The following is a 57,671-nucleotide window of genomic DNA, read 5'->3' on the forward strand; positions in this document are numbered from 1 at the left end:
GCCCCACCATGTGCGGCGACGCTGGTACGACGCGGCGTAGAGCACCTTCGGATTCGAGAAGTCGATCGCCACATCGATAAAGCCCGTGTCGGCGTCGATGTACTTCGCCTTCTTCCATGTCTTGCCGCCGTCAATGGACTTGTAGAGACCACGGTCTTCGTTCGGCCCGAACAGATGTCCGACCGCTGCCACGTACACAATGTTGGGATCGGTGGGATTCACCACGATGCGGCCGATGGACTGGGTGTCTTCGAGGCCCATGTTCGCCCACGTCTTGCCGCCGTCGGTGGTTTTGTAGACGCCGCCACCGATCGACGAACTCTGCCGGTTGTTCGGCTCGCCGGTACCGACATAGACGACGTTGGGATCGGAGGGGGCGATGGCGATGTCACCGATCGACGTGACCGTCATCTCATCGAACAGCGAGAGCCAGTGATTGCCGCCGTCGGTGGACTTCCACACACCGCCGGTCGCGAACCCGATGTACATGATCATCGGGTCTTTTTCGGCGCCTTCGATGTCATCGATACGGCCCATCATCACGGCCGGGCCGATCGATCGGAACTTGAATCCCTGCAGCATGGGATCGGTCGATGCGTTCACCACGCGGACTGGCGCGGCCGGCGGTGCGGGTTGTTGCGCGGTCAGGGCTCCGCCAACAAGCCCGCATACACCAAGAATCAGGAGTAAGCGGAACGACGATTGCTTCATGAGGGGATCTCCTTAAGAAGAAGTACGAGCAGATAGTAGCGCGATCACGGCGTTGGCGCACCCAGGTGCGCAACACGGCTCGACCCGAACCAGGAGAGGGTCGACGTCAGTCCCGCGAGCTCAGAACTTCCACTCGAAGCCCAGGATGGGGAACAGCCCCTGCTGCTCCTGGAAGCGCACCGTGTTGGTGCGCCGGTTCCAGGTGTAGCCGGAGAAATTTCTGCGGTTCGTGAGGTTCTGCACACCGGCGAACAGCACAAACGGCCGTGCACTCCCGAACGTGCGCTGCACGCGCACGTCGAGCCGGAAGTAGGCGGGAGCGCGCGCATCGTTCACCCGCGTGAGGTCAAACACGCCGCGGCGCACGCTTTGGGACAGCGCTTCGTCAAACGGCGTATACGGCCGCCCGCCCAGCCACGACAGGCGCGTGGACGCCAACCACTTTGGCGACAGGTTCACGCCGCCGGTCACGTTCACCACAAAGGGATAGTCAAACGACCCCGGCCTCAGCACATCGTCCAGCCCTGCCTGCTCTGATTTCGCCACCGACACGTTCGCCTGGCCGTACCAACGGCCACCCGGAGCCTTCTCGATGAAGGCCTCCACGCCCATCGCTCGGCCGCGGCCTTCGCTGGTCATCGGAAAGAGGACCTCGCGCACATTAAACGTGTCGCCGACGTTCGCCAACGACAGCGTCGGGAACTGCGTGGACACGGGATAGTCCGCGTACCGCTTGTAGTAGCCCTCAAGGGTCAGGCGCACCGAATCCGACGGCAAATAAGTGAAGCCCGACACCACGTGTTCCGACTTGATGGGCTTGAGCCGCTCATTCTCCGGGAACGACGCGAGAAAGAGGAAAAACGGCTGCTGGAAATATTGTCCGTAACTCGCGCTCCAGGTCAGGCGGTCGCTCACTTTGAATCCAACGCCGGCGCGCGGGCTGAAACGGGTGTGGCCGATGTACTGGTAGTGATCCACCCGCCCGCCCCAGGTGAGATTGAGGCGCGACGTGATGTCCATGGTGCCCTGCACGTACGCGCCACTCTGATACGCGGTGAAGGATCGGTCCAGCGTGAAGGCATTAACTCCCGGCTCCGCTGAGAACGGGCTGTCGTCACCGAGCGGGGAGCCGGTGTCATAGTTCAGCCGGAAGACCTTGAAGCTGCCGCCGACCTGGATCTTGTTCTTCCGGCCCATCATCGTGGCGTAGGTGGTCAGATCGTACTTGAGCGTCGTTTCGCCCTCGCGTGCGGCTTCGGTGAACACCAGCGGCCCCTGATCGATGATGTCGTCCACTGGAGTGCCGGCGGGCGGCACGCCATCGCGCACGAGGTCTTTCACCTTGGAGGTGACCGACGCTTCGGAATGCGTGACGCTCAGCAGGCCAACACCACGAGTGCCGAACACACGTTGCCAGTTCAGGCCTGTGGCGCTGCGCCAACCCTGATACCTGATGTCGAATTCCGCCAGGCCTTCATCCAGGTCAGTCTCTTCCGTCAGCCCCAGCCGGATGCGATCGACGCCACTGACATTGACCAGCCACAGGCGATCGAGCGGCGTCACGTCATACACGGCTTTCGCGTTGAGTGTGTAGAGCACCGGCACGCCGCCAAAGCCGATGTCCTTGGTGAACAGGTCCAGAAAACTTCTCCGCGCCGAGACAATCCACGACCCCTTGCCCTGGCGAATGGGGCCCTCAAGAATGGCGCCCGCGCCCGCGAACCCAAGCGTGGCGCGACCGCGCACCTTTTCGCGGTCACCCTCCCGCTGCGCGATCTGCAGCACGCTCGACACCCGGTTGATGTACGGCGCGGGGTATCCACCGGTCAGGAACGTCACGTCCTGGATCAGTTCCGTGTCGAGGATGCTGACAGTGCCGCCGGCGGACGCAAAGTTCGCGAACGCGTTAATGTTTGGAATCTCGATGTTGTCCACGATGAAGAGATTCTCAAGGGGACTGCCGCCCCGGACGATGATGTCGTTGCGGAAGTCGTTGGTGCCGATGACCACACCGGGCAGTGTTTGCAGGTAGCGCGAGACATCCTGCAACGCCGCCGCGCTTTCGCGAATCTGGAGCGGACGGATGAGGTAGTTCGACGTCTTGACCTCCTCGGACGTCACAAACGCGGACGCGGTGACCGTCACGGACTGCTGCACCGCTGCAGGCGCAGGCAGCGAAATCTCCACAAGTGCGTCCAGTCCAGCCCGCACCTCGATCGGGTCGGTGACAAACCCGGGTTCTCCCGGCGGCGTCACCTCCAGGCGATAGGCGCCCGAACGCACGTCTGTGAGTCGGAACTTCCCGGCGTCATCCGACAACACGCATCGGATCGAATCCACCAGGCACACCGTGACCGCCAGGCCAGGCTTCTTGTCGTGCGTCATCACGACGCCGGCGATGGCGCCTGTGCCAGTCGTGTCCTGAGCCCACACGTGAACCGGGGAAAACAAAGACACTACGAACAAGGCGATTGAGAAAACAACGTTCCGGGAACCCATTTATCAAGCGTATACCCAGTATGATCGGCGCGGTAACCATGGCCTTCGTCATCGCACTCGCCCTTTTTGCCGTGGCGCTCTACGCGTTATCGCGGCTAAAGCAGAAGGACCTGAACGAAGCCGCTGCGGCGGTCGGACTGTCGCGTGTCGCTCATTCGCCCGGCATCAAAGGGACCACCGCAGAGGGGCGGCCCTGCCGCGACACGGACGTCGCGCGGGGATCGATCGCAGGACTCACGGCCACGCTGATGAACCGCAGCACCCCCAGTGTGCTGGCGCCCAAACGCAAGCGCGTGGCGACGCAGTTCACGATCCTGTCACTGCACCTGCCATCGCCGCCGCCAGCCGCGTTGCGGTTGCAGCCCGTGGGCTGGAGCCGTGGCCTCGAGGCCTTCACGCAATCCCCTCCAGTCGTGGTCCCCACCGGTGATGCCACGTTCGACGCCGTGTGGCATCTCTACACCGATGCACCGACCGCTGCGCTCCTGGTGCTGACGCCGGAGGTGCGCGCGTCGTTGGTCGCGTGGCGAAACGCCTGCGTCCCCAAGGGGCCGGCGTGGACGGAACACGCCAGTTCGGCACTCCTGCTGGGGTCATTCGAAATCACGCCGGACCGCGCCAAGTACGTGCTATTTAGCAGTCCAAGCGGAAAGACCGGCGCCCACGTCGCCAGCACCGTCACCCTGCTCACCACGCTAGCAGGCCGATGACTCCCCAGTTCCCAAGTTCCTAAGTTCCCCAGTTCCTAAGTTCCCCAGTTCCTAAAGCATCGTGCCTACCGCCGAATAGTCCAGGTCCGCGCCGCCTGAGGCGACCAGCGCATCAACCAGAGCCGCCACCAGCGTCGCAGTCGGCATGGCCGCGCCGTTGGCGGCGCCGGCCTCAAGGGCGATGCGCAGGTCCTTCTGATACAGCCGGGTGCGGAAGCCGGGCGCAAACTGGCCGGTCAGAATCCGTTCGCCGTGAACCTCGAGCACACGGCTTGACGCGAACCCGCCAAGCAGCGCCTGGCGGACGCGTGCCCCGTCCACGCCGGCCTTGCGCGCAAGCGCCAGCGCTTCGCTGACACCAGCAAGGGCGCCACCGATCGCGATCTGGTTGCACACCTTGCACAACTGTCCCGGAACCGGGCTCGGCGCCGATGTGGACGATGCGGTCGGCATGGCCGAGGCATTCGAAGATCGGCCGGGCCCGATCGAACGCCGCGGCCGGGCCACCCACCATGATCGACAGTGAGGCGTTGATCGCGCCGATCTCGCCGCCGCTGACCGGTGCGTCGAGCATGGTGCAGCCGGCCTCTTCGACTTTGGCAGCCAACGCCCGCGCAGCCACCGGCGAAATGCTGCTCATGTCGATGACCATCCCGCCCTTCGCCAGGCCACCGATCACGCCATCGGGCCCCGTCAGCACCGCTTCCACGTCTGGCGTGTCAGGCAGCATCGTGATCACCACGTCTGACTGGCGCGCCACTTCCACCGGCGACGCGGCCGCAACGGCGCCGGCGGCCACCAGTGCGTCCACCGGACCACGGCTTCGGCTGTGCACGACCAGTGGATATCCTTTGGCGAGCAGATGTGACGCCATGGGTTTTCCCATGACACCCAATCCGATGAACCCAATCCGCGTTTCAAACTTCCCGCTTGTGTCGTCCGTCATAGCCTTCATGCGCTCCTTGTCCATTCTCGCCTTTGCCGTGCTGTTCGCGGCGTGTTCGTCGCCTACGAACCCATCTGAGCCGGGCGTCATGACTTTGGCCCCTGGCGAATCTGGCTCGGCCCGGGGCCTGACCGTCACATTCCTCGGGGTGACGAGCGACTCGCGATGCCCGGGTGACGCCACCTGCGTCACCGCAGGAGATGCCTCTGTCTCGCTGGAAACGTCCTGGCTCGGCACCAGACGCGCGTTCGAACTGCAATTGAACAACGCAGCCAACAGGAGCGCCACCCACGGCAACAATACGATTACATTCAGCGCCCTGGCGCCGTACCCGTTCGCCTCGCGGGGCAACATCCTGCCGGCCGACTATCGCGCGACGTTTGGCGTGACTCGGCGCTAGGTTGCAGAACCGCGGAGCCGGACCTGAAGGTCCGGCCTCCGAAGACAGATGCCGCTCCCGGCCGGCGGGAGATGTCAGAATACGCAGCCAGAGATGAGCACGTCCACGTTTCCAATTGATTCGAAGCTTCCGGCCATCGGCGTGAGCATTTTTTCGGTCATGACCCGGCTGGCCAACGAGCACGGCGCGATTAACCTGTCCCAGGGATTCCCCGATTTCGCCTGCGACCCGGCACTGGTCGAAGCCGTGGCCCAGGCGATGCGCGACGGGCACAACCAGTACGCGCCAATGCCTGGCGTCCAGGCGCTGCGGGAAGCCATCGCGGCGAAAGTGCAGCACTGCTACGGCGCGGTCGTGGACCCGGCTACCGAAGTGCAGGTCACGTGCGGCGCGACCGAAGCGCTCTATTCCACGCTCACCGCGTTTGTTCAACCCGGCGACGAAGTGGTGCTCTTCGAACCGTGTTACGACTCGTACGTGCCGGCCATCCGCTTGTCCGGCGGCGTGCCGGTATTTGTCGGCCTGCGGTATCCGGACTACCAGGTGGACTGGGACGAAGTGGCGCGGGCGATCACGCCAAACACCAGGGCCATCCTCGTGAATACGCCACACAACCCGACCGGCATGACATGGACGGCCGACGACATGAGCCGGCTGGCGGCACTGGTGGACGGCAGCAACATCCTGCTCATCGGCGACGAGGTGTACGAACACATCATCTTCGACGGCCGGCGGCACGAGAGCCTGCTGCGTTACCCGGAACTGCGGTCACGCGCGGTCGTGATCAGCTCGTTCGGCAAGACCTTTCACGCCACGGGATGGAAGGTGGGTTACGCCGTGGCGCCGGCACCCCTCCTGGCCGAACTGCAGCGTGTCCACCAGTTCGTCACGTTCACCGCGCATTCGGCGTCGCAGGTGGCGTTTGCGGAGTTCGTGACGCGCGACCCCGGGGCGAAGGATCTGCCTGGGTTTTATCAGGCCAAACGTAATTTGTTCCTGCAGCTCCTTGACGGCTCCCGGCTCACGCCACTCGCCTGCACGGGCACGTACTTTCAACTGATGGACTACTCGGCGATCACCACAGACCGCGACACGGACGTCGCGATGCGGCTCATCCAGCAGCACGGCGTCGCCGCCATTCCCTGCTCGGCGTTCAACTACAAAGACACCGGCGGACCCGTGCTGCGGTTCTGCTTTGCGAAGAAAGACGAGACGTTGCGGGCAGCGACCGAACGGCTGCGGGCGGTCTGAGATGTTTATGCCACGGGCGTCCGCCGCTCGACGCGCAGGAACACGCCCTGGTTGGCGGGCACGAGTACCGAGGCGGGATCCACTTCCGCAAACTCCTGAAGGCCCGGCACTGCGGGCGCGTACACCCTGACGCCGCCCGCAAGCCCCATCGCCTTGAGGTCCATCGAGAGCGACACCCGTTCGTCGCGCTCCGACCAGGACCCGATCGCCACAAGCGCGCTGCCATCACGAAGGTACGTGGTGGCAAACAATGCTGGGTGGCCCGTTCGTACTGGCGTATCTTTCAGCCAGTACCCGCGCATCCGGCTCTCGGCAATGCCGAAATCGTTCATCAGGGCCCACACCGGCCGCGGGTCCGTCTTGCCGTACAGTCGCGACGTCATCCCGAACAACAGGCCCCGATACGGGTGTCCCCCGTCCTGCAGCATCTCGCCCATCAGGCCGAACGGCAGCCCCGATACCTCGGTCATCCAGTAGTCGGCCGGCAGCTTGTATTCAAAGTACTCGCCAAACCACAGGCGCGACATGTAGGGAAAGTGCTCCATGTAGAGCATGGCGCTGTTGATGAAGCCGTCATTCTTGTTGAACTGATTGGCCGAGTGCAGGTCGATCACCACCTGGCCTCGTTTGGCGGCCAACACCGAGATCATCCGGCGCACGGTCTCGCGGCTGAACGCGATGTCATCGAGATACAGGCCGTCGATCTTCTGGTGCTCGGCCAGCCACGACAATCCCTCGATGTAGTAGTTCGTCCACCGCGACGTCCCCTTATCCAGCATCGCCGCATCGTCCACCGTGTAGGCATGCCAGGCCGAGTGATACCGGTCCTCAAGATGTTCCTGCATCCAGGAATGGCCGCCGCCTTCACCGTCGTTCAGGATCTCGTCACCCAGGCTGCGGAGCGCGAATAGTTCGTGGGCGCGATAGGTCAACTCGCGAATGGTGTTGTACAGCTTGACCTTGATGCCTTTGGCATGGGCTTCTTCGATGTACGCGGTCTGCTTGTCGAGCGCGAAGAACGGGTAGTTGATGTAGGGATTGATCTCGTTCGCGTGGTGGATGTTGACCACCGTCCCGCCTGACGCCTTCACCTCATCGACCGGCACGTACTTGTGGACGAAGCGGGTTTCAAAGTGCGTCTTCGTGTCGATGGGCTTGAAGGGCGTGATCAGGAACCTGACATTGAAGTGCAGCTTCGTACCGGCGGTCACGCGGCGGGTGCCCGAGTAGTTCGTTGCGGTCACGGCGCCGGCGGCGGTCTCAATGCGAATGCCTCCGCGGCCGTCGTTGTACCAGGAGGGCGGCAGGTTCAGCGGTTTACTCAGGTAGAAGTTGGTATTCAGCGGCCGCTCGTAGTTGTCGTCACGCAACACGTACTGCAGGCCCTTGTGAATGCCGCCGAGCCAGACGCCCTCCTGGTGGTTCTCCACCTTCCACGTCCAATCAACACGATCCGGCCGCATGCCACCTTTGCGTCCCAATCCCAACATGTACTCCGCCGCATCCGGCACCAGCGCCACCGGCATGACGATGTCGTCGATGCTGACGTCTTTGAGGGCCTCGAGTTCGATGCGGTAGTCGAGCATGCCGTCGTACTCGAGCGCGCCCTTCACCGACATGCGGAACGACGCGGAGCGGCTCTCGGCTGTCCAACTCGCCCGCCCGCGTGCGTCCTGTTTCACCTGAAACGGTTGTGATCGCATCGCCTCGGGCTGACCCGCGACAATCACGCGCAGGTTCACGGGGCGCGCCAACACGGCCCCGGGGAGTGTTCCCAACGTCAGCTCCGGCGTGAAGTAACTCACGATCCGGTCGGGCAGCCCCGAGGCGCCGAGCGTGACCGTTCGGCCCAGGACCGACAGCGCGCGCCGGCTGGCGCCGCCAATGACAACGGGCGTGAACGGCTTGATGATGAAATCCGGGTCCGTGCCGGCCGTGGAGTTGATCCAGGCCAGGCGGCTCATCAGCTCGGGCTCGTCAAAGCCGTGATTGCGCGCCTGCGCCTGATCCACATCGAGCTTCAGCGTCACGGTCTGCCGATCGCTTGCGCCGGCCGAGACAATCACGCTCCCTTCGACGACACCAACCGGCTGATTCGCCGGCACCATCACGCCAATCCACAGCGGCTGCACCTCTCCGGCCTTCACACTGATCGTCTTTGTAAACGCCCGCCCGTGTTCATCCACGCCGCCGCAGTTGAAGCACGTCATGGTCTTCAACCACTCCGCCGGAAACTGATCGAAGCTGACGCGCACATCGGACAGCGGCGCGGCGCCTGCGACCACCGCCACCTGAAACGTGAAGTACTCGTCTCGAAGGACCCGGCTTTCAAGAGTGGAGGCCGGGCCACGGTCGGCCCAGTGTTTGGGCAGGAACCGGCGCATGCGCACGGGATAGTCGCGATGTTCGGGCACCACGCGCCACCCGTTGGGCGCGCCTGCCATGAACCGTGCGGTCTCATCAGGAGTGGCGATGACCTCCATCGGAAAAAAGCTGTGGAACGCATCCACCGATTGAATCTTCGTCGTCTGCGCACGCGTGATGCCGTCCAGATTCACTTTGCGGGTGCGATCAGCCCATTCCAGCTCGGGCTCGATCACCGACCGCATGTAGGTCACCTTGGGATAGCTCCCACCGGTGGTTTGCCACGGCAGGTAATAGACGAAATAGCGGCTCGATCCAGGATTGGGCTGAAACACGACGTCGCCAGACACGTTGTCGATGCGGAGCGCGAACGCGTTCGGCACCACCTTTCCGGAGGTCGCGTCCACCACGACCAGGGCTTTCTCGGCCGGGTTGGGATCGTGCCTGCGCCAGGGAATGGTCACGCGGATATTGGAGCCGGCCCCAAGCGAGGCCGCCTCAACCTCAACCACCGCCCGATGATTGCCCCACGACTCACCCTTCGAGCCTGCGGCCAGGTGCGGCGTCCAGTTTCCTGGTTCGTAGGAAACGCCATCGACCACATTCGAGATGGCCGGCGCGCGATGAAGGTCGGCGAACGGGGGCTCAGTCGCCCAGACCACGGCGGCCAGGGACACAGTTCCCACGGCCAGGCCTAGCGCGGCCCAGCGGACGACCTTACCGAACGGGGAGTGCAAGCGCGCGGGCGAGGAGGATGGCATCAAGGTCTCCAGAGACAGGCATCTGTCCCAACGACTGTCGTGCGACCAGTTCGAGCCGGTCGAAGGGTGTGCCGCCGCCGGCGCCCGTTGCGGCGATGACGGCTTCGAATTGTGCTTGCGCTTCAGCCGGGCGGCCCTGTCGTTGCGCCACTCGGCCGAGCAGGAACCGGATCAGCCGCTCCTCGGGATCGTAGGGCTTACCCTGGCCCAGGCGCTCGGGCCACTCGAGGGCCGAGGTCAAGTGCGACGCCGCCTCTGCCCATCGACCGGCGTTGTAGCTGGCCAACGCAGCAAGCGTATGCGCCTGCACGTACATCTGGTGCGTTTCGCGCGAGTGCTCTGAGGGCAACACACGCGTGACGTTCAGCACTGCGAGCGCCTCGGCCGGGCGCTCGAGGTACAGCAGCGACCGCACGTGGAGCAGGTCCAGGTTGAAGTCTTTTGGAAACTGCTGTCGGGCGCGGGCTGAGGCCGCCAACGCGTCTGACCATCTGGCCTGCTTCTGGTAGTGCTGAATCAAGGGGATCCGGACGGTGCGATCGGTGCCGGCCAGTGTCTCGGCGCGTTTGAGGTCTGGTTCCGGATCCCCACCGGCCTTCTCAACGAGGTGTGCTCGGGAGACGTAAAACGCCGCCGCATCCGGCGTGTTGGGCGTGTTGCCCAGGGGCCGCAACATGCGCTCAGCATCGGGGAGCCGATCGAACCCCCAGAGGTTCAACGCCAACAGGTACGCCCAGCTCCAGTGCGTGTTCCCCTGCACGGTCCACGCGAGCACGGGCAGCGTTTCAAGGCGATACGGAAACACCAGCGTCACGTCGGCGCCGGCACTCAGCAGCGACTCGTCCTGCTTGAGGTACGCGAGCCACGCGCGCAGCAGGGGATTCCGCAGCCGTTTGACTGCGGGCTCAAGCAACGCCATCGCGTCCGCGGCTTGGCCGCGATTCACGTAGCCGATAGCCAGTTCGAGCACGGACTGGTCAGGGAATTCACTACGCAGGCCGTCAAACAATGCCGCCTGGGTCCCGGATCCGGGCGCGGCAAGGAAGCGCTCCGCCCTGACAAAGTGGCTGAGCGGATCGAGATCGAGCAACGTGGTCGTCGCCTCGGTGACGAGGGTCTCGCGGCCGGTCTTCCGGCCGGTCATCGCGAGGATCTGCCACGCGGAGAGGTTCTGCCGGTTGTAATCCAGCGCGATGCGGGCGTAGCGTTCGGCCTCAGCCACATCTGCCCTCACAAATGCGAGTTCGGCCAGTTGCACGTTCGCGGCGGACCGGTACGCCATCGACCGCGCGGCCCAACCGAAGGCGTCACGCGCATCCACCATCTTTCCCAGCGCCCGGTAGAGGTTGCCTGCGATGAAGTTCGCCTCGGCATCGTAGGCATCAAGGCGCAGCGCGCGCACCACGAGGACCAGTCCCTCTTCATAGTACGCTTGGCGATACTCGAGGTCGCCCATGGCAAGCAAGGCGCCGCGATGCCACGGACTCTTAACCAGCGCCTCGTCGAGCATCGGTCGGGCCTGCTCGTACCGTCTGCCCTGGATGAGTTCTTTCGCCTCAAAGACCAGCCGGTCGGCTTCCGGGATCGACGCCACGGCGGCGGCATCCGTTTCGAACGGCCGTGCCAGCGTCCGTTCAGCCGGGTCGGACGAATAGTCCACGCCCAGGCCACGCAGCTCCACACGATACGGCGCGCCTGCCGCATGGGGCACGGTCGTCGTAAACGGCTCGAGCGGCGCAAGCGTCACCGGTTGTTCCAGCACCACCTTGCCGCCCGACCACACCCGCAGCGTATCGGACGCCTGTCCAAACGCATTCACGCCGATCTGCAACTGGCCGCCGGCCTCCCGCACCGAGATCGCGGCGTCACGTGAGGCATCCGTCAATCCGCCAAGGCCTTCAAGCGGAAACCAGGTCTCCGTCCACCGGTCCGTCGCAAAGGGCTCGAAACCCGCCTGCGTGATGGGATTGACGTGCGCATCCGGCGTGAACTGCACCAACAGCCGCCCCGCCTGATACTCCACATATTGGCCGTCGGTGTCGGTCAGCAAATCTTCCCAGATGCCTCCGGCGCGCGACAACGCCCAGAGCCACAGTTTCTGCCCGGGCATCTCTTCGTGCCTGGCCCAGTGACCGAACCCGTACTTGGCATCGCGATAATAGCCACCGAAGAAGTCCTTGAGTTCACCGACCACGTGAAACGACTTGTTGGACCCGAAGGTGTTGTTCTTGTACACCGGCAGGAACCGGTCCTGCCCATCGCGTGGCCACGATTCGCGCGCGCCTGGATGCGTCAGGTACAGGTTGCCGGGGATGGACATCTCCAGGTCGTCTTTCGCAAACGCCGCAGCCGTCATCCAGTTGTAATACGGCTGCTCGATCGCCGTCCCGTTGTGCCACAACACGTTCGTCTCAAACGACGCCTTGTCGGCCGGCAAGCGGATCTCCACCCGCCACTCGGTGCGCGACGGCAGGTCCATCGTGCCGACGATGCAGCTCACGCTGCCGTCGGGGTTCTGCTTGAGCACGTAATCCACCGGCGTGGCCGTGGAGGGCGTGTGGCCAATGACGCCAAAGTTGAACTCGATCCCGCCAGACGTCCACGGTCCACGCAAAGCGATGTTGCGGAACTTGACGACCTCGTTCCGATAGATGAATTCGTGCCCGGTCTTCTTGACGCGCGCGCCCCAGACCTTGCCGCCGATCTCGGGCAGCACAAAGACCTCGATCAGATCGTTCTCGAGCGTGACAACCTTCCATTCACGCGGTGTCCCTTCGTGTTCGTACCCTTCGAACGAGTGGTAGGGATACAGCCGGGTGTCCTTGACAAGGATCGGCACCGGGTTGGGTTCGGAGAAGGCGTAGGTCTTGAGCGTTTGCAGCCCTTCCGAGATTCGGGCCGCTTTGATGTTCTGGGTTGTGTGAACGGGGACTGCTGCAAGAGCCGCAGCAAGTGCAATGAGCGGCCATCGACGGACCATGCCGGGTATCTTACTCCCAGCCAGTTCAGGCGCGCTTAGGTGCCGTTGATGAGCGACTCGTAACAATCCACCGCCCGGAACAACTCCGCGAGATCGAGGTGCTCCTCATCGGTGTGCGCCACCGTGATGGAGCCAGGGCCCAGCAGCATCGGCGTGCCCCACGCGTCAAGGAACGGCACGTCCGTGGTGTAGGCAAACACCGCGGTCTCAAAGCCAGGCACCGTGTGCAGACGCACGGGCGGCACCACCAGCACATCCTCAATCACTGCGCACGAGCCGATGGCGTCCTCCAGTTGATCACGCACCTCACGATAGTCACCAACAGTCCGGAACATCAGCTCCGCGCCGGCATTGGGCGGGATCACGTTTGGCGCCACTCCGCCAGACATCAGGCCTACGGAGTAGTTCGTGCGGCCCAGCAGGGCCTCTGCCGGCCATTCCACTTCGCGCAGTGACACCAGCGCATCGAGCATCTTCTCGATCGCGGATTCACCAAGTTCGGGAAGGCTTGAATGCGCGGCCCGGCCGGTGGACGTGAGACGCGCGCGATAGACGCCTTTGGTCGCGAGGCCGAGGCGATTGTCGGTCGGCTCGCCATTGATGAGCCACTGCGCCGCGGTCGGCCACAAGTTCGCGGCCCTGGCACCGTCGCTGCCGCGCTCTTCACCCGCGACAAACAACAAGCCGACGTCCGTACGACCCGCAGCCCGTGCCCGCTCGGCGGCGGCCACCTGCGCGGCAAGGATACCTTTGGCGTCACAGGCACCACGCCCGTACAGCCGGTCGCCCTCGAGGCGACTGGGGATGAACGGCGGCACGCAATCAAAGTGTGTGGACAACACGACGCGGGCACTCTCGGCGGCGCTTACCCTTGCAATCACGTTGCAGCGTCCATCCGCGAGCGGTTGCTCATCCACGTGCCACCCACGCTCGCGCAGCGTTCGGGAAAGGAACGCGGCCACGGCTTGCTCGCGCCCTGTCGTGGAGTCGATATCGATCAGCGCCCGGGCGAAGTCGATGAGCGCTACCTGATCCACGACTCCAGCTCCGTCTTTGTATCGGTCTTGTCGTCGCGGTACTTCACAATCACTGGTGTCGAGAGCGACAGGCCCCACTCCTTGCCGGCGCCCACCGTCACGTTCCTGGCGCCCGGCACCACCACCGCGCCTTCGGGAATCACGAGCGGCTGCCCCGGCTCGGGCTTGATGATGCGGCCGTGCACCAGGTCGTACACGGGCGTGGACCCGGTCAACACGGTGCCAGCCGCGATCACGGCTCGCTGCTTGATCACCGCGCCTTCATAGATCCCCGTATTGCCCCCCACCAGCACGTCGTCTTCCACAATGACGGGCATCGCGCCCACGGGCTCGATGACTCCACCGATTTGCGCGGCGGCGCTCACGTGCACGCGCGCCCCGATCTGGGCGCACGATCCCACCAGCGCATGCGAATCGATGAGCGTGCCCTCGCCTACATACGCCCCGATGTTGATGTACATCGGCGGCATGCAGACGACGCTGCGCGCCACGTAGGCGCCCTGCCGAATGGTGGACCCACCGGGAACGATGCGGATGCCGTCACCAAGTGCCGGCTTCTTGAGCGGCATCGTGTCCTTGTCGAAAAACGGCCACTTGCCGTGATCCGACGAGGCGTCCACCGTGTCGCCAAACCGGAAGCCCAGCAGGATGCCCTGTTTCACCCACACATTGACGCGCCAGCCTGTCGGCGATGCACTGTCGGGCTCGGCCGCGCGAATGTCGCCGGTGTTGAGGCCGCTCTGCAATTCAAAGAACGCTCTCCTGGCGGCGTCTTTGTCGGCGTTGCTGCCGGCCGCGAACAACGCAGCAATGGTGGCTTCGAGCGACGTCACGCAGAGGCTCCGGTCATGGCACCAGCAACAACCGGCAGCCCCAACTCGGCCAGTACGGCCGCGATCTTCTCCTGCGACGCTTTGCGCGGTGACACCATCGGCAACCGATAGACCTCTTCACACAGCCCCATCGCCGCCATCGCGAACTTGACCGGAATGGGGTTGGCTTCGACGAAATTGATCTGCATGAGCGGCAGCAACTTGTTGTGCCAGTGCCGCGATTCGAGCAGCGCGCCGCGCTCAAACGCCTCCACCATCTGCACCATCTCTGAAGGCACTTCGTTTGACGCCACTGAAATGATGCCGTGGCCGCCCAGCGCCATCAGCGGCAGCGTGAGGGCGTCGTCTCCCGACATGACGATGAAGTCCGACGGCACTGCGCGGCAGATTTCCGCCATCTGCGTGACGTTGCCAGAGGCTTCTTTCACGCCGATGATGTTCGGAATCGTCGCGAGTCGCACAAGTGTGGCGGGTTCGATGTTGACGCCGGTGCGTCCGGGCACGTTGTAGACCACGATCGGCAGATCGGTGCTTTCGGCGATGGCCTTGTAGTGCTGGTACAGCCCTTCCGGTGTGGGCTTGTTGTAATACGGCGTCACCGAGAGCAGACCGTCGGCGCCGGCCGCCTTCGCCACCCCAGCCATGTGGATGACTTCCTTGGTGTCGTAACCACCCGCGCCCGCCAACACCAACGCGCGCCCTTTGGCTTCGGCCGCGACGAGCTCGATGATGCGGCGCTTCTCGTCCACCGACAGCGTCGGTGTTTCTCCCGTGGTGCCACATGGCACAAGCACATGGACGCCTGCGTCAACCTGGCGTCGGGCCAACCGACTGACAGAAGCCGTATCGAGCGTTCCGTCGTGGTGGAACGGGGTAATCAGCGCCGTACCAACGCCAGTGAAAGGGACTCTCATCGCAACTCCTTCAGGTAGTCGTCCATCGTAAACCAGCCGTGCCTGCCCACCAACCAGCGCGCCACATCCAGCGCGCCCCTGGCAAACACGGCTCGATCGCGCACAGTGTGGGTCATGGTCACCGTTTCGCTCGGGCCATCGAAGCCAACCGTGTGTGTGCCGGGAATCGAGCCCGCGCGCGTGGACGAGACATCCATTCCCCGGGTGTAACCGGCCGTTTCCATGGCCTGTTTCAGCGTCAGGGCCGTGCCGGACGGCGCATCCTTTTTGGCCGAATGATGGGCCTCGTGAATCCAGGCGCCCACCTGCGGTTGGGCGGCAAAGTCAGACGCCGCCTGAGCCACCGCCTTGCGAAAGATGTGGAGCCCTATGGAGAAATTTGACGCCGCCAGTACGCCGATGTGGTGCTCTGCAGCCACAGCGCGAAGCCCCGGTTCGGCGGCCTGCCAGCCCGTGGTGCCAATCACCACGTTCAGTTTGCGCTCGGCCAGTGCGGTCAGATTCGCAGGCACGGCATCAGGCGTGGTGAAATCGATGGCCACGTCAAACGGCCCTTCGGCCTCGGCGATGCCGCGCGCACCGGCAGCGCTGGTCACAATGCCCGCGACCTCGCATCCGTAGTCGGGCGCCAGTTGCTCCACCAGTTTGCCCATGCGACCGTGACCGATGATGAGCAGGCGAGTCTTCATGTAAAGAACTCCTCGTGCACGCGGGTCAGCGCCCCTGGCAAGTCGGCATCCGGTATCACAATGGTGATGTTCCGCCGTTCTGACGCCTGCGACAACATGCGGATAGGTACCGGGCCCAACGCCTTGAGCAGCCGGCTCACAAACGTGGCGTCGCCCTGAATGCCTTCGCCGACCACGCAGAGCACCGCCAGATCGCTGCTGCTCGTCACTTCAGCAAACGCCTTGAGGTCTTCGAGGATCCTCGGCAACCGTCGCCCATCATCCACGGTGACCGAAACAGACACTTCGGACGTGGTGACGACGTCAACCGACGTCGCATGGTGTTCAAACACACCAAAGAGCTTGTGCAGGAAGCCGTGCGCCATGAGCATCCGCGTGGACGAGATGTCCACGACGGTGACGTTGCGTTTTGATGCGACCGCAGTGAGCGGGAGTCCGCTCGAAGGGCGGCTCGCGGTGATGAGCGTGCCCAGCGCTTCGGCACGGCGCGAGTTGAGGATGCGTACCGGAATGTTCTTCGCCATCGCCGGAAGGATGGTGGCCGGGTGCAGCACCTTGGCGCCAAAATACGCGAGTTCCGATGCTTCGTCGAATGAGAGCTGCGGTACGACCCTGGCAGACGGCACCAGTCGCGGGTCCGCTGTCAGCATGCCATCTACGTCCGTCCAGATTTGAATCTCCGACGCGCCGATGCAGGCGCCAACGATGGCTGCGGAGTAATCCGACCCGCCACGGCCGAGCGTGGTGGTGACACCGTCGACGGTGGCGCCGACAAAACCACCCATCACCGGTACCCGCCGCGCCGATAACAACGGAACGAGCGCGGCGGTCATTTTGATGCCGGTCTCCTCCATCAGCGGCGGTGCGGCCGTGTGTTCGGCGGTGGTCACCATGACCTTTCGCGCGTCCACCCAGGCGGCCGGCACGCCGCGCGACTCGAGTGCCGCAGCCACGATGCGGCTGCTGGCGAGTTCACCGACGGCGGCAATGGCGTCCAGCCAGCGGGGCGACACCTCTTCAAGCACAGCCAACGCAGAGACGACTCGCGCCAGCGATCCGAACTCGGCATTGAGGTAGGTTTCAACGTCCGATCGCAGTCCGTCATCCGTGATGACGCCCGCCACCTCGATGTGACGCTCCAGCAGCAGGCGCACGTTCTCTCGCGCCCCATCGGCATCACCGGCCCCGGCCTGCGCGGCCAGGCCAAGCAACCGATCCGTGGCGCCCCCCAACGCCGACACCACCACAATGGGCCCGCGCGGGTCCTGCTGCGTGCCGGCGAGCGCGTTCGGCAGCGCCGCCTGGCGCGTCGCACGCACAATCTCGATCAGCCTGATGATGGCGGCCCGGTCCGCCACCGACGTGCCGCCGAACTTCAGGACAAACACTGCAGCTCCGCGTGCATCAACTCGGCGTTGAGAATCGAAGCGCCGGCGGCGCCGCGTACCGTGTTGTGCCCCAACGCCACGAAACGGAAGCTCATGACCGGGCACGTCCGCAGGCGACCGACCGACACAGCCATGCCGCCACCAAGGTCCGAGTCCAGGCGCGGCTGCGGGCGGTTGGGTTCGTCTCGAAGGAGGATCGCCGGAATCGGCGCGGTCGGCAGCCTCAATTCCTGTGGCCGGCCCACGAAGCCCTGAAACGCCGCCCGCACATCATCGAGTTCCGCCTTCGCTTCCACCTGAACGGACACGGTCATCGTGTGGCCATCGATCACGGGCACGCGATTCGTATGGGCAGAGACAACCATCGTGTGCAGCGTACGGCCTCCGTCAGATCCCAGAATCTTCAGCGTCTCGGATTCGATTTTTTCTTCTTCGCCACCGATGTAGGGCACCAGGTTGCCCAGGATGTCGTACGACGGCACGCCCGGATATCCCGCACCGGACACCGCCTGCATCGTTGAAACCACCGCGCTCTTGAGGCCGAACCGCTGCAGCGGTGCGAGCGCCATGACCAGGACCACCGTGGAGCAGTTTGGGTTGGTGACGATGGCCCCGGACCAGCCTTTGACGCGCCGTTGCTCGACCAGCAGCGAGAGGTGGTCGCTGTTGATCTCGGGCACGAGCAGCGGAATCAGTGGATCCATCCGGTGATTGCGCGCGTTGCTCAACACGATGTGGCCCGCGCGGGCAAACGCTTCTTCCACGTCGCCGGCCACGCCGGCATCGAGGGCGGAAAACACCACCTTCGGGCCTCGGCCAGGAACGCACGCGTCCACCGTCAACTGGCGCACGGCCTCTGGCATCGGCGTGGGCAACCGCCAGGCTGATGCCTCGGCGTACCGTTTGCCTTCCGACCGTTCACTCGCCGCAAGCCACGCCACGTTGAACCACGGGTGGTTCTCGAGACGGGATACAAACTGCTGCCCCACCATGCCGGTGGCGCCCAAGACTCCTACATCGATCTTCGTCACTGCCGTTGTCTCCTAAAAACACAAAACCCGCTGAGCGCCAGGCGCAACAGCGGGTATCAGGTGCTCGTGTTCTCGAGCCGGTCTTTTCAGACCACTGTCGTCACCGCCATTGCGCCCGCGGGACCCGCTTTCGCGAGGCCCGCTTGGACTTCGTCTGTTTGGACGAGCTGCGCGCGACGATGAACATCATGACTGCGGCCGGAATGATAGCACGACGTGCTGCCGGGTCTGAAGACCCGGCCTCCGTAGACACGGCCATTCCTCGGAGGCCGGGTCTTCAGACCCGGCAGACATGCTCTAGTGATTCGCCATGACGATGAAGCCGGCCCAGTAGAACGGGTGGCGATAACGCGGGTCTTTCATCAGGGCGAGCGCTGAGCCACGAAGTGACTCGGCCGCTGAAGCGGAGGCGGCTTTGGGCGCGAGCAGACGCTCGTGCAACCCAATCATCAGGGCCGTGGTGCTCGCCGAGTCCACTTCCCACTGGCTCACTACCGCGGTCGAAGCGCCGGCGGCGAACAACGCCCATGACAGTCCGATCACCCCTTCTCCACCACCGACTGCACCACTCGCGGTCTGGCACGCCGAGAGCACCACCAGATCGGCCGTGATCTCGAGATCGAGCAACTCCCACGCCTCCAGGCGGCCGTCGGTGCCGTCTCCGGATTTGTCGGGCGCCATCAGCAGGTGCGAATACATCGGGCTGCGATCGTCGAGCACTCCGTGCGTGGCGATGTGCAGGACGCTCGCGTTCCGGACAGCCGCTCGCAGTGTGCCTTCGGTGGCCGCGCTGCCCAGAAACACCGCGCTGCGATTGGCCCCGTACAGCCGCTCCAGTGCCTGCACTTCTCGAGCGGCCTCCGGTAAGCGCTCGGGCAAACCAGGAGTGGCGCCATCGGGGGCAAGCGCAGGATCGCCCAGCGCCAACAGCCGGGGCTCTCCGCCAACCCTTCTGGCGCGCCGCTCGCGCAACGCGATGAGCGCCGATAGCGAGGGCGTATACGACACCGCGCGTTCCTCGACCAGGAAGGTGTCTCGCGGTGTGAGCAGTGCCTGAAAAGGCACGCGCCAAAGCGCGTGGTCCGGTACGACGATGAGGTGGCTGACGCCGGAGAGCGATGTATCGAACGCGCCCAGCAGCGCCGAATAGAGCTGGCCAGACGTGGCAGCAAAGCCGAGGTCGCGCCCTGACACCTGATTCGCGAACCGGTCCGCCAGCGTGAGTAGCTGGTCGGTTGTCGTCTCAAGTTGCTTCGCGGTGACCACGGGACCATCAGGCCCGGCTTTCACCAGATAGGCCCACGCACTCTCTGGTTGCACCACCAGCTCGAGGACTGCTGTGCCCGGTGTCAGGATCGCCGCGAGTTGGCCTCGCGACAAAATGGGTGCGTCGCCGCGGATGATCCGCAGATCCGGGTTGGCTCCGTAGAGTTCGGCTGTGAACGCTTCATGGGCCAGACGGGCCGCAGCCAGATCGGCCTCGAGCGCGGCTATGCGAGCGGCGTCTGGTGCCCGTTGCTGACGCTCGGTGGCCGCCTCAACGCCCAAGGCCACAATCACATTGCTGAGGCGCCGCTCCTTGTCGCGTTCAGCCGCCGTCATCGTTCGGGTGGGCTGGCGGCCGGCGGCCAGGATATCGAGCAGGGTGCGGGCGCGGGCACGTTCCACGGCCATGAGCGCGTCAAACCCGCGACCGGCTCTGGCGTGCAGGGCCGCGACGCTGAGGTAGGCCCCGACGCGTTCCGTCATGAAGACCTGGCGGGCCCGCTCGCCACCGACAGTTCGCGTACGAAGCGTTTCTGCCGTGGTGATACCGGCCTCATAGGACGCGATCGCGGCATCGGTACGCCCCAGGGCTTCGTGAATCTGGCCCTGAAACAACTGGGCCCTGCCCAGATGAGCCAGCAGGCGGGAGGACGACGCCATCTGCATCGCTCGCGCGATGTACGGCTCGCCTTCGCGGGCGCGGCCCTCGATCAAAAGCAGACTCGCCATCTCGGACAGGCTCTCCACAAGACCGGCCACATCGCCGCTGCGTTCCCGCAGCTCGAGGCTGCGTCGCTGCAGCGTTTCCGCCTCGGCGAGTTTTCCCTCGTCGCGACTGAGGGTGCCCATGTTGTAGAGCAGTGTCGCGACGGTGCCGGAATCGTCCGACGCCTCGGCCATGGCCAGCGCACGGTCAAAGGCGGTTCTTGCAGGACCGGGCTGGTTGAGGTTGGCGTGCGCGCGACCGATGTTGTTCCAGGTCGACGTGGCGGCCGGCGCGACCCCGACCTTTTCGATGAGCGCGAGTGCCCGTGTGTAATAGGTCAGCGCCTGCGGATAGTCACCCAGTTCGTCGTACTGGCCGCCAATATTGTTCAGCGTGTTCGCAATATCCAGTGTGCCGCGGCCCCCGTCGTCGACCTTGAGGTCAAGACTGCGCGAGAAGTAGTCGTGGGCCAGCCGCGCGTTGCCCAGGCTGGAGTGCATCAGCCCGAGATTGTTGTAGACGCGCGAAATGGCAATGGGCCGCCGAAGTTGTTCGGCCAGAGCCAACGCACGGTCGAACGACGCCTGAGCCGACTCAAAGTCGCCCAGGCGCCGCTGCACGATGGCGAGGTTTGAGATCACCGGTTGCAGGCCGGCCGGGTCTCCAATGGCCTCGGCCACCTGGAGCGCCTCTGTGAGGTGCGACTGCGCGCTGGCGAGGTTGCCTCGTTGACCGTCCACGCTTCCGAGCCCGGTCAGAGCCGACGAGCGCGAACGGGGATTATTCGTCGCTGTCGCAAGCCACAGGATCGCCCGGTACGCGCGTTCGGCCGCCGGGTACTCACGAAGGGTCAGCAGACTCAGCGCGTGCTCGAAGAGAACCGGGCGCGCCGGCTCGCCGGCCAGCTCCGGCGCCTCCTTGAGCACTGCGGCGCGGCCGTCGTCAGAGGGCGCCGCAAAGAAGCGCGTGATGACTGCCGTGAGGGCGGCCGACGCGTCAACCGGCCCCTGGGCGGGCGGCGCAGCCGACTGCGCGCCCAGTGTCGGATGCCCGGCACAGAGGACCGCAGCAAGGCACACGGTGGTCGTAAGCAGGCGAGTCGTGGAGTGTCGCACCCACATCAGGGTAGCTTACGGCGTGATCGCGGGCTGCATGAAGCCGATGTCACTGACAGGGAACTTGGCCAGGTTCGGGAAGGCCCCTGCGAGATCCACAGGAGAGGCGCCAAACCACTTGCCGAGAGTGGCGCCGAACTGTGCTGTGGAAATCGTGGGAATCCACACGCCGCGATCGTTGGCGTCGTCAGGCCCGCCCAGAGCGAGGGTGGGCAGTGCGCCGTAGACTCCGCCCTTCACGGCGCCGCCCAGCACAATCTGGTGGCTGCCCCATGCGTGGTCCGACCCACTGCCGCTTGGCTGCAATGTGCGGCCGAACTCCGATTGCGTAAACGTGGTGACTTGCTGGATCAGGTTCGCATCGCCAATGGCGTTGTGGAAGGCCTGCAGCGCCTGGGAGAGCTGCGAGAGCAGGTACCAGTGCGTCCAGTCCTGAGAGCTGTGCAGGTCGAACCCGTCCATCGAGCAGAAGAAGACCTGGCGCCCTGGACCCATGGCCGACCGGACTTTGACGAGCCGCGCCACTTCCTTGAGCTGGTTGCCGATCGATGTGCCGGGGAACACAAGGCCGGCGTCGGAACCAGCGCTGGCTGCAAGAGTGTCCGCGAGCTGCAGACCGTCGGCCATGGCCTTGTTGGCCGCCTTGCGCAGCGGGTGGCCGCCGTCGATCAGGAGCATGTTGTCCACGGCCTGCCGGCGTTGCAGCGCCTCGTTCTCAGGCCAGAAACTCATGCCGCCCAGTTGCAGGTTCGCGCCTGGCGGAATCACATTGCCACCGGCATTTTGTCCCTGCAGGAACAAGGCATGCTGCGAGACGGAGACGGCCCCGAGACTGTCGGATTGGCCGAAGCAATCAAGCAGGCGGCCGCCCCAGCCGTACCCGTCTGCCGTCGGCATGCCCGTCTGCGCCTGCACCGTCTGGTCGGAATGTGAAAACAGATTCGTTGGCGCCGCCTGCCCTGCCAGAAACCCCGCGCGCGTGAGTGGGCTCTCGAGCAAACCCATGTTCAACACAAAGGCCAGATGGCCGCTCTCATAGAGTGGGTTCATCTCGGCCAGCCCATAGTGCATGGCCCATGGGTTGCCTCCGGCATCGGCAATGGGTGACAGCAACTCGCTTCCTGTCAGGGCGAGGCCGCCGCGCAGGTTCTCGTACTGCGCCCGCCGCGTCGCGTCGAGCGGTACGATCATGTTGTTGCCGTCATTGCCGCCGAACAAGTACACGCAGACGAGCGCCTTGTAGTCGGTGAGCGCTGCAGTGGAACGCGCCTCGGCTGCAAACAAGGAGTGCGACCTGCGCAGGCCCGTACCAAGGCCGGCCAGGCCCAGCGCTGCGAGCTGCGCACTGAGCTTGAGGAAGCGACGACGATCCGGGGTGTTCTGGTGTGAATGTGCCATGGTCACTGGACTCCAAAGTGCACCACGAACTCATTGGAGATCGCGGTGAGATACAACGTGCCCAACGCCCGCTGCTTCAGGTCTGACGTCGCCTGAGCGGCCGCCAGCAGAACCTGCCGCAGCTCCTGCGACATTCGGCCAAACAACAGCGTTTGATTAACCTGTTCGACCAGAACTGCGGGATTACCGGCAAGCGCCGTGAAGGGCGCGAGGTTCACCGGGAATGAAGAACTGAACTGGCTGTTCAGAATCTGGTAGATGAAGTTGGCGCGCTGGATGGAAAGTGCCGGCCCATACAACTGGAACTCCGGTCCGAATTTCGTGGGGTCACCCGGCAGCGGCGCCAGCGGCGAGTAATAGCCGAACACCGTGGTTGGCGTCAGCACCGACTGGCCCAGGTTGCTGAGCACGTACATGAACTGGTTCGGATTCGCTGCCGTCAGGCCAAGCGCTCGAGAGAGGCCGGCCACATGCAGGATCGGATCGCGCAGCCGGCCGTCACCGGCCCCTGCCAGCGCCGCATCCGGATCAGTCAGGATCGCCACAAGGACGGCTTTCAAATCGCCCCTGACGCCCTGGCCGTTATCAGCGAAGACTGTCGCGACCCGCTGGATGTACGCCGGCGTCGGGTTGCTGGTGACGAGCGATCGAATCAGCCGCGTGGCCAGGAACGGCGCGGCGTTGGGATGCGTGAACACGGCATCAATGACGTCTTCCAGGTCCTTCGTGACCGACTGCCCGGCCGGAAGCGTGATGCCATTAAACAGAGTCTTCGCGCCGGCGTCGTGACGCGTCGGCCTGGGCTCCATCAACCCGACAAAGTAGTCCTGATTGCGCGACTGAGGCTGTTGGCCTGGTTGTGTGGGATACGTCCAACCGGAGAGAGCGCGCGCGACATTCTTGAGAACGGTCTGGTCGTACGTGGGAATCAGCTGCCCCGCCGCGTCCTTCTTGAAGGTCCCATCCATGTTGAGCTGATACAACCCGATGGTGAACAACTGCATCAGCTCGCGCGGGAAATTTTCGTTGGGCGCGTTGCCGCCGGAGCCAAGACTGTTCGCCAGGTCCAGGTACTTGCCCATGGACGGGCTCAGCGTCATGTCTCGCAGGATCGATCGGTAGTTGCCGAACGCGTGATCCTCAATCAGGCGCACCCACGGAATGACTTCGTACCCATTGACCAGTTTGTTGGTGGACACCACCAGCATCTGACCGAGCGCAAACGCCATGCGCTGGCGCAACTGATCCTGGCCGTTCGCCATCTTCAGAAACATCGCGGAACGAAGCTGATTCGTATCGAGGCCATCGGCAATGCCGCCGGCCGGAATCTGGAACTGTTCCGCCAGCCAGCGATTGACGCCCTTCGCCTTCACTGCCGCAAACTCCGCCGGGGTCGGCCCGAACGTGGCCTGCTGCAGCAGACGCTCTGACGTGGTCGCGTCAGTGGGTGACGCCTGCGGCAGCGTATCGCCTGACAACGGCGGAATCGGCGACGGCAACGGCGTCGGTTCAAACGACGGCGTCGGTGGTGGTGGTGGCGGAGGAGGTGGTGGTGGCGGAGGAGGGGGCGGAGGCGGTGGTGGCGCCGGCGCGTCCACCACCGTGATGGTGTAACGCGCCTTCTCGGTCCAGACCTGGTAGACGATGATGTCGATCTTCGTCCTGCCGTCGCACACCCAGGCTCGTGCTGTGGCGCCACTCGCCGTCAGGCTGCTCGCGACATACATCCGGTGGATCGCCGGGTACGTGAGGGTGGCCGTCACCGGAACGGAGCACGCAGACGTCCTGGGAATGGTGTAGCTCTTGATCGCGGGATCAAACGCCGGGCTCAGATTCGCCACGGTCAGGCTGGTCAACATCCCGGTCTGGGCCGACGACGAACCGGCCATCACCGCAAGCACCAGGACAAGTGTGGCGGTCATCGTACGCACACCATCCCACACCACAATTCGAAGTTGCCTCATGCGATATGCCTCTCCCTCGGGTATGACGCGAAAGAGGCCGCCGTATTACCATCCGTGCAACTCATCCCATGTGCGCGACCGTTAATCCCCGACCGAACGATCCCCGGCTGACGGCGTTTCTTGACGCCATCCCGGATGTGGATGCGTGGCGGGCGCTCGACGCACTTCTCTCCGGCGATGTCGGCGCGGCTTCGCGCGATTCGGTCGCACAGCGACTTGCGCGGTCGAGCCGAATGGCCCATCAGATTGACGATGTGCTGGCAGAAGTACGGCTGAAGCTCACACGAAAACTGTGGTCGCTGCGTGCCGGAGTGGGAGAGCCCATCGAAGACATCCTGGCCTACAGCGTCACGGTGTCGGCACACTGCTGTCACGCGCTCATGCGACAGCAGTTCCCGGAACGCACGCGGCTACGCAACCGGTTGCGGTACGCACTGACACATCATCCAGACACCAGGCTTGAGGAGGACGCGCACGGACTCTGGCGATGCCGGGCCACCTCCGCCACATTCGCTACAGCGGCCACGAGCTCACACCGCACGCAGGCGCTGCTCGAAACGCCGCAGGCCTTCGCCAGCGATCACCTCGTGGACCCGGCGGCCGCGCTCCCGGCCCTGGCGGCTGCGTTGCTGACGGCCTGTGGCCAGCCTGTGGACTTCGATCGATTCGTTGATGCCATGGCCGTTCTGCTCGGCGTGTCGGACGCACAGCCCGTCACCAGCGCGACCGATCCGGGCGCTGCGGACCGGCTTGGCCAGGTGGCGGACCCGGCGCCGGCCATCAGCGCCGTGCTCGAACAACGTACCGCTCTGCAGGACGTGTGGAAGGAACTGGTTGCGCTTCCTCCGCGGCAACGCTCGGCCCTGCTACTGAATCTGCGCGACCCGGACGGCGGCGCCATCCTCCAGTTACTTCCCGCCACAGGAGTCGTCTCGATGGCAGAAATTGCCGCGGCCCTCGAGATCCCGGAACGTGACCTGGCACGTTTGTGGCCGGACCTTCCGCTTGATGACCTGTCGATTGCCGCTCGCATGGGCATCACCCGGCAACAAGTGATCAACTTGCGGAAATCCGGGCGAGCGCGTTTGGCGCGCCGTTTGACGGGGGATCGATCGTGACTACCAAAACGGTAATATCGATTTCGATTTTGCGTCATGTGCTGCAGAAGGAGTCGTTGTGACTGAACCGCGCCGCTCTGCACCGCTTGATCCAGATACGGTGGCCCAAACCCTCTCGGCCACACTGACAGCGGCGCCCGATGACTTCGACCACCCGGGCCACGAACATCTCACCGCCCTTGTGGATGGACAGTTGGATGAGGCGGACCGCGAATGGGTGGAGAATCACGTCGAACACTGCCGAATCTGCAAACAGGACGTGGCCGATCTCGCGGACGTCGCGAAGCTGATTCCGAAGCGGCGTTCATGGATGACGCCGGTGTTGGCCTGGGGCGCTGCGGCAGCAGGCGTTGGGATGGTCCTCTGGTTTGGATGGCCGACTCCCAAGCAGGAGACCGCGGTACCGGCAGAGGCATCGACCGCGGCCACGGACACTTCGCCTCCTCCGCCTGCTGCGCCAGCCGCACCTTCGACGCCTGCGATCCTGACTCCGGACGAGAGTAACGACGTCGCACTGGCGCTCGAGTCAGGCCGGATGGAGTTTCCCCGTCATGCAGCCCTGCTGCGCGGACACGCGGGCACGTTACTTGGCACTGCGGAAGCTGAAACGCCGGCGGGACTCACAACACCAGTGGGCACCAGTGTCATCGACGCGCGCCCTCTCTTCTCGTGGACGCCGGTCGACGGTGCCACCGCGTACTCGGTGGCGGTCTTCGACGAGCGGTTCAGGGAAGTCGCCTCAAGCGGCCGGCTCGACACGACCTCGTGGACGCCCCGCAGAAACTTGCCGCGTAACCGGATACTGGCGTGGCAAGTCACGGCCCATCGTCCCGAGGGCGAGGTCGTCCGCCCTGCCCCGCCACAACCAGAAGCGCGCTTCTTTGTGCTCAGCCTGGCGGCTGTGTCGGCGGCCGAGGCCGATCGCACTCGACTGGCCACCGAACCCGTCGCGCTCGGGCTGGCGCTCACGAAGGTCGGCCTGTTCGACGACGCGCAGCGAGCATTCGAAGGCGCGCTGTCAGACGCGCGCTACAAACCGGCGCAGGTGCGCGCGCTGCTCACACGCCTCCGCGCGCGATAGGGCGCCTTAACGTCGCAGCGCCGATTTTTCTTCGTAGCGCGCGCTGGGTCTCAAGCGCGCGGAACACCGCGGCCTTGAGACCCAGGCCGCGCTACGAAATCCAGGAGCCGGAGGCCGGGTCTTTAGACCCGGCAATTCGCTATTTTTTTTTGTAGAACGCTTCGATTGGCGCGAAGGGCCCGAAGCGATGTTGCTCGGCCGGGAACGGGTCGGCATACGGACCGTACGGAGAGTCCACCGGCTTCGTTGATCGATCGGGATAGTCCTGCTCAAGCCGACTGCCGGACATCTGCGGCCGCGGCTTGGAATTGATGTACGCCGCCACATCAAACGCCTCATCGTCAGTCAGGTCGGGGCGGCCAAACGGCATGCGGGCCTTGATGAACCGTGCGGCCGTGAGGACGCGCCCCATCCCAGCCCCGTTGTTGAAACTGTCGTCGCCCCAGAGTGGCGGAAACACGTAGCCGCGCCGTGGATCCTGCGAGGCCAGCATGCCCAGGCCGTCGCCGCCATGGCACACACGGCAACGGGCCTCGAACACCTTCTCCCCGTTCTCAAGCGACGCGGCACGCGCGGGTGTGCGAAGCGCGGGTGGCTCGAGTACTACCCGCAGCGCCGGGCTGGTGGCCACCCATCGATCGTTGAGCGATCGGATGTAGGCGACCATGGCATTCATCTCAACGCCATCACGCGGCAACTTGCGCCCGTTCATGCTGCGTTCCATGCAGCCGTCGATGCGTTCCTTGAGGTCGGCCTCTTTGCCGTCGCGTCCAGAGAAACGTGGATATTTCGTGAACGACTCGGTCAGCGACAACATGCCGGGCTGCATACCCGTATCGAGGTGACACGACCCGCAGTTGAGCCGGCTGTTCATGAATCGCCGCTCGGGATCCGGATTGTCCGGTCCGAGCAGCCACGACGTCTGCGCAATCAGCCGGCGGCCGTACTCTTCAGTCGGCGCCGGTACGTCGTCGGGCACCTGGCGCCGTTGCTGGCTGAGCACGAACCACGTGCCGACAATCGCCATGACGGCGACCACCGATGACACCGCCACGACGACGGTCCAGCCTGAGCCGGGGCGTGGGGATTGTGGGTCAGTCATCGGATCGATCGTAGCGTTGAACATTCTCGAGGAACAGGTATTTCGGGCGCTCGATCCTGGCGCGCAGGTCGGGCCGCAGCACCCAGGCGGCCACAAACACGACAGTGAATCCGCACGACAGATACACGATGATGTCGGTGATCATCTGCGGCCTTTGTAGAACTCTCGCACGTAGTGGGCTACGGCCGTCAGCTCATCGTCTCGCAACCGTGGTGTCCAGGGTGCCATGGCGGTGCCATCGATCCCGTTGCGCAGGACGCGGAGTGCCTCATCGAACATCGGCGTCTGGCGCGTCAAATCCGCCGGAGCGATGGTCAAGCCCCTGGCCGCGGTGCCATCTCCGGCACCATCGGTGCCGTGGCACTGTGCGCAGTTGGCGGCGTAGACCCGCGCACCAAGATCACGTTCGGCGGCCGTGGGCCTAACCTGATCCTCGCGCAGGGGATCGGGCGGCACACCAGGGACCGTGATTCGCTGCAGGTGTGCCACCAGGGCCGAGAGTTCCTCAAGGGACCGATCGCGCCATGCCGGCATGGCCGTGCCTGCGACGCCGTTCCATAACACTTCCGCCAGGCGGTCGGCCTGATATGAGTGCAGGGCCAGGTTCGCCGGTCGTGGGCGCAAGCCGCGCGCGCCGGCCCCATCGCCGACGCCGTTGGGGCCGTGGCAGGCGGCGCAGTGATTGGCGAACAAAGTGGCACCGAGCACAGGGTCGCCATTGGGCGATAAGGCCGGAACCTCGCCCGTCCGACGTGCGCGGCCCGGGTGGGCATTCAGCGCGGGCGATGCCACGGACAGCGCGCGATGACTGTGCGCGGCCGCGGCTGAACGAACCTCGCCCTCTGGTCCGGCGAGTTCACGCGCGCGCCCAAGCGTCTCGAGGTACGCGACCAGGTCGCGCGCGGATTGGCGCGGGCGATCGGGACCACCGTCAAAGAGCTGCCGGTACGCGGGCATGACGGATGCCGGCACCACCGAGCGAGGGTCGTAGAGGTGCGTCAGGTGCCAGTCTTCAGGTCGTGTGCCGCTGGTACGCGCCAGGTCCGGGCCGATGCGTCGCGTGCCCATCATGTGCGGAGTGTCGCCCCGGGTCTCCCACGCAAGGGTGGGCGCACCGAACCTTGTGACATCCGCATCTGTGAATCGCACCTGCTGGGAGTGGCAGTAGGCGCATCCTTCGCGAGCATAGACCGCGCGCCCGCGTTGCTCGCTGGCGGTGAGGGCAAGGGCACGCTCAGGTCCTGAGACGCGCGCCTGTTCGGCCAGTTTCCGTGCAGGCCACACGCCCAGCCACGTTGCCGACAGAATGAAAAACGCCACGCCTGCCACACTCGCGGCCAGGTACGACATGCGGAGCACGGGTCCCGGTTGCGTGTTCACGGGGCCACCTCCGCGTGCACGGGCGAGCGCGGACCGGTGGTCAGGCCCACGAGGAACGCGATGAACCCGCTCGCGATCGGAATGGCCGACAGCGTGCGCACGATCCAGTACGGTCGGGCTGCGTCGAGTGAACTCGTCCACGGCGCGCCCATTTGCCACAGTTGCGCCTGCAACAGTCCCGCGATCGTGAGGTCCACCACCATCAACATGAGGCCGCCGAACAGCAGCCAGTAGGCCCACGTCATGGCGCGCGCATTGAAGCGGGCGCCGGGAATGTGCGGCCATACGTGTGCGAGGCCGCCGGCCGCCGCAAACGTCGCGAAGCCGAGCATGGCGAGGTGCGAATGGCCGATGACCCAGTCGGTGAAATGCACAAACGCGTTCACGGACATGAACGCCTGCATCGAGCCCTGAATGCTGACCACCAGGTAAAACAGCGTGGACATCACGACAAAGCGCAGGCCAGTGTCTTTCGGGAACGCGCCGGCGCCGTGCAGCGACAGCAGCAGGTTGGCCACAACGATGATGACGGTGACGCCGAGCAGCGCTGACGCGGTGATGGCCGTCACCTGCGTTTCCATCGGAATGATGGAGAGTACGTAGTGATGGGTGCCGTTGAGTGGATACAGGAAGAACAGCAGCCAGAAACCAAGCATCGACAGGAAGTGGCTGAAGATGGGTTTGCCGGTGACGGCCGGAATCACGTAGTAGAGGATGGCCAGGGCCAGCGGCGTGACGAACAAGCCCACCGCGTCATGAATCCACAACCCGCTGAACGCCGCGCCGGCAGCGCCGGGCACGAACTCCGGCACGATGTTTCCCATTGGATAGGCCAGGACGGTGAAGACCAGCGCGCCAATCACGTACCAACTGGACACATAAAGGGAATCAAGTCCGCGCGAGAAAAATGGCGGCACAAACTGCACCACAGCCATCACGAGGCCGATGACCACCACCGCATCCACCACCAGCGGGAACTCCGCCCACTCGAGCGGCTGGCTCACACCCGACAGCACAAGCACCCATCCGGGAAACATCACGGCGACGTTCCAGAGGGCAAAGAGCCATTGTCCCAACCGCGGGCTGGTCACGGGTCGTCCGGTCAGCCGGGGTACGGCGTGGTAGAGGAAGGCGAAGAAGGCGTTGGCGAGCCAGCCGAACATGATGCCCTGCGTGTGCGCGTACCGCAGGCGGCCCCAGCTCAGCCACGTCGTATCGGCGCCCAGGTCAGGCGCCCACAACTGGATCGAGATGATGATGCCGAACGTGACCGAGAGCAGGAGTGTGACCAGCGCGGCGATGCCGTGCGCAAACACGAGGCTCGATTCAACCGGCGCCCGCCCGGTCGCTGGCCGGGTGACCTGATTCATCAGCCGACGTGGAGGAGGCTGTAGCCGTACTCCTGCGCGCGTGTGACGGCCACCACACCGGCAGCCATGATGTGGGCGTTGGCGATCGTGTTCTCGGACAGTTCCTTCAGCACCGCTTCACTGTCATTACCTCGTCCCGCGATCATGCCGGCCAGACGCCGCGTCGCCAGGCCGCACACCGCGAAGTGCGCGCCCCGCTTGATCAGGCCATCCAGGGCCGGCCGCTCACCGGTATTGCGCGGATTGGCCTTCGGTTCCGCGCCGGTGGGGTCTTTGTATTCAGACCCTTCCGCGAGTTGCTTGCCGTACTTCGCCCACATGGCATTGTTGAAGGCGAAGCTCGTGGCAGAGTGGCGAAGGCACAACACCATCGCCAGGTCGACGTTTTCGATCTGATATCCGGTGCGGCTCGCGTTGTAGATATTCGTGGCATACGCGATGCCCCACGTCGAGCCCTCGGCCGACGTGACGTCGAGAATCACACGATGTTTGCCTGGGAGCTTGTCGAACCACTCATCCTGCGCATGACGCGCCGGCTGAAACGGCGTCGCCGGCTGTGCCGCCTGCGGCGGGGTCGCAGCTGCGTCGGCATCCACACGCGTGCTCCCGAGCGCCACACCCGCGGCCGCAGCACCGACTCCAGACATCCACGCCCTGCGATCGAGTTTCGACTTCTTCATGTGCACTCCGTCTCGGCTGAAATCATAGCCGAAGGGCGGGCCAAGCCCCATTGCCTCATTGCCTCATTGGCCCATTGGCCCATTTCTACTTCGGCCATCCCGTTTGCGGCAGCCCTGGCGTGATGCGGAGTGCGTTGCGGTAGTAGATGTCCTTGAGCACTTCGTCGGGCAGGTCGAGGCCGTACAGCTTCCAGAACGCGTGGTAGTCGCGGTAGTAGTCGAAGTAGTCGTCCTTCGTCTCGAGTACGCGCCAGTAGTAGGGATACTCCTCGGGCTGGTACGAGTCTTTGCCAAAAAGGATGCGGTTGCCGTACTTGAGCAGGAAGTCGTGCGCCACGCGCGGCTGGCGGCCGAAGTCGTACAGCACCGCGCCCAGTTCGGCATACAGATTGGGCATCGCGTCGAACATCTTCGCGAGCCGACCAAGGTCGTTGCCGTGCCAGCCCAGGTGGGCTGCGACGAACTTCGTCTTCGGGTGTCGCTTGAACAACCGATCGCGTTCGGCCATCAGCGTTTCGAATGCCGGGAAGCGATCGGACGGATAGGCACGGCCTGGAAACAGGGACAACTCGAGCCAGCGCTCGTTGAACATGTCGATCGGCTTGAAGAACTCAGGCGGGTCTGCCGTATGGATGAACACGGGAAGGTTCAGACGCGCGCAGGCATCCCAGAAGGGCGCAAGCTCCGGGTCGTCCATCTGCAGGCGTGACCCGTCGGCCTTGCGGGCGCTGAGGCCAAAGCCCTTGCCGATCTCGCCCACGCCCACCGCACCCGCGGCCACATCGGCCTCAAGTTGCGCGATGGCTTTGGTGGCCCATCCCGGGCCGACGCCGTTCAGGCTCACGCCTGTGAAAATCGCCACGCGTTTGGCATAGGGCGACGCCTTCACCGTGGCCAGCGTCGTCTTCAGCCGTTCGCCCGACATGTTCTCGGCGCTCAGCATCAGGCCCACGTTCAACGCGTCCAACTCCTCAAACATCGTCTTCAGCCCGGCCGCGGAGCTGATGCGGGCGCCTGGATGACCATGGAAATCGATCGCCGGGTACTTGGCCTTCTGCACCGGATGGGCTGGCGCGATCAGGGTGGACTTGGGCCGGTAGTCCACGATGGAAGGCGCCGGTGTTGCCGGAGCCTGGCAGTTTCCGGGCCGCACCAATGTCATTCCCGCCGGGCACTGCCCGTCTGGTCCCACCGCAGCCCCACCGCGCCCACCACCCTGACGGCCGCCGGCTTGACCCTGCGCGACACCTGCCAGCGGGTGGCTGATCACAACAGCGGCAATGCCGAAAGCGAGGAACGACCGGAGGGATGTGCGCATTCGCCGATTCTACTCCTGCCGGATAGAATCGCGAATGATGCTGACGTTCTCCGATATCGAAGCTGCCGCGGCACGCCTGAAGGGCGTGGCACACCGCACACCGGTCATCACCTCACGAACACTCGACGCTCTCATAGGCGCGAAGGTGTATCTCAAAGCCGAGAACCTGCAGCGGATGGGCGCGTTCAAGTTTCGAGGCGGCTACAACGCGGTGAGTGCTCTCGGTGAAGAGGGACGCGCGCGCGGCGTCGTGGCGTTTTCATCCGGCAATCACGCGCAGGCCGTGGCGCTGGCCGCGCAACTGCACGGATGCGCGGCGACGATCGTGATGCCTGCGGACGCGCCGGCATCGAAGCTTGCCGCCACACGCGGGTACGGCGCGGAGGTCATCACGTACGACCGCTACACGGAAGACCGCGCGGCGGTCGCCCGTCAGGTCGTCGAGTCTCGCGGCGCGGCGCTGATCCCTCCGTTTGACTACTATCCGGTGATGGCGGGCCAGGGCACGACGGCGATCGAACTCATTGAAGACGCGCCCGAGCCTCTGGACGCGCTGATCGTGTGCACGGGTGGCGGAGGATTTGTGTCGGGATGTGCCGTGGCCGCTACACACCTCTCGCCGGGGATCGAGGTGTTTGCCAGCGAACCCGAACTGGGGAACGACATCAAACAGTCACTCGCGGCGGGTCACATTGTGACCATCGATGTGCCGCGCACAATCTGTGACGGCCAGCAGACCCAGTCATGCGGAACACTGACTTTCCCGATCATGCAGGCGCTGCTGGCGGGTGTGCTGACCGCGCCAGACCCGGTGGTGGTGCAGATGATGCGCTTCCTGTTCGAGCGGCTGAAACTCGTGGTGGAGCCGTCTGGCGCCAATGCGCTCGCGTCGCTCTTCCACCACCGCGATCAATTCACCGGCAAGCGCGTCGGCGTCACGCTTTCGGGTGGCAACGTGAGCGTGGAGCGCTTCGCGGCGCTGATGAGCGGGGAAGAAGGCGCCGGTTAGAGCGCAGGCCTCGGCCTTGAAGAACAGGCCGAGCTACCTACGGGAGGGCCGTCATCGGCTACAATCCGCCGGCAGGAGGCTGCATGCGATTAGGCTTGGTGGTCGGAGTTGGTGTTGCGCTGGCGCTGGGACTTTGGGTGTATTCGTCGCAGATGGACAACATGGGAAAGGCCGCCGGCGGTGGGTCACCGACGGCGATCATCGATACCGTGGCCGTCAAAACCGACCTGCTCAGCATGGGCGGCGCGATGAAGCAGCAGTTCGCGCTTGAAGGCAAGTACATCTCGCTGGAAGAGCTCCGCGCACGCGGTGTGCCCATTCCGACCAGGCGAGGCGCGTTCGAATACACGGCGGAGGTCACCGACCAGACGTTCCTCATCAAGGCGACATACATTGCGCCCGACGGCACAAAACCGCAGCCGCCACTGACGATTGGTCCAGACATGCTGGTGAAGTAGCGGCACTCGCCTGGGGGGGGGGGGCCCGGCCTCCCCCGGGGGGGGGCCCCGGCCCCCCGGGGCCCCCCCCCCCCCCGCCCCCCGGGGGGGGGGGGGGGGGGGGGGGGCGGGGGGGGGGGGGGGGGGGGCCCCCCCCCCCCCCCCCCCCCCCCCCCGCGGCCGGGGGGGGGGGGGGGGGGGGGGCCGGGGGGGGGCGCCCCGCGCCGGCCCCCCGCCGCGCCCCCCCCCCCCCCCCCCCGCCCACCCCGGGGGCGGGGTGGGGCCGGGGGGGGGGGGCGGAAGCCATCGTGAACCGCGGGAACGAACCTGTCTGCATTATTGGCGCCGGACCGGGCGGGCTGGTGATGGCGGCCGCGTTGAAAGCGCGCGGAATTCCGTTCGAGATCGTCGATGCCGGACGACAACCCGGCGGCATCTGGGACATCGACCGCGACGCGACGCCGATGTATGAGTCGGCGCATTTCATTTCGTCGCGGCGGCTGTCGGGGCTGCCCGGCTTCCCGATGCCCGAGTCGTATCCCGACTATCCGAGGCACGACCGCATCCTCGAATACCTGCGAGCGTTTGCGAAGCATCACGATTTAGCGCGTCACATCACGTTCGGTGTGCGCGTTGACTCGGCATCACGGCGTGATGAGGGCGGGTGGACGATTGCCCTCAGCTCAGGCGAGCAGCGCCAGGCTCGCGCACTTTGCGTGGCCACAGGCACCACGTGGTTTCCGAGGGTGCCCGTCGTGCCAGGCCACTTCGAGGGCGAGGCGTATCATTCGTTTTTTTATCGATCGCCCCGCGAGTTTGAGGGGAAACGCGTCCTCATTGTGGGCGGTGGCAACTCCGCGGCCGACATCGCGTGCGATGCCGCAAGACACGCGAGCGCCGCATTCATCAGCCTGCGGCGCGGCTATCACTTCATCCCGAAGTTCATCTTCGGCCAGCCGTCGGACGTCTTCGCGCACTCCGGGCCCCAATTACCCCGCTGGCTCGAGGAACGGGTCTTCGGCTTCCTGATCAACCGCGTCCTTGTGGGCGACCTCACCAAGTACGGCCTCCCGAAACCGGACCACGCGATCCTCCGGTCCCATCCGATCCTCAACACCCAGATCCTCCACCACCTGGGCCACGGAGATATCTCCGTGCGGAAGGACGTGGCGTCGCTCGACGGGAAGACTGTGCGTTTCGTTGATGGGACGTCCGAGGAGATCGACTTGATCGTGTGGGCCACGGGCTACGACAAGCCGTTCCCATTCCTGCGTGAAGAGGATCTGGACCGCAGTGGCGACGCGCTCGATCTCTACCTGAACGTGTTCCACCGGCGTCACGCTGATCTGTTCTTCCTCGGCCTGTTTGAAACCGATGGTGCCGCGTACTCGCTGGATGGCGCGCAAGCAGCCTTGGTCGCGTCTTATCTCGACCCCCAGACACCGGCGAGTGTGCGTGATGGATTCGACACGTTGCGACGGACCGACCGTCCGGACCTGCGCGGAGGCGTGCGGTACGTCGCCAGCCCTCGACACGACTACTACGTCAAGAGCGACGTGTACGAAAAGGCGCTGCGACGGGCAGGTAAGGTGCTGCAAAACGATCTCTGAGGACAAAACGACCTCTGAGGTAATTACCGTCCGCATTTAGCGGTAATTACCTCAGAGGTCGTTTTGTTTCAGAGGTCGTTTTGTCCCTAGTGCCGCCATCGCGGCCCAGTAACCACACATGCCGTGCACGCCAACGCCGGGTGGCGTTGATGACGAACACAGGTACACCCCGTCGATCGGTGTGCGATAGGGATTGAGGCTCGCCACGGGCCTTGCAAAGACTTGCGCGAGATCTGCGGCGCCGCCGGTGATGTCGCCGCCGACCAGATTCGCGTTCCGTTGCTCCAGCGCAGCCGGTCCGGCCGAGTGGCGCGTAGAAATGCAGTCACGGAATCCGGGGGCGTATCGCTCAATCTGATCTTCAATCGCCTCGGTCATGTCCACCGTGCATCCGTGTGGCACGTGACAGTACGCCCACAACGTGTGCCGGCCCGACGGTGCCCGGCTGTCATCGAACAACGTCGGCTGCACGACCAGTACATACGGGCGCTCCGGCACCGTACCGTTCCATGACGACCGCTCGCTGGACGCAATCTCCTGGAGGGTACCGCCCAGATGAAGGGTACCGGCCCGGGCGCAGTCTGTGGCGCGCCAGGGCACGGGCGCATGAAGCGCCCAGTCCATCTTGAACACACCGGGGCCGTGGCGGAACCTCTCGAGGCTCCGCCGATAACCCGCAGGAACCCGGTCCCCGGCAATCGACAACAACTGCCGGGGCGTCACATCACACAACACCACCCGCGATCGCGGGAGCTGCGCGAGCGACTCGACACGTTCGCCCGTGACGATCTCACCTCCGAGGGACTGCAGGTACGACGCCATGGCATGAGCCGCATTCTGCGACCCGCCCTTCACCACCGGCCACCCCACCGCATGCGCCGCCATGATGAGTCCGAGCCCGTAGCCGGCGGTGGCCGCGTACTCCAACGGCACGAGGCTGTGCGCGGCGGCTCCGGCGAACATCGCGCGGGCGCGAACTCCGGAGAACCTGCGGCCCGAGAACCCTTCGGCCGACTGAATGGCTTTCAACCCAAACGACGCCATCAGCCATGGGCGCTTGAGATTCAGCGGCGCGAGCAGCGCCTCCATGAGTGGCTCGAAGTGGGTCACGATCGGCGACATCAGGTCTGCGTAGGCGCGCCGGTCGGCGGCGTCAAGCGACTCTGCAGTGCGTGCAATCGATCGCTCCACCAGCACGGCCGTCCCATCGTCCAACGGATGCGCAAACGGTGTCTGCGGGTGCGCGAATTCCAGGCCGTGGTCTGCCAGCGGAAGCGTTTTGAAGAACGGCGACGCCAGAGTCATCGCAAACACCGTCGCGCACACATCGTGCGTGAACCCTGGTTCTGTCAGCACGTCCGACCGCAGGCCTCCCCCAATGGTGGAGGCTGCTTCGTACACACGAACTGAGCGTCCGGCGCGCGCCATAGTGATCGCGGCCGCCAGGCCGTTGGGGCCAGACCCGATGACGACCGCATCAAGAGGCGAGGTCACCGATTAAACGGAAGCTCCTGGATCCAGTTAAAACCACGGTTGACCAGGAGAAAGCTCTCCCGAGGGAACAGTCGCGTCTCCATCCGGATGTTCTTGCCGTTGAGCTCACCGTCGAGCACCAGGCGGTCAGGCGCAGGCTGATCAAACGCGAAGGCGCCGAGCGTCTTGGCCTGAGCACCGACACCCTGCGTCAGAGTGATTGTCTTCTTCGCCAAGTCGTACTGCGCGGGCATGCCAAACGTGGTGTCATCCATGCGCCAGAAGTTCATGGTCGTTCCCGATTGAATCACCACGCGTCTCCACCGATCGTAGTCGGTCACAAGGGGCGCGCGCTCGACGCCATCAATCGCCATCTTCTCAATCACCCAGACGCCATAAAGCGGCGGTCTCGGCGCGCCGCCGCCACGTGTGTAGAACGCCTGGTTGGCACTCTGGTAGGCGCCCCAGAAGAAGTACACGCCCAGCAGGAGCTGCGCCACAATCCCGAACTGGATCACACGGCGCCGGCGTCCGAGCGGTGGCTGCCGCGAGGGTTCTACAACCTTGTTGAACACAAACAGGTTCAGGAGCCGGCGGGCATCTGGCGCCAGTATCAGAAGTGACAGCAGGACAAGATGGAACGAGAACAACTTGACCGGCACGTCATAGGTCATGTTGAGCGTGAAGATCTGGATCGAATCCGCGAGGGACACGAGGCCGCCCAGCAGGACGGTCTGGGGAATGAACAGCAGCCCGGCCGCCAGCAGTTCCGCGAGGCCCACCACCCGCTCGTACGGAAATGACGCTCCGATCGATGCCCACAACACACCCATGGGCGAGAAGTTGCCGTACGGCTCCAACAGGCGGGTCAGCGACGGTGCGGGCATCTGAAGCGGAATGGCCTTCTGCATGCCATAACCCAGCATCGTCGTGGCCACCCCGAATCGAAGGTACACACGGAACCACTTCTGAAGCCAGACGTAGTTGTGCCTCCGGCGATCAATGACCGACCAGAGCAGAGTGACGACCGCAGAGAAGGTCAGGAGACACAGGACAAAGACCCAGTCAAACATCTTGTCGCCGCTGCCGCCGAACACCTGTAACGTCCGGTCGTCGTGGAAGACGTTCTTGATCACCCACATCACTGTGGGTTCGATTGGCGCAAACCTCTGCAGCGGCGGAATGAACGGGATGAAGTTCATCTGCCCGAGCAGGATGTACAGACCGAAGTAGACGAAGCAGAACCGGAACGCGACGCGCGTGGCCAGCCGCCACGGGGGCGCGGGCTCCACGGCGGCTACCTGGCTCGAAAGTGTGGGAACGTCCATGGTTCGCGTGAGTTTATCCGCGATTGTTGTCCCTGGGCTGAAGCCCGGGACCTCCGCGCGTCGACGACGCGCACCGAGGCCCAGTCGGCCGGACGAAACGTGGCCGCCCACGTACAGGCCGTCGGGCGTGCCCTCGGCGTGTCCGTCGCTGGTTCGCCCAGCGTCCACCGTGTCAAGGCTTCCAGCGCCACCATTCGCGATGCCCGAGGGCGTTGCGACGGCGCCGTGCAACTCGTGTGGCCTGACCGCATCCGGCATGCGTTCCGGCGACAGGGTGGCGGGAGTGATCGCCGCCTGCGCAGCAGGAACACCGCCACGCAGACACGTCGCATCGTTACTGCATTGAGTGCAACGCGACGCGGTTCCCTTCGGAATCAAGGAACTGCGCGATGAACCCGTGCTCGCCGATCGCCATCTTGGGCGCCAGGATGCTGCCGCCCGCAGCCGTGACCCTGGCGAGCGTGCCGTCGATGTCATCGGTCTGAAAATACACCGTCGTGCCCGTCGCCGAAGGCGTGTAGCCCTCCGTCACAATCAGGGCGCCGCCGGCGTTGGGCGCGCCCGGTTCGGTTGGGAACATTTCCATCGCCGAGGGGCCCATGTCCATGTGCGCCAGGCTCACAGCAAACACTGCCTCATAAAACACTTTTGCGCGCCCCAGATCAACCGCCGGGATCTCAAACCAATTCACTGCGTTCATTGTTGACTCCTATCCATGGCAATGCGGGGCGACGGTTCTCACACCAGGCTTCGGCCTACCGGCGCGGCCGCGACACCGGTGGCACGATGCCGTTCATGCGATAGATCGAGACCAGTTTGCCGTAGTGTTCTGCCTGATGGTCGACCCAGAACACCAACTGGGGGGTCGCCATCTTCTCCACAGCCGGGTACGACTTCGCGATCGCGGCCTCCATCTCGGCCACCACCGACGCCCGCGTTCTGGGCTTGGCCTCATCGGCCTTGAGACGGGCGGCATAGTCGAAGGACTGCCCGGTCAACTGTGCCGTCGACATCTCAAGCCCAATCGTGACATGCCGGTACTCGTCCAATACCGTGCGGGAATCAGGGTGCGGTTTCGACTCAAGCTTGGCGTCCGGAAACTCCGCGTCCCTGGCCATCGCCAGGATCTTGTCGTGGAGGCCTTTCCACGTCCGGGCAGTCATGGCCTCCCAGGTGGGGGGCGTCTGCGGGGTCTGCTGCGCACTCACACCGGGGATGCCGACGAAGGCGACAAGCAGGGCTCCAAACAACGTGCGAACGATCATGTGTCAGCTCCTGAGGCGAGGATGGTGGACGGAGACATTCCGGAGGCACGCTAACACATCGACGTCGCCTCACACGACGACACCGCTCGCGCCGCATGTAAAATTCTTGCTCTTGTGCGCAGGCGGACAGTTCCTGCGCGCAAGTGGCCGAAGCCGAACGGACGAGGTCCGCGCAGAGGGGCTACGCATCGGCACGTAGCGCGTCGATTGGACAGGTGCGCGCGGCCCTGTTCAGCTGTGCGCATTAGCGCAGCGAGGGCGTATACTTCGCGCCCATGACGCCACGACTGCTGCTCAGAATTTCCACGGGGATGCTGACGCTCTTCCTGCTCGGGCACGCCCTGGGCTCCATGGCGGCGACCTCACGTGACGCCGCCGAGTCCGCTGTGTTTGCCGCCATGCAGGGCTACCACTTCGACATCATGGGTGTGACGCGCTCGCACTGGGATTTCTACCAGGGTCTCAATCACTACCTCACCGCCGCACTGGTCGTCTTCCTCCTGCTCCTCGTCATCACCACACGCCTTGCCGACCGATCACCGGCCGAAGCACGTCCGTTGGTCTGGGCGCTCGCCGTCGGACAGGCCCTGTTCGCGGCGTTGTCCTGGATGTACTTCTTCCCGGCGCCCGCGGTGATGACGACGGTGGCGACTGTGTGTCTTGGCTCGGCGGCACTGCGACTGCGATGAAGGCACTGGCTCTGATCGCTGCGATCCACGCAGCCCTGCGGTTCGGCGGACTGTGGATGCCTGCGCTGGTGCCACTATCGATGATGGTGATCTGGCCGATGCCCTGGGTTGGCGGCTACTTCCGATCACGGCGCGCGGCGGCCGGTTTTCGGAGGTGTCAACCGACGTGGGTGGTCGCGGGAATCGGGTACGGCGCCGCTGCGGCTGCCGCGTGCGCAGCCGTGGCGTGGACGGTGCATGGCGTCACCGACCTCAACTGGTTCCATCGCCACGCGCTCGCGCTCGGTGAAGCGGCGGCCGGAATGCCGCCTGGTCTCTCCGTGATGGCGACCTTCTGGTTTGTGACCATCCCTGCGATGATCTTCAGCCCGACGGCAGAAGAGATTCTGTTCCGAGGATACCTGCAACGAGCCGTGACCGAGCGTCGCGGCGCATCACGCGCGATCGTCGTGCAGGCGGCGGCGTTTGCCGTGATTCACCTGGCGCACTACGGATTGCGCCCATGGCAACCGGGCTTGATTCCCGTCTGGCTGCTGTCGATGTTCAGCGTCGGATGGCTGCTCGGGTGGATTCGGCACCGCTCTGATTCCCTCTGGCCGGCCATGGCCGCTCATGCGGCGTTTAACCTGGTGATGAACGCGGTGGCAATGTGGATGTTCGGCGTCGGGTTGTAGGCCGCTGATAGGCGCCACCACGCCTTGTGCTGGCCGACTCCACGCGCAGCCATAGCAGGGGGCGGCCGATGTTCCGGCCGCCCCTCATTGAACCCTGGACTCTGGACCCTGGACTCTGGACCCTGGACCCTAAAACCCGAACCGCATCCCCACCTGCAGCTTGCGTGGGTTCATGACGTTGGTGGGCTGTCCGAAGAAGGGTGTCCCGACGACGCCGCTGTAGCCGACGTAGTTGGCGCGATTGAGCAGGTTCTGGGCCGAGAGGTACAGCTCGACACGGAACCGCTTGTCTGCCGCACCGCCGCCGAAGCCGGCCGCCATGCCGCCGCCGGCGCTCCCCATCACGACGGTCGTTGCGCCGCCTCCGCCCCCGCCGCCACCCTGAGGACGGGTGCCGAAGCCCCACGAGTAGGACAACCGGCCGCCCAGATCCCATTGCGCGTCCGTGCGCGCAGAGTTCCGGGGCGTACCGTCGGGCCGGTCGTTGAACAGGCCGTCCCGGTTGTCATCGCGACCGGTGGTGATGTTGTAGGGCGATCCGGACTGTGCCCGCAGGTTCAGGCTCAGGCTCATGTTGTTGATTGGCGCCATGCTCATGGACGCGCTGGCGCGATGTCTCGTATCTCCGCCCGACGGCCCCCACTCCGTGTCGAGATTGTCGCCATTGGCGGGCAGCGAAAACGCGCCCGTGGTGTTGGTGTCGCTCTTGGACCACGTGTAGTTGGCGAAAAAGAACGAGCGCTTCCATTCGAACTTCGTCAGGCTCCAGCCGACGTTGACGGAGTGGCTCTTCGCCTCCGCGTCGGATACCAGCGACACGATGTTCGCAAACGCGGCATCCGGCCTGACGCCATCCACCGGCGCATTGAGGTTGCTGCCCCGCAGCAGCCCTCGTCCCCACCCGTAGGTGTAGGCAATGTTCATTCGGGAGTTCTGTGAAAACTGGCGGTCGGCGCCCACATTGAACCGGTGACTGGTGGGCAACGTCAGCGAATCCGACCAGAGGTACTGGTTCGTCACCGAACTGGTGCCTTCCCCTGGTATTTCCGGATAGGACGGGTTGATCACGTTGAGCTCGCGCTGCCGGAAGCCGTCCACCTGCAGGGTCTGCTTGTAGAGGTCGCCGCTGATCCAGTCGTAGAAGTAGCCGTATCCGGCGCGCAGGGTCAGGTTGCCGCTGCGGAACGGCGACCATCCCATGTTGACTCGGGGCGACAGATTGACCTGATCCTCGGCCAGGGTCTGGAAGCCTGCGCGCACGCCGGCAGACACCATCAGACTGCGGCTCACGCGCCAGTCGTCCTGCACGTAGAGTCCCGCCTGCCAGCGCGAATACGTGATGTTCGGATCACCGATGCGCCGCGTGAAACTGGACGGCTTGCCGGAGAGGTAGTCGTCAATGGTGGCGAACGTATAGGTGCCCAGGTAGTTTGAGATGTCGTCTGATTTGTAGCGGCCGCCTTCAATCAGGCCGCCCACACGCCAGGAGTGCGCGCCTCGCACGTAGTCGAGGTCACTGGCCAGCTCCAGGTCGAAGCGATCCTGACCACCGCGCATCTGCGCGCCGCCTGTGGTGAACCGGTCGAGCACACGCACGGTGGTGGATTCGATATCAGACCGGCTGCTCGATGACCCGAAGATGAGCTGGAGCCTCGATTCAGTAAACATCCGGCGTCCCAGCGGGCCGTTCTCTGAAATCCGCAGCGTGTTTGTCTCGGATTCGGACCGGAAGGCGCGGTCAATCAGATTGAAACCGCCGATGCCCTGATTGCGGCTGTCGCGGGAACTGCGGTCGAAGCTCGCGCGAATCGAATGCTCTGCGTTCAACGCATGGTCCAGACGCACGTTCATGTTCATGACGTCGGAAGGCGCCCTGAAGGAATCGGCCACAGTGGTGCCATCCGCCAGCACCGCCAGCACGTTCGGCGACGTGTACTGCGACGTGCCGCCGATGTTCAGTGAGAACGATGTCTTGTTGGGTTTGATGGTCCCGAACAGCGACATGCCGTACTGGCGAAACTGCTCGGCGCCCTTGGCCGGCGTGAATGGGTTTCTGGCATTCATCGAATCGTCCTGGAACGATCCGTCGATGCTGCCTCGGAGAGGACCCGAGCCTGGCTGCGTCATGATGTCGATGTGCATCATGCCGTTCATGCCGCCATGATTCTGGGCCGCGAAGGCGTCCATGCGCGGCAGCCGGATGGACCTGATCTGCGACTTGGCCGGCATGCGGCCACCAGTGAACCCGTCCACCCGAATCTGTGATCCGGGAGGCGACATGGCCTTGAGCACGGCCTCCATTTCGTCGGGATCATCCGGCAGCGCCTCGATCATCTCGCGCGTCAGCACTGTGGAAAACGCGTTACCTCTCGGATCGAGCCCGGAGGTGCGGCCATCGCGGCCCACCGTCACTTCTTCGGCCACCTTCTCGAGACGCAGCGTCACCGTCCGACGGTTGTCACCAGCGCGGACACGCACGTCGCGCACGGTCGCCGTTTCAAAACCAGGAAACTCCGCCTGCACCGTATACCGGCCGAGCGCGAGGTTTTCAAACGTCGCGATTCCCGCCACTGTGGCTGAAGCCGGCGACAGCGTGGCCGCACGCGTGGCGGCCTCCTGACCCACCATCGTCACGGTGGCATTCGGCAGGATCGCGCCTGTCTGGTCGGCCACGGTGACGATGAGTTTGCCGGTGGCGGCAGGGGTTTGCGCCGCCGCCGGCAGCGCAACCCAGAGGGCCAGGCACACGAATACTGTCATGCGAGCGCATGTCTTCAACACGGGGGATTCTCCTGTCGTGCGGGCCGTTGCCGGTTACTTCGTCACCGCGAACTTCTGTTTGTCGATCTTCGGATTGACTTTGATCTGTTCGAACGTGGTTTCTTCAGTGGGCTTGCCATCGATGGATCGCTGCAGCGTGTGCGGAATCTTCACGCCGTTGACGGCCTTGAAGTTCGAGTAGTAGATGCGATACTCGACCACCTTCAGCGCAGCCTCGGCTTCTTTGCGGCGCGCGTCGGCATCAGCCATCATCTTCTTCATCTCTTCTTCGGTCGGCGGCTTTCCACCGGTGCCTGTGGTGAACGACGCGCCGCCACCCATCTGCACCGTGTGCCCGCCGGCCGCCGGCGCGGCCCCGGGGCCACCGCCACGATTGATGGTCTGCGTCATCACGAGCGGCTCCCGGTCCGACCACGACAACATCAACGGCAAGTTGGTCTGGGCGTCCACAAACAGCTTTGCGGAGAAGTTGTCGGCGCCTGTCACGGCAATGACGTGGGCCTTGCCGTCGGGCGACTCGGCCTGGCCGGCGTAGGCGAACTCCACGGGGAATGCGTCGAACGAGGATCCGAACATGCCCAGGGTCATCCGCGCGAAGTCTTTTTTGGAGGCCGTGATCAGGCGCAGGTCCGCGGCCGCTTTTTGCTCGGGCGTCTGCGTCTGGCCCGGGGCGCCACTGCCGGCGGCACGCACCATGATCATGCCGCCCCCACCAGTCAGATTCGGCGGCATCTCGGTTTCGTTGATGACACCGTTACCGTTGAAGCCGGCGTTCCGGTACACACTCATGCTGCCCATGTTGGCCAGCACGCTGCGCATCACGTACTTGTCGGGTAACTCCATCGCCAGTTCCATCTCGGCTTCCGAGGTGGTCCCGTTTTGCGACGTCCGCTGCGTCCGCCCGACGGCCGTGAGCGTCTTGACCGTCGCCAGTTTGTCGGCGCCGCCAAGCGCCGCCCGCATGTCGGCCAATACCTTGTTCACATCCCCGGCCTGACCCAGCACGAGCGCCGGACCCGCCACGAGCGCCACCACCAGAACATTCATCAACTTGCGCATCACTGTATTTGCCCTCCGCGACATAAGACGGCTCTATCGTCCCCTTCGGTCGCACGGTATTGGTTAACTGTGGGCTAAGAGATTGTAAAGGACGTAAAACCTTATTTTTCAACACTTTGTGGGCGACTGAATCACGGGGTCACCATGCTAGACTCGCTCCCATGCCGGCCTTTCGGCTCCCACTTCGCCTCGTGCTGCCCCTAGGGCTGATCCTGCTCGTGGTTGTCCTCGGCGCGCTGCAATACCGCTGGCTGGGTCAGGTCAGCGAGGCAGAGCGCGCGCAGTTGCAACGATCGCTGAATCAACGTGCCCGCGAGTTTGCGGACCAGTTCGACGCCTTGATTGGGTTCGCGTACGCGCGGCTCGGCGTGACTGAAGACGCCGTCGCCAATGACCTGTGGCCGCGGTTGGACGAGAAGTTCAGCAACTGGAAGACCGCCGGCGCACCCCATCCCGATCTCGTCAAAGCGGTGTACTTCACGCGCATCGGCACAGACGGCGCCTCACGCACGCTCGAGCAACTCGTGATCGGAACCGGCACCGGTCAGAGAATCGACTGGCCGGAACAGTTGGCACCCGTGCTGCGCCTGCTGGATCGCGTGCCACCCAGACCGGCCGATGTGCCTCCCACAGCACAACTGCTCGCCCTCAGCCGCACCAGCGTCGTGGAAAGTGTGCCCGCTCTGATCATCCCGGTCACGCAGCCCCCCCGGCCGATTGGATCCAGCGGGAACGTGAACGTGATGGTGGCGTATCAGATGCCGACCAGGGCGGCCGTGATCGTTGAACTGGACCGTGAGGTGCTGACATCGCGCGTGTTGCCCGAACTGGTCGAGCGGATATTTCCCGAACGCGATGCCGCTCAGTACCACATCGCGATCCGGGACAACGGTCGTGTGCCCCTCTTCGTGAGGGGCGTGAAAAACGCTGACGACGTCACGACGATGAACGCGGATGCGGTGGCGGGATTCTTCTCTACACCCCATCGTGACGTCCTGGCGCGCACAGTGACCGAAGGTCAGCTCCTGTCCTGGGACCTCGGGTCGCTCCAGGCCGCGCGCGCGACACCGGGCGTGAGCCTGACCACTCCTGCTGCTGCACCCACCAGCGGGAGCTTCTCCATCATGGTGCAGGAGCGCACCAGCGCGCCGGCCGTGTCGGCCAGCACGGTGTTCATGACCGGGCCTGGCGGATGGACCATCGCCTTGCGGCACGGCGCCGGCTCACTTGACGCCGCGGTCAATCACGCCCGCCGGCGCAACGTGGCGATCAGCTTCAGCATTCTTTCGGTCCTCGCCTTCGGCGTCGGCATCATCGTTGTCAACGCGCGCCGGTCTGAGAAGCTGGCAGCGCAACAGATGGATTTTGTCGCCACGGTGTCGCACGAACTCCGCACGCCGTTGGCGGTGATTCGATCCGCCGCGCAGAATTTATCGGCAGGGGTTGTGGACGACCCGGTCAGGGCCAAGCGGTACGGCGAACTCATCGAATCGGAGGGACGCCGCCTGACCGACATGGTGGAAGAGGTGCTGGAGTTCGCGGGCTTGACGGGCCAACGCCGCGCGCTATCGCTCAAGGCGGTGGATGTGGTGTCGGTGGTGCGGGACGTGGTTGAGTCGTCTGGGGCGCTGATCGCCGCGGCGCACGCGCAGGCCGATGTCACGGTTGGCGATGACGTCCCACTGGTCCTGGGCGATGAGGAGGCCCTGCGTCGAGCGGTCTCGAACCTGTTGACCAACGCGCTGAAACACGGCGGCGAGGGCCGATGGGTGGGTCTCGGTGTGGCGCGGCATCTGACGGACGGCCGGGAAGAGGTGCACATCACGGTCTCGGATCGCGGGCGTGGCATCGAAGCTGCGGACCTGCCGCACGTCTTTGAACCGTTCTATCGCGGCCGCCACGCCACCAACCAGCAGATTCAGGGCAACGGTCTGGGGTTGAGTCTGGTGTCACGCATTGCTGAATCACACGGTGGACGCGTCACAGCGGTATCCACCCCTAAACAGGGCGCGACATTCACCATTCAATTGCCCGTGGCCGCCGATTTGGCGGGTGTCTGATGGGCATATCGATGCGCCCCAGGCGCGTGTTGCTCATCGAAGACGAACCCGGCCTGGTGCTGACGTTGACCGATCGACTCACGAGCGAAGGGTATGAGGTGGCGGCGGCCTCGGACGGACCGGCGGGCCTTGAGCGGGCCACACGGGAATCGTGGGACGTCATTCTGCTCGACGTGATGCTGCCAGGGGCAAACGGATTCGATGTGTGTCGCGACCTCCGGCAGCGCAGCATCACCACGCCGGTCATCATGCTGACCGCGCGCGGACAGATCATGGACAAGGTGCTCGGACTAAAGCTCGGCGCCGACGACTACCTCACCAAGCCGTTCGACATGCTCGAGCTGATGGCGCGCATCGAGGTGCAGCTGCGGCGCGCGTCATCCACGCAGAGCGGCACCACGCCGTACCACTTCGGCAACATCAGCGTCGATTTCCGCAAAGCGCAGGTGCTGAAGGACGGCGTGGAGCTCGATCTGTCCGCGCGCGAGTTCCTGCTGTTGAAGTACTTTATCGAGCATCGGGAGGCGACGCTCACGCGAGACGAGTTGCTCAATGAAGTATGGGGGTATCACTCCATGCCCTCCACGCGCACGGTGGATGTACACGTCGCGTGGCTGCGCCAGAAGATCGAGCCGAACCCCCGGAACCCGCAGTATGTGCTGACCCTGCACGGCCTGGGGTACAAGTTCGTGGGGTAGGAAAACGACCTCCGGATGAAAACGACCTCTGAGGTAGTTTTCACACATTGACGGGAAAACTACCTCAGAGGTCGTTTTCGCGCAGAGGTCGTTTTCACTTTGTCAAAAACAGGTTCTCGCGACGGGCAGTGACTACGCGCGAGACCAGCGCCAACAGAAGCCAGGCGACGCTCGTCGCAACCGCGAGCCACGCGGTCATCACCAACAGCCTCCCGACCGGGGTCACGTGGGGCATCAGCGCCGGCACCGCGATGATCAGCACTGGCAGGACCGCGGCACACCCGGCGAACATGCCGACGAGCGCCGAGGCCGTGTGCGGATTGCCTCCCGAGCCGGCCTTGCTCATGTCGGCGGCCACGGGAAACACCGCGGACATCAGAGCCGCCACGGGCGTGATCGTCACGTACGTCGCCAGACCACCAACCAAAGTCATCACCCACGGCACCGGGAGCCCGCCTCCTGTGGCGACTGCGGCGGCCACTCCTGAAATCAACGCCGCGATCAGAAATAGTGCGGCGCCGGCAATAGCCTTGCCGCGCACCAAATCAAGCGCGCTGACCGGCATCAAGAACTGCAACGTCAGGCCCGCACGGTCGGAGGAAAACTGGTTCATCGTGAACGGCTGGATAGAGAAGATCCCCACAAACAGCGTCACGCCAAACAACAAGTGACTGTGGGTACCGAGCATGGCAATCCACGGTGCCTCGTCGGGCTTCCGGAGCACCACCAGCGACACAAGCGCCATCATCGGGCCCGGCAGCAACACGGCCACCCGGCCGCGCACCGATCGCAATCCCCCTTTGACCATCACCCACGCGACGGCCATCGCCTGAGGGCTCACGGGAGGCAGACGCCAGGGTGGACGCATGCGCGCGATGCGCTGCCGGCGGCTGGTCGATCCCCCGGCCGCTTCAAGCAATCGCCGATGCACGAGTCCCGACAGCCAGAAGAACACTATGCCTTCGGCTACAAGCACGGCCACCCAACTCATGGCAGCTCGCCGATCGCCATCCACAACGGCGCTGGTCATCGCCCCGCCAAACAGTTCGGAGGGCAGCACCTGCGACCAGGACGGCAACATCGCTTCGATGCGGGCAACGGTAATTGGCCCTCTGCCCTGGCCGCCGCGACCTCTCCGAATGCCACTGTCTGCATCGTCCAGGAACTGCGGCAACAGGGCGACGACGGAGATCGACATCACGGCGATGATCGTCAGCAACTCGGCACGGCGCCGGTCGCGAAACAGCCAGCTCACTGAAAAACTGACGAGCGCGGCCATGGACGCAAGCACCACGGCAAGGGCGATCCCCGCCACCGCTGCGATGGCCGCCAGATCCATTCGCCCACCCCACGCCAACCCCGCGGCAAAGAGGCCGAGGCCTGGCAGTGTGAACAGAATCCAGGGATCGGCCAGCCCCGCCACGACCTCCACCAAATGCAGGCCGCGTGTGGGAATGGGCAGCAGCAACAGCCGTGAGTACTTGGTCCCGGTCGTTTGCGCAGCCCCGCCAATGGGCATGAACACCACAAGTGCTGTCGCGCCGAACAACAGCGCGCGCGCGACAAAAATGATGATGTCAGGAGCGACGAACCTCCCGGTGGCCAGCGCGTTTCCGCCAATCAGCCCGCCGAGCGCCACCAGGATGATCGACCCCAGCGACGTGACCACGATGAGCGCGGGCACGATGAGCGCGAGGAGGCGGGAGACCTGTTCGAGCGCGTCGCGCCGGCGGCCGCTGCGGACGCCATTGAGCAACAGCCGCCATCGCAGCCAGGCAAACGCGCGAAGAAACCGGATCATCCCGCGAGCCAGTCCATCGTGGGCATCGCCGAACGCTCGGTGTCCACCAGTTCCAGAAACAGCTCTTCGAGCGTCTTCATCCCGCCCGCACCGGCGCGCAACTCAGCTACCGGCCCTTGCGCTACCAGTCGGCCCTTCTGGATCACGCCGATGTGGTCGCACAGGCGTTCGACGATTTCCAGAATGTGCGAGGTCAGAAAGATGGTGCCGCCGCCTTTCACGTACTGCAGCAGCAGTTGCCGGATCTGTCGGGCAGCCACCGCGTCGATGCCTTCGAATGGCTCGTCCAGAAACAACATGCGGGGCGCCGGCAGCAGCGCCACCGACAAGGCCAGCTTCTTGCGCATGCCGTGTGAATAGTCGGCCACCATTTCGCCCGCAGACTTGGTCAGGTCCATGAGCGTCAGCAACTCGCCCGCGCGCGTACGCACCTGCGACGGCTCAATCCCGTGCACCTGGCCGACAAACGAAAGCGTTTCGGTACCCGTCAACCGATCGAACAACGCCAGGTCTTCGGGCACGACGCCGATCTTGCGCTTCACGGCCACCGGATCGGCCATGGGGTCGGTACCGAGGATGCGGAAGGTACCGGCCGTGGGCGTCATGAGCCCGGTCAGGCACTTGATCGTGGTGGATTTGCCCGCGCCGTTCGGCCCGAGGAACCCGTAGAAGCTGCCGGTGGGCACGGCCAGCGCGATACCGTCGACGGCCACGAGGTCGCCAAAGGTCTTGCGCAGTCCTGTGGTCTCAAGCGCGAGTGGTGCCATCGGGCCGGGTCTCCTGGGCATCGAATCGCAAAAAGAGGATCGCCACCGCAGCGATCACGGCCTGCAGCAGCGCCGCGGGCCCGCGAAACGAGGGATCCAGATTACTCGGCAATACACCGGTCCACGCGCTAAAAAGACCGAGGGCGGCGATGAGGGCCAGGGCCGCCACGCCCAACGGCGTGGCCTGAGGGCGCCGCTGAGTCACCAGCCAGCCGGCGACCATGGACAACGCCGCCACCATCACCCGCGCGACCATCATGGTCACGGACACGGCGTCGCGGCCACCCAGCGAGTCGGCCAGCCCGCTGAACCACATGCCGGTCAACACGCCGTCGGCCATCAGCCAGACGCCGATGAGGCGCCGCGCCAGCCCTCGCATCACACGTCGAGTTCTTCGGCGGCTTCGGCGTGTTCCATGATGAAGCGGAACCGCGCAGACGGGTCTTTGCCCATCAGTTCGTTGATGATCCGGTCTGTGACAATGGGGTCTTCAATCCCCACGCGCAGCAGGCGCCGCGTCCGCGGATTCATCGTGGTCTCCCACAACACCTTCGGCATCATCTCTCCCAGTCCCTTGAAGCGGGTGATATCCACTTTGCCCTTGGTGCCGGGACGACCCAGGATCTGATCCCTGTGGTGATCGTCGGTGGCCCAGAACGTCTCTTTGCCGATATCGATGCGGTACAGGGGCGGCTGCGCCAGATACACGCGGCCGGCCGTGATGAGCTGCGGCATGTGACGGTAAATGAACGTCAGTAGCAGCGTGGCGATGTGATGGCCGTCGGAATCTGCGTCCGCCAGGATGATGACCCGGCCGTACCGAAGGCGCGAGAGTTCGAATCCCTTGCCGATGCCGCAACCAAGCGCCGTAACCAGATCCGACAGCTCTTTGTTCTCGAGCACCTTTGCGGTGCTGGCGCTTTCGGTGTTCAGCACCTTGCCGCGCAACGGAAGAATGGCTTGCCGCGCGCGGTCGCGCCCCTGCTTGGCCGACCCACCGGCCGAGTCGCCTTCGACGATGAAGAGTTCGCTTTCTTCACGGCCGGGCGAGGTGCAGTCGCTGAGCTTCCCTGGCAAGGTCAGTCGAGACGACGTGGCGGACTTGCGGGTGACTTCCGCCTGCGCTGCACGGCTGGCCTCACGCGCGCGCGCTGCCAGAATGATGCGCGCGATGATCTGTTCGGCGGTGCTCCGGTTCTGGTTCAACCAGTGTTCCAGCGCCGGCCGGATCATGGAGTCCACGATGTTCGAGACTTCCGGATTGTTCAACCGGTCCTTGGTCTGACCCTGGAACTGCGGCTCGGCGATGAAGATGCTGAGCACGCCCGTCATGCCTTCGCGCAGATCCTCGGCCGTCAGCGTCACGCCTTTCGGCGATAGCGTGTGCGTCTCGATGAAGTTGCGGATGGCCTTGCCCAGCCCGGCTCGCAGGCCGTTCTCATGTGTGCCGCCGGATCCCGTCGGAATGCCGTTCACGTAGCTGCGAAGATGTTCGTCGGTGGACTCGGTCCACTGCAGCACCACATCGAGCTTCAAACCCGTTTCATCATGATCACGCGTGACCGTGAAGGGCTGTTCGTGCACCGCGCGCGCGTGGCGCTCGACCAGAATCTTCTTCAGGTAGTCGGCAATGCCCTCGCTGTGCTGGAACTCCTCGCGTCGAGGTTCGTCGCCGGTGGCCGCTTCGTTTTCGAAGACCACCTTGAGCCCCTTGTGCAGGTAGCTCGACACTTCAATGCGCTCGCGAATGACCGCGGCTTCAAACTGCGTCTTCGGAAAGATCGTGGAGTCGGGCCGGAAGAACACCGTGGTGCCGGTACCGCGGGCCGGGCCCAGTTTCTTGACGTCACCCTGCGGCACGCCCTGTTTGTATTTTTGCTGCCAGGTGGCGCCATCACGTTTGACCGTCGCCACCAGTTCGCGCGACAGGGCGTTCACGACCGAGGCGCCAACGCCGTGCAGGCCGCCGGCCGTTTTGTAGTTCTGGCCCTCGAACTTGCCGCCCGCGTGCAGGGTGGTGAAGATCACTTCCAACGCACTGGTCTTGGTGGTCGGGTGTTTGTCCACCGGAATCCCACGCCCGTCGTCTGACACGGTCATCGATGCGCCATCGTCGTGCAGCGTCACTTCAATGTGCGAGGCGTGTCCGTTCATCGCCTCGTCGACGGCGTTATCCAGGACTTCCCAGACCAGGTGGTGCAGTCCCGACGAACCGACGCCGCCGATATACATGCCGGGGCGCCGGCGAACGGGTTCAAGCCCTTCGAGAACCGTGATGTCTTTTGCGGTATATGAAGCCATGGGATCAGCGAACGGGGTCTGGCGCGACGCAACTCTTCAGCCGCACGTGTTGGTCCAGTCCCTCACAAAAACATTTGAGCGTCAGGCGCTGACCGTCAGCGACGCCCTTGAGCACCTGCGCCGCCACGTCGTCGTGAATTGACGCCTCGATCACCGGGCCCGCTTCGGCGCCGGCCATGGTCACGGCGGTGGTGTCGGGTCGCAGACTCCGGATCACGCCGCTGATCTCGATGACGCGACCGCGATAACGACCGTCTGCTGCGCCGGCGTCGGCAGCGTAGGCCGACGACAGGTCAACGGCCGAGAGCTTGACTGAAGCCGGCAGCGAAAAGATTCGATTGTCATGGTCGGACACCGACGGCGCGCAGGCGGCAGCACCTGCGACGACGGCAATGACTGAAATGACTGTCGTGATGACTCGGCCGCACAACCGCCGATGCATCACCGCATCTCCTGCGGCAGGTCTTTGCCGGCGGCGAGCTTGGCACGCGCTTTTTCAACGGCCTGCTGAAACAGGTAGAGCGGATCGGCTTTGCCGCCCGGATCCGTGAAGTCGTACGAACGCCCGCCCTTGATCTTCAGCTTGAGGTTCTTCGCCAGAAAGTCTGCGGTGAACGTCTCAATCCCGCTCAATGGGACCGTGAAGCTATCGTTCTTGTTGTCGGTTTCGTAGCGCAGCCCCTCGGGCGTGGCAATCAAGCGCCCTTTGCAGGAACCCATTCCATGCTTGTGGGTGACGGCAATGGACTCATCAAGGCGAATGGCCTTGAGCGAGATCATCACGTCACGCGGCCCTGCCGCCACGTCCAGGGATTCGACGACGCCGTCGTAGCCTGGCGCCGAGACGTTGATCTGGCGCGAGCCGGGCGCCACATCCTCTGCGGTCACGGGCGCAACGCCGATAAATTTTCGATCGATGAATACTTGCGCACCGGGAACATCGCTCGTGATGTGGAGCGTGGCCGTCGTGGGTGCTTCAACCACCACAGGTGGCGGGGCGACCGCCGCAGGTTTTGGCGCCGGCGCGGTGCGCGCTGCCGCTCGGGGCGTTTCGGGCACGGCCACGGGCGCAGTGGGCGTCACAGGCGCGGACGTATCGCGGGCCGGTGGCGCCGGCGGTGCGGCCGATGCCGGCTCGGATCGACCGGGCCGCATATTAAGACCCACCAGGACAGTCACGCCTACGAGCGCCACCGTCACCAGCACCACCATCGTCTGACGACTCACGCGAGTGATCCTACCAGCTTGACGGGGTCCAGGGCTTGCCCGCCGCAGCGCAGCGCGCGGAGGTGGGTCCAGGGTCCAGAGTCCAGGGTCCTATGACTCGAGCAAAAGTGTTCCAGGGTCTTCAACCAGTTCCTTGACGCGGACGAGGAAGCGTACGGCTTCTGAACCATCCACGATGCGGTGATCGTAGGTCAGCGCGGTGTACATCATCGGGCGCAGCACCACCTGGCCGTTCACGCCGATGGGCCTGTCCTTGATGGCATGCAGGCCCAGGATGCCCACCTGCGGCGGATTCAGGATCGGCGTGCTCATCAGCGAACCGAACACGCCGCCGTTGGTGATGGTGAAGGTGCCGCCGCGCAGATCGTCGAGCGACAACGTGCTGTCGGCCGCCTTCTGCGCGAAGTCGCGAACGGCGAGTTCGATGGCAGGGAACGACATCCGGTCGGCGTCGCGCAATACCGGCACGACCAGCCCTTCTGCGGCGCCCACGGCCACGCCGATGTCGTAGTAGTGCTTGAGCACCATCTCGTCGCCGTCAATCTCGGCGTTGAGTCGCGGGAACTGACGCAGCGCGGCAATCGCAGCCTTGATGAAAAAGGACGACAAGCCGAGCGACACTCCGTGCGTGTCTTTGAATGCCTGCTTGTGTTTGGCGCGCAACGCCATCACGGCGCTCATGTCCACCTCGTTGAAGGTGGTGAGCATGGCGGCGGTTGCCTGCACTTCGACGAGGCGCCTCGCGATGGTCGCGCGGCGCTTGGACATTCGCACGCGTGGGGGCCAGAGTCCGGGGTCCGGGTCCGGAGGCGGTCCCGGGGCTCCTCTGGGGTCCTGGGGTCCGATGGGGTCCTGGGGTCCCGGGGTCCTGGGGTCCTGCGCTCTTGCGCACATCTTCGCGAGTTACGCGGGGTCCTTCCGCCTGCACGGCCGCCAGCGGCACGTCGCGTTCGCGTGCCTCACGGCGCGCCGACGGTGTAGCGCCGCGACTCTGGACGCTGGACGCTGGACCCACCTCCGCGCCCTGCGCTACGGCGGGCAAGCTCTGGACCGCGGACTCTGGACCCTGGACCCTGGACTCTGGACTGGCTGCCTCGTCAATCGTCCCCAACACGTCCCCGATCTTCACGTCAGCTCCGTCGCCGTGCGCGATTGAGGCCAACGTGCCCGACTTGGACGCAGTCACCTCCACGTCCACCTTGTCGGTTTCCAGTTCCACAAGGGGTTCGCCGACGGTGACGACGTCGCCGGCGTGTTTGAGCCAGCGTGCGACGCGTGCATCCACGACTGACTCGCCCATTTCGGGCACCATGATGTTTATCGCCATCAGCGTCCGCTCCTGTTCTTTGCCGGCGTTGATGGCGCCCATGCGAGGGCGATCAACCGTTCCTGATTTTGCGCATGGCGAGCGGCCGACCCTTCAGCCGGACTCGAACTGCGCGGACGCGCGATGACCGACACCGCCCTGTTCCCCGCGACGTCCCGCAGGCAGGACTCCACAAAATCCCACGCGCCCATATTCACGGGTTCTTCCTGCATCCAGACCAGTTCGTTCAAGCGGCCGTAACGCGCAAAGACGGCAGAGAGCGCAGCCGCAGGGAACGGATACAACTGCTCCACGCGGCAAATGGCCACGTGCGGATGACTGGAGCGGCTGGGGTGCGTCAGCAAATCCACGGCCACCTTGCCCGAACAGACGATCAGGCGTCTGACAGCGTCAGGGTCTGCCACGGCTGGGTCATCGATCACCGGAAGCCATCGCCCCGTGGCCAGGTCGTTGGGCGACGAGGACACAAAGGGATGGCGCAGGAGGCTCTTGGGCGTGAGCACAATCAGCGGCAGCGGATCCTCAACAAGCAACGCGGCCTGGCGGCGAAGGACGTGAAAGTACTGTGCGGCCGTGGTGCAGTTGACCACGCGCATGTTGATGTCTGCGGCGAGCTGAAGAAAACGCTCAGGCCGCGCACTGGCGTGATCGGGTCCCTGACCCTCGTGTGCGTGCGGCAGCAGGAAGACCAGTGACGGCTCCTGGCCCCACTTGGCGCGAGCCGAGAGAACGAACTCGTCGAGCATCACCTGCGCGCCATTGATGAAGTCGCCGTACTGCGCTTCCCAGATGACCAGCCGCTCGGGCGCCTGGATGTTGTAGCCGTACTCAAATCCCACCGCCGCGTTTTCGCTCAACGGGCTGTTGTGGATCTCGAACGATGCACGGGCCGACGCCAGGTGCTGCAGAGGCACGTGTTCGTCGCCAGTGCGCGCATCGTGGAGCACCGCATGCCGATGGCTGAACGTACCTCGGGCGACGTCTTCACCCGTCAGTCGAATCGGCGTTCCGTCTTCAAGCGTCGCGGCACACGCGAGCTCTTCGGCCGTGGCCCAATCCACCGTCCTGTCGTCTGGTGCATCGCACAAGTGCCGGCGACGCTCGCGGTTGCGCTCGAGCTTGCGGTGTACGGTGAACCCGTCGGGCACGCGCAGCAGGTCTTCGTTCAGGCTGCGCAGGCGTTCAAGCGGCAACTCCGTGCGTGTCTGGCTGGCTGTGCCTGGCGCCGCGATCTCCGGCGTGGGCTCCACCAGATCCCGCTCGGGATCAAGACCGTCGAGCGCCCGCTGCAATCGATCGAGACGGGCCTGCAGCATGGTGTTCGCCTGTCCTGGCGCCACGACGCCGCGTGTTTCCAGCAGAGTCGCCCACTGCTCACGCACGGTGCGCTGAGCCGCAATCTTCTGGTACATCACCGGCTGGGTGAACGCCGGCTCGTCGCCCTCGTTGTGGCCGTAGCGGCGGTACCCCACCAGGTCGATCAACACGTCGCGCTGAAACGCTTCGCGATACGCAAACGCCAGCCGTGCGACCGCCACGCAACTTTCGGGATCGTCCGCATTGACGTGGAAGATCGGGATCTTGAATCCGCGCGCCAGACCGCTGGCATACAGCGTGCTGTAGGAATCATCCGGAGTGGTCGTGAAACCGATCTGGTTATTCGCGATGATGTGAATCGTGCCGCCGGTGGTGTAACCCGGGAGTTTGTGCAAATTCAGCGTCTCGGCCACCACGCCCTGGCCAGGAAACGCACCGTCGCCATGAATGAGCACCGGCAGGACCGCGTCGGGATTAAATACGGGCGCGCCAGGATGACCGGCGTCCGTACCGGCCGCACGCGCCATGCCCACAAGTACCGGGTCGATCGCTTCGAGATGACTCGGGTTGGGGGGCATCGAGACAATCATGTCCACTTCTTCGCCACCTGCTACCGCGCGTGACGCGCCGAGGTGGTACTTCACGTCGCCTGCCCAGCGCAGCCCAACGCTCTCGTGCGCACTTCGCACCGGGTCCTTGAACTCCGCCAGGATGTGTTCGTACGACTTGCCCAGCACGTGTGTCATCACGTTCAGGCGGCCGCGGTGCGCCATGGCAATAAACACCTGACGCAGGCCTTTCTCAGCTGCTTCACTGATGACCTCGTCAAGCACGGG

At 64.5% G+C, this 57,671-nt stretch carries 43 protein-coding genes and 3 pseudogenes (2 of these 46 running past the window's edge); 12 read left to right on the plus strand and 34 right to left on the minus strand.

The window, feature by feature from the left end; all coding sequences use genetic code 11:
* Both IPL75_22075 and IPL75_22080 read right to left on the minus strand, forming a co-directional pair.
* Positions 1-711 carry the beginning of a hypothetical protein gene (locus IPL75_22075; protein MBK9242885.1) on the minus strand. 2,337 nt of this gene lie to the left of the window's left edge, so only the first 711 of its 3,048 coding nucleotides appear in the window; it begins with the start codon at positions 709-711; its stop codon lies beyond the left edge, outside the window.
* Positions 712-831: 120 nt separating this feature from the next.
* Positions 832-3,168, minus strand: a complete 2,337-nt coding sequence (locus tag IPL75_22080) for a TonB-dependent receptor (protein ID MBK9242886.1) — start codon at positions 3,166-3,168, stop codon at positions 832-834.
* Between the two features lie 80 nt (positions 3,169-3,248).
* Here IPL75_22080 and IPL75_22085 point away from each other — a divergent pair, with 80 nt between their 5' ends.
* Positions 3,249-3,920 (plus strand): hypothetical protein, encoded by a 672-nt coding sequence (locus tag IPL75_22085; protein ID MBK9242887.1) that lies wholly within the window; start codon positions 3,249-3,251, stop codon positions 3,918-3,920.
* Between the two features lie 51 nt (positions 3,921-3,971).
* Here IPL75_22085 and IPL75_22090 read toward each other — a convergent pair.
* A pseudogene (locus IPL75_22090) lies at positions 3,972-4,866 on the minus strand (NAD(P)-dependent oxidoreductase).
* A gap of 7 nt (positions 4,867-4,873) precedes the next feature.
* Between IPL75_22090 and IPL75_22095 the strand changes: the two are divergent.
* Together IPL75_22095 and IPL75_22100 are read left to right on the plus strand one after the other, a co-directional pair.
* Positions 4,874-5,266: a hypothetical protein gene (locus tag IPL75_22095; protein MBK9242888.1), complete on the plus strand. Its 393-nt coding sequence runs from the start codon at positions 4,874-4,876 to the stop codon at positions 5,264-5,266.
* Between the two features lie 93 nt (positions 5,267-5,359).
* Positions 5,360-6,517: an aminotransferase class I/II-fold pyridoxal phosphate-dependent enzyme gene (locus IPL75_22100; GenBank protein ID MBK9242889.1), complete on the plus strand. Its 1,158-nt coding sequence runs from the start codon at positions 5,360-5,362 to the stop codon at positions 6,515-6,517.
* A 5-nt stretch (positions 6,518-6,522) separates the two neighbouring features.
* Here IPL75_22100 and IPL75_22105 read toward each other — a convergent pair whose 3' ends face one another.
* From IPL75_22105 to IPL75_22155, 11 genes are all read right to left on the minus strand, one after another.
* Positions 6,523-9,567, minus strand: coding sequence for a hypothetical protein (locus IPL75_22105; protein ID MBK9242890.1), 3,045 nt, complete (start codon positions 9,565-9,567; stop codon positions 6,523-6,525).
* A 31-nt stretch (positions 9,568-9,598) separates the two neighbouring features.
* On the minus strand, positions 9,599-12,622 hold the full coding sequence (locus tag IPL75_22110) for a DUF5107 domain-containing protein (GenBank protein ID MBK9242891.1): 3,024 nt from the start codon (positions 12,620-12,622) through the stop codon (positions 9,599-9,601).
* A gap of 35 nt (positions 12,623-12,657) precedes the next feature.
* Entirely contained in the window at positions 12,658-13,641 is a 984-nt protein-coding gene (locus IPL75_22115) for a M20/M25/M40 family metallo-hydrolase (protein ID MBK9242892.1), read from the minus strand.
* Positions 13,642-13,646: 5 nt separating this feature from the next.
* Positions 13,647-14,492 (minus strand): 2,3,4,5-tetrahydropyridine-2,6-dicarboxylate N-succinyltransferase, encoded by an 846-nt coding sequence (locus IPL75_22120; GenBank protein MBK9242893.1) that lies wholly within the window; start codon positions 14,490-14,492, stop codon positions 13,647-13,649.
* Positions 14,489-15,406, minus strand: a complete 918-nt coding sequence (locus tag IPL75_22125) for a 4-hydroxy-tetrahydrodipicolinate synthase (GenBank protein ID MBK9242894.1) — start codon at positions 15,404-15,406, stop codon at positions 14,489-14,491. Before IPL75_22125 ends, IPL75_22120 begins: the two co-directional genes overlap by 4 nt.
* On the minus strand, positions 15,403-16,095 hold the full coding sequence (locus tag IPL75_22130) for a dihydrodipicolinate reductase (protein MBK9242895.1): 693 nt from the start codon (positions 16,093-16,095) through the stop codon (positions 15,403-15,405). Before IPL75_22130 ends, IPL75_22125 begins: the two co-directional genes overlap by 4 nt.
* Entirely contained in the window at positions 16,092-17,483 is a 1,392-nt protein-coding gene (locus tag IPL75_22135; GenBank protein MBK9242896.1) for an aspartate kinase, read from the minus strand. The genes IPL75_22130 and IPL75_22135 overlap by 4 nt, the downstream gene beginning before the upstream one ends.
* Positions 17,471-18,514, minus strand: a complete 1,044-nt coding sequence (gene asd / locus IPL75_22140; GenBank protein MBK9242897.1) for an aspartate-semialdehyde dehydrogenase — start codon at positions 18,512-18,514, stop codon at positions 17,471-17,473. The genes IPL75_22135 and asd overlap by 13 nt, the downstream gene beginning before the upstream one ends.
* Positions 18,515-18,811: 297 nt before the next feature.
* Positions 18,812-21,607 carry a CHAT domain-containing protein gene (locus IPL75_22145; GenBank protein ID MBK9242898.1) on the minus strand — a complete coding sequence of 932 codons (2,796 nt, stop codon included), beginning with the start codon at positions 21,605-21,607 and terminating at the stop codon, positions 18,812-18,814.
* A gap of 9 nt (positions 21,608-21,616) precedes the next feature.
* Entirely contained in the window at positions 21,617-22,999 is a 1,383-nt protein-coding gene (locus tag IPL75_22150; GenBank protein MBK9242899.1) for a DUF1501 domain-containing protein, read from the minus strand.
* Between the two features lie 2 nt (positions 23,000-23,001).
* On the minus strand, positions 23,002-24,963 hold the full coding sequence (locus IPL75_22155; GenBank protein ID MBK9242900.1) for a DUF1800 family protein: 1,962 nt from the start codon (positions 24,961-24,963) through the stop codon (positions 23,002-23,004).
* A gap of 68 nt (positions 24,964-25,031) precedes the next feature.
* Here IPL75_22155 and IPL75_22160 point away from each other — a divergent pair, with 68 nt between their 5' ends.
* Together IPL75_22160 and IPL75_22165 are read left to right on the plus strand one after the other, a co-directional pair.
* Positions 25,032-26,081, plus strand: a complete 1,050-nt coding sequence (locus IPL75_22160; protein MBK9242901.1) for a hypothetical protein — start codon at positions 25,032-25,034, stop codon at positions 26,079-26,081.
* A 58-nt stretch (positions 26,082-26,139) separates the two neighbouring features.
* The gene (locus tag IPL75_22165) at positions 26,140-27,162 is read left to right on the plus strand and encodes a zf-HC2 domain-containing protein (protein MBK9242902.1); all 1,023 of its coding nucleotides are present in this window, start codon (positions 26,140-26,142) and stop codon (positions 27,160-27,162) included.
* Between the two features lie 139 nt (positions 27,163-27,301).
* Here IPL75_22165 and IPL75_22170 read toward each other — a convergent pair whose 3' ends face one another.
* The 6 genes from IPL75_22170 to IPL75_22195 all read right to left on the minus strand — a co-directional run bounded on the left by IPL75_22170 (position 27,302) and on the right by IPL75_22195 (position 33,012).
* Positions 27,302-28,264, minus strand: a complete 963-nt coding sequence (locus IPL75_22170; protein ID MBK9242903.1) for a c-type cytochrome — start codon at positions 28,262-28,264, stop codon at positions 27,302-27,304.
* On the minus strand, positions 28,257-28,409 hold the full coding sequence (locus IPL75_22175; protein MBK9242904.1) for a hypothetical protein: 153 nt from the start codon (positions 28,407-28,409) through the stop codon (positions 28,257-28,259). Before IPL75_22175 ends, IPL75_22170 begins: the two co-directional genes overlap by 8 nt.
* Positions 28,406-29,644 (minus strand): cbb3-type cytochrome c oxidase subunit II, encoded by a 1,239-nt coding sequence (locus IPL75_22180; GenBank protein ID MBK9242905.1) that lies wholly within the window; start codon positions 29,642-29,644, stop codon positions 28,406-28,408. Before IPL75_22180 ends, IPL75_22175 begins: the two co-directional genes overlap by 4 nt.
* A complete protein-coding gene (locus tag IPL75_22185) occupies positions 29,641-31,014 on the minus strand; it encodes a cbb3-type cytochrome c oxidase subunit I (GenBank protein MBK9242906.1) in 1,374 nt (457 codons plus the stop codon). Before IPL75_22185 ends, IPL75_22180 begins: the two co-directional genes overlap by 4 nt.
* Positions 31,014-31,694: a hypothetical protein gene (locus IPL75_22190; protein ID MBK9242907.1), complete on the minus strand. Its 681-nt coding sequence runs from the start codon at positions 31,692-31,694 to the stop codon at positions 31,014-31,016. Before IPL75_22190 ends, IPL75_22185 begins: the two co-directional genes overlap by 1 nt.
* Before the next feature lie 85 nt (positions 31,695-31,779).
* Entirely contained in the window at positions 31,780-33,012 is a 1,233-nt protein-coding gene (locus IPL75_22195) for an amidohydrolase family protein (GenBank protein ID MBK9242908.1), read from the minus strand.
* Between the two features lie 37 nt (positions 33,013-33,049).
* Between IPL75_22195 and IPL75_22200 the strand changes: the two genes are divergently transcribed.
* The 3 genes from IPL75_22200 (at position 33,050) to IPL75_22210 (ending at position 36,068) form a co-directional block, all read left to right on the plus strand.
* The gene (locus tag IPL75_22200) at positions 33,050-34,021 is read left to right on the plus strand and encodes a pyridoxal-phosphate dependent enzyme (protein MBK9242909.1); all 972 of its coding nucleotides are present in this window, start codon (positions 33,050-33,052) and stop codon (positions 34,019-34,021) included.
* A gap of 83 nt (positions 34,022-34,104) precedes the next feature.
* On the plus strand, positions 34,105-34,479 hold the full coding sequence (locus IPL75_22205) for a hypothetical protein (protein ID MBK9242910.1): 375 nt from the start codon (positions 34,105-34,107) through the stop codon (positions 34,477-34,479).
* Between the two features lie 287 nt (positions 34,480-34,766).
* Entirely contained in the window at positions 34,767-36,068 is a 1,302-nt protein-coding gene (locus IPL75_22210; protein ID MBK9242911.1) for an NAD(P)-binding domain-containing protein, read from the plus strand.
* A gap of 51 nt (positions 36,069-36,119) precedes the next feature.
* Here the strand turns inward: IPL75_22210 and IPL75_22215 are convergent, their stop codons facing one another.
* From IPL75_22215 to IPL75_22230, 4 genes are all read right to left on the minus strand, one after another.
* Positions 36,120-37,562: an NAD(P)/FAD-dependent oxidoreductase gene (locus IPL75_22215; GenBank protein ID MBK9242912.1), complete on the minus strand. Its 1,443-nt coding sequence runs from the start codon at positions 37,560-37,562 to the stop codon at positions 36,120-36,122.
* Entirely contained in the window at positions 37,559-39,127 is a 1,569-nt protein-coding gene (locus tag IPL75_22220) for a DoxX family protein (GenBank protein MBK9242913.1), read from the minus strand. Before IPL75_22220 ends, IPL75_22215 begins: the two co-directional genes overlap by 4 nt.
* Positions 39,128-39,203: 76 nt before the next feature.
* Complete coding sequence (locus IPL75_22225; protein MBK9242914.1) at positions 39,204-39,569, minus strand: VOC family protein; 366 nt, start codon at positions 39,567-39,569, stop codon at positions 39,204-39,206.
* 55 nt (positions 39,570-39,624) lie between these two features.
* Positions 39,625-40,134 carry a hypothetical protein gene (locus IPL75_22230; GenBank protein ID MBK9242915.1) on the minus strand — a complete coding sequence of 170 codons (510 nt, stop codon included), beginning with the start codon at positions 40,132-40,134 and terminating at the stop codon, positions 39,625-39,627.
* A gap of 275 nt (positions 40,135-40,409) precedes the next feature.
* Between IPL75_22230 and IPL75_22235 the strand changes: the two genes are divergently transcribed.
* Together IPL75_22235 and IPL75_22240 are read left to right on the plus strand one after the other, a co-directional pair.
* On the plus strand, positions 40,410-40,823 hold the full coding sequence (locus tag IPL75_22235; protein MBK9242916.1) for a hypothetical protein: 414 nt from the start codon (positions 40,410-40,412) through the stop codon (positions 40,821-40,823).
* On the plus strand, positions 40,820-41,497 hold the full coding sequence (locus IPL75_22240) for a CPBP family intramembrane metalloprotease (GenBank protein ID MBK9242917.1): 678 nt from the start codon (positions 40,820-40,822) through the stop codon (positions 41,495-41,497). Before IPL75_22235 ends, IPL75_22240 begins: the two co-directional genes overlap by 4 nt.
* Positions 41,498-41,626: 129 nt before the next feature.
* Here the strand turns inward: IPL75_22240 and IPL75_22245 are convergent, their stop codons facing one another.
* Both IPL75_22245 and IPL75_22250 read right to left on the minus strand, forming a co-directional pair.
* Positions 41,627-44,278 carry a carboxypeptidase regulatory-like domain-containing protein gene (locus tag IPL75_22245; GenBank protein MBK9242918.1) on the minus strand — a complete coding sequence of 884 codons (2,652 nt, stop codon included), beginning with the start codon at positions 44,276-44,278 and terminating at the stop codon, positions 41,627-41,629.
* Positions 44,279-44,311: 33 nt separating this feature from the next.
* Positions 44,312-45,337, minus strand: a complete 1,026-nt coding sequence (locus tag IPL75_22250; GenBank protein ID MBK9242919.1) for a hypothetical protein — start codon at positions 45,335-45,337, stop codon at positions 44,312-44,314.
* Positions 45,338-45,498: 161 nt separating this feature from the next.
* Here IPL75_22250 and IPL75_22255 point away from each other — a divergent pair, with 161 nt between their 5' ends.
* Both IPL75_22255 and IPL75_22260 read left to right on the plus strand, forming a co-directional pair.
* The gene (locus IPL75_22255) at positions 45,499-47,397 is read left to right on the plus strand and encodes a HAMP domain-containing histidine kinase (GenBank protein ID MBK9242920.1); all 1,899 of its coding nucleotides are present in this window, start codon (positions 45,499-45,501) and stop codon (positions 47,395-47,397) included.
* An 11-nt stretch (positions 47,398-47,408) separates the two neighbouring features.
* Complete coding sequence (locus IPL75_22260; GenBank protein MBK9242921.1) at positions 47,409-48,095, plus strand: response regulator transcription factor; 687 nt, start codon at positions 47,409-47,411, stop codon at positions 48,093-48,095.
* Positions 48,096-48,189: 94 nt separating this feature from the next.
* Here the strand turns inward: IPL75_22260 and IPL75_22265 are convergent, their stop codons facing one another.
* The 8 genes and pseudogenes from IPL75_22265 to IPL75_22300 form a co-directional block, all read right to left on the minus strand.
* Positions 48,190-49,896, minus strand: a complete 1,707-nt coding sequence (locus IPL75_22265) for a hypothetical protein (GenBank protein ID MBK9242922.1) — start codon at positions 49,894-49,896, stop codon at positions 48,190-48,192.
* Entirely contained in the window at positions 49,893-50,663 is a 771-nt protein-coding gene (locus tag IPL75_22270; GenBank protein ID MBK9242923.1) for an ABC transporter ATP-binding protein, read from the minus strand. Before IPL75_22270 ends, IPL75_22265 begins: the two co-directional genes overlap by 4 nt.
* Positions 50,644-51,045 (minus strand): hypothetical protein, encoded by a 402-nt coding sequence (locus IPL75_22275; GenBank protein MBK9242924.1) that lies wholly within the window; start codon positions 51,043-51,045, stop codon positions 50,644-50,646. Before IPL75_22275 ends, IPL75_22270 begins: the two co-directional genes overlap by 20 nt.
* A complete protein-coding gene (locus IPL75_22280; protein ID MBK9242925.1) occupies positions 51,042-52,964 on the minus strand; it encodes a type IIA DNA topoisomerase subunit B in 1,923 nt (640 codons plus the stop codon). The genes IPL75_22275 and IPL75_22280 overlap by 4 nt, the downstream gene beginning before the upstream one ends.
* Positions 52,965-52,968: 4 nt before the next feature.
* The gene (locus tag IPL75_22285) at positions 52,969-53,406 is read right to left on the minus strand and encodes a hypothetical protein (GenBank protein MBK9242926.1); all 438 of its coding nucleotides are present in this window, start codon (positions 53,404-53,406) and stop codon (positions 52,969-52,971) included.
* Positions 53,406-54,191: a PEGA domain-containing protein gene (locus IPL75_22290; GenBank protein MBK9242927.1), complete on the minus strand. Its 786-nt coding sequence runs from the start codon at positions 54,189-54,191 to the stop codon at positions 53,406-53,408. Before IPL75_22290 ends, IPL75_22285 begins: the two co-directional genes overlap by 1 nt.
* Before the next feature lie 90 nt (positions 54,192-54,281).
* Positions 54,282-55,518 (minus strand): annotated as a pseudogene (gene odhB / locus IPL75_22295) (2-oxoglutarate dehydrogenase complex dihydrolipoyllysine-residue succinyltransferase).
* Positions 55,518-57,671: pseudogene (locus IPL75_22300) on the minus strand (2-oxoglutarate dehydrogenase E1 component); it runs 689 nt beyond the window's last position. Before IPL75_22300 ends, odhB begins: the two co-directional pseudogenes overlap by 1 nt.

The organism is Acidobacteriota bacterium (assembly GCA_016716905.1).
Taxonomy (GTDB): Bacteria; Acidobacteriota; Vicinamibacteria; order Vicinamibacterales; family SCN-69-37; genus SYFT01.

Bases quoted from the DNA above. Each gene is read 5' to 3' on its own strand.
- IPL75_22100 (MBK9242889.1), top strand. From the start codon at position 5,360: ATGAGCACGTCCACGTTTCCAATTGATTCGAAGCTTCCGGCCATCGGC.
- IPL75_22145 (MBK9242898.1), bottom strand. From the start codon at position 21,607: ATGTGGGTGCGACACTCCACGACTCGCCTGCTTACGACCACCGTGTGC.
- IPL75_22220 (MBK9242913.1), bottom strand. From the start codon at position 39,127: ATGCCGGATGCGGTCAGGCCACACGAGTTGCACGGCGCCGTCGCAACG.
- IPL75_22270 (MBK9242923.1), bottom strand. From the start codon at position 50,663: ATGGCACCACTCGCGCTTGAGACCACAGGACTGCGCAAGACCTTTGGC.
- IPL75_22155 (MBK9242900.1), bottom strand. From the start codon at position 24,963: ATGAGGCAACTTCGAATTGTGGTGTGGGATGGTGTGCGTACGATGACC.
- IPL75_22195 (MBK9242908.1), bottom strand. From the start codon at position 33,012: ATGCGCACATCCCTCCGGTCGTTCCTCGCTTTCGGCATTGCCGCTGTT.
- IPL75_22095 (MBK9242888.1), top strand. From the start codon at position 4,874: ATGCGCTCCTTGTCCATTCTCGCCTTTGCCGTGCTGTTCGCGGCGTGT.
- IPL75_22175 (MBK9242904.1), bottom strand. From the start codon at position 28,409: ATGATCACCGACATCATCGTGTATCTGTCGTGCGGATTCACTGTCGTG.
- IPL75_22230 (MBK9242915.1), bottom strand. From the start codon at position 40,134: ATGATCGTTCGCACGTTGTTTGGAGCCCTGCTTGTCGCCTTCGTCGGC.
- IPL75_22235 (MBK9242916.1), top strand. From the start codon at position 40,410: ATGACGCCACGACTGCTGCTCAGAATTTCCACGGGGATGCTGACGCTC.
- IPL75_22130 (MBK9242895.1), bottom strand. From the start codon at position 16,095: ATGAAGACTCGCCTGCTCATCATCGGTCACGGTCGCATGGGCAAACTG.
- IPL75_22200 (MBK9242909.1), top strand. From the start codon at position 33,050: ATGCTGACGTTCTCCGATATCGAAGCTGCCGCGGCACGCCTGAAGGGC.
- IPL75_22280 (MBK9242925.1), bottom strand. From the start codon at position 52,964: ATGGCTTCATATACCGCAAAAGACATCACGGTTCTCGAAGGGCTTGAA.
- IPL75_22125 (MBK9242894.1), bottom strand. From the start codon at position 15,406: ATGAGAGTCCCTTTCACTGGCGTTGGTACGGCGCTGATTACCCCGTTC.
- IPL75_22205 (MBK9242910.1), top strand. From the start codon at position 34,105: ATGCGATTAGGCTTGGTGGTCGGAGTTGGTGTTGCGCTGGCGCTGGGA.
- IPL75_22170 (MBK9242903.1), bottom strand. From the start codon at position 28,264: ATGACTGACCCACAATCCCCACGCCCCGGCTCAGGCTGGACCGTCGTC.
- IPL75_22085 (MBK9242887.1), top strand. From the start codon at position 3,249: ATGGCCTTCGTCATCGCACTCGCCCTTTTTGCCGTGGCGCTCTACGCG.
- IPL75_22160 (MBK9242901.1), top strand. From the start codon at position 25,032: ATGTGCGCGACCGTTAATCCCCGACCGAACGATCCCCGGCTGACGGCG.
- IPL75_22250 (MBK9242919.1), bottom strand. From the start codon at position 45,337: ATGCGCAAGTTGATGAATGTTCTGGTGGTGGCGCTCGTGGCGGGTCCG.
- IPL75_22285 (MBK9242926.1), bottom strand. From the start codon at position 53,406: ATGCATCGGCGGTTGTGCGGCCGAGTCATCACGACAGTCATTTCAGTC.
- IPL75_22225 (MBK9242914.1), bottom strand. From the start codon at position 39,569: ATGAACGCAGTGAATTGGTTTGAGATCCCGGCGGTTGATCTGGGGCGC.
- IPL75_22110 (MBK9242891.1), bottom strand. From the start codon at position 12,622: ATGGTCCGTCGATGGCCGCTCATTGCACTTGCTGCGGCTCTTGCAGCA.
- IPL75_22150 (MBK9242899.1), bottom strand. From the start codon at position 22,999: ATGGCACATTCACACCAGAACACCCCGGATCGTCGTCGCTTCCTCAAG.
- IPL75_22255 (MBK9242920.1), top strand. From the start codon at position 45,499: ATGCCGGCCTTTCGGCTCCCACTTCGCCTCGTGCTGCCCCTAGGGCTG.
- IPL75_22265 (MBK9242922.1), bottom strand. From the start codon at position 49,896: ATGATCCGGTTTCTTCGCGCGTTTGCCTGGCTGCGATGGCGGCTGTTG.
- IPL75_22190 (MBK9242907.1), bottom strand. From the start codon at position 31,694: ATGAAGAAGTCGAAACTCGATCGCAGGGCGTGGATGTCTGGAGTCGGT.
- IPL75_22260 (MBK9242921.1), top strand. From the start codon at position 47,409: ATGCGCCCCAGGCGCGTGTTGCTCATCGAAGACGAACCCGGCCTGGTG.
- IPL75_22185 (MBK9242906.1), bottom strand. From the start codon at position 31,014: ATGAATCAGGTCACCCGGCCAGCGACCGGGCGGGCGCCGGTTGAATCG.
- IPL75_22240 (MBK9242917.1), top strand. From the start codon at position 40,820: ATGAAGGCACTGGCTCTGATCGCTGCGATCCACGCAGCCCTGCGGTTC.